The sequence below is a fragment of the Nocardiopsis alborubida genome, assembly GCF_012396365.1.
In the GTDB taxonomy this organism is placed as follows: domain Bacteria; phylum Actinomycetota; class Actinomycetes; order Streptosporangiales; family Streptosporangiaceae; genus Nocardiopsis; species Nocardiopsis alborubida.
Genome location: NZ_JAAXPG010000012.1, coordinates 1 through 55,422, shown reverse-complemented (window position 1 = coordinate 55,422; position 55,422 = coordinate 1). Strand labels below are relative to the sequence as shown.

Genomic DNA, 55,422 nt, shown 5'->3' with positions numbered 1-55,422 from the left:
GTCGCCCCCGTCGTCGCCGAGGCCGCCGAACGGGGCGTCCTGGTCGACGACACCTCACGGGCCAGCCACGGCGCCCCGACCGTACACGGGCTGGTCCTCGGCTACGGGTCCGCGCACCCCGCCGACCTGCGCCGCGCCTGCGCGGTCCTCAACGAGGCCGTCGCCCGTCACACCGGGCGCGAAGGGGCGCCCGACCGTGAAGAGGCGCCCGGCCCCTCCTGAGCCGGGCGGCGGAAGGGCATGGGGCGGACCCGAGCACGGGACGGGCCCGCACGACCGCGACGGCGGAGGAACGCGAGGGGAGCGGGTGACCGGCCGCGGCCGGTCACAGCTCCAGCGCGGTCTGTCCGGGCACCTGCCGCTGGCGCTCCTGACCGCTCTGGGCCAGGCACCGGCGGCAGGTCACCGGCCCGGCGGAGGCGCGCAGGCGCAGCGGGTCGACGGAGGCGTGGCAGGCCACGGCCGGAACCGGCACCCCCGCCCACATGTGCGTGCTGAGCGCGTGCACGACCAGGCCGCCTCCGATCCGCACCCCGCTCGCGCCCGCCAACTCCTCCCGACGGCGGCGCAGGGTCGCGGCCAGGTGCTCCACGGCGTGGTCGCCCACCTCGGGCGCCTGCCCGCCCATCAGGCCTCTGCCCAAACGCCCAGTTCGTTGCCGCTGGGGTCGGTGAAGTGGAAGCGGCGCCCGCCGGGGAAGGCGTAGGGGCCCCGCACCACACGGCCGCCCGCAGCCTCCACGTCCTTGACGGAGCGGTCCAGGTCGGCCGAGTACAGCAGGACGAAGGGGCCGCCCGCGCGCGTCTCCTCGCCCAGCGCGAGGCCGCCCACCTCGGGGGCGTCCGGCCCCCCGGGGTTCTGGATGCCCGCGTAGCCGGGGCCGTAGTCGTTGAAGCGCCACCCGAACGCCTCGGAGTAGAAGCGCCGCGCCCGGTCCAGGTCGGTGACCGTGAGCTCCAGGTAGTCGATGGCGTGGTGTCGGTGTTCTGACTGTGTCATACGCCGATTCTCCGGGACGGCGAGGACAGTCCCGTCCCGCGGCCTGCCGGAGCACGTCGCCCTGGGCACCCGGGCGCGTTCGGGCCCGGACGGCTCCCGCGCCCGGCGCGGGCCGCTGCCGGGTCCGCGGAACCGGCGCCGCAAGGGGACCGACCACCGCGCGCTCCCGACATCTCTTTGACTCCCCGTAACCCCGCGGTAACTTTACGACCAAAAAGTCGCATGTGAACACAAGCTAGCTCCGCGCCCCACTTCTCCCTAGAGTCCCCCGGGACCCGGGCCGACCGTTCCTCCAGGACGTACCGGACCCGTGCCCGGAACCGGAACGAAGACCAAGGGGTGAGACAACATGCTCGCGACAGGCGCGTGGACGGTCCTCGAGGGTCGGGGGGAGTCGACATGACCGCCACCGAACCCGCCATGGGCGTGGGCGCCCTCCTCGGAATCGCGGCGGTCGCGGTGCTGTGCCTGCTGCTGCTCATCATGCGGCTGAAGGCGCACCCGATCATCGCCCTGGTACTGGTGAGCCTGGGAACGGCCTTCGCCACCGGCATCGAACCCCACGAAGTACTGGACGTGCTCACCGAGGGCTTCGCCTCGACCCTGGGCGAGGTGGGCCTCCTGCTGGCCTTCGGGGTGATGTTCGCCCGTCTGGTCGAGGTCAGCGGCGGCGCCGAGGCCCTCTCCGGCGCGCTCATCCGGCGCCTGGGTGAGAAACGCGCACCGCTGGCCCTGGGCATCGCCTCGCTGATGTTCGGCTTCCCGATCTTCTTCGACGCCGCCTTCATGGTGATGCTGCCGATCATCATGGCCGTGGCGCGCAGACTGGGCGGCGGCGTGCTCGTCTACACACTGCCCGCCGCGGCCGCGCTCTCGACCATGCACGTGCTGCTGCCACCGCACCCCGGCGCGGTCGCGGCCACCGTGCTGCTCGGCGCGGACGTGGGCGTGGTGGTCCTGGTCGGCCTCGTCGTGGCGGTGCCCACCTGGTACCTGAGCGGCTACCTGTACGGCGTGTGGATCGGACGCCGCATCGTGCTGCCCATACCCGAGCTGGCCATGGGCGGTCCGCGCCGCGAGGAAGGAGCGGACGAAGAGCAGGGACCGGCCGAACCCCCCAGGGTCTCCACCCTGATGCTCCTGCTCGCCCTGCCCCTGGTGCTGATCTTCCTCAACACCGGGGTGAGCACCGCCGCCGACCTCGGCGCCGTCGACGGCGAGGCCACCTGGGTTGCGCTCGTCCAGCTCATGGGGGCCACCCCCATCGCGCTTCTGGTGACCGTCCTGGTGTCGGTGTGGGCTCTGGGTACACGCCGCGGCCAGAGCCTGAGCCTGGTCGAGGACATGCTCGACAACGCGCTCAAGCCCATCGCGCCCGTGCTGCTCATCACCGGGGCCGGGGGCATGTTCGGCGCGGTGCTGCTGGCCAGCGGTATCGGCGACGCCCTGGCCGGGGTGCTGGCCGACACCGGGCTTCCGCTGGTGCTGGCCGTGTTCATCGTCGCGGCGGTCATCCGCGTGGCGCTGGGCACCGCCACCGTCGCCATCACCACCGCGGCCGGTCTGCTGGGAGCCTCGGTCGTGGCGGCTGACCTCAACGCGCTCCAGGCGGCAGCCGTGGTCATCGTCCTGGCGGGCGGCTCCTCGGTGCTCTCCCATGTCAACGACGCCAGCTTCTGGCTCATCGGTCGGCTGCTCGGCATGAGCGTGAGCCAGACGTTCAAGACCTGGACCGTGATCAAGACGCTCATCGGCACCATCGCGGCCCTGTTCGCGTCCGTCATCTACCTCCTGGCCTCCTGAATCCCTTCGCTGGCCCGGCCGGACACCCGTCGCACGGGTGTCCGGCCCCGTTGGTGTCGGGTCGTGCCGGAGTCCTTCCGTGAGCGGGAAGAACATAAGCCCTACTTTTACGACGTAGATTCAGAAATAGGACACAAGGGGTGTACTGGCTCCTTCTCCCAGTCCGACACCGGGAAGACCCGCACGCACCGGCGGACCGAGCGGCCCGGACAGCCGTGGACTCCCGGCGAACGCCCGCCCCGTACCCGCGCGGGCGGACCACGGCCCTCCTGCCGACGGCCCAGGCCGGGCAAGGTTCGGCTAACCTCACCTGAAGGCGGTCCGCCCCCGTGCCCCGTACAAGGAAGAGGTCCCGTGCGCGTCGAACAGCCCGGCCACCGCGCCATGATCCGCACCCGCGTGGTGCGGACCGAGCGCCTGAGCAAGCACTTCGTCACGGTGACCCTGGGCGGCGCCGGGCTGGCCGACTTCGCCTTCCTCGGCCGGGACCAGTTCGTGCGCCTGTTCCTTCCCCGCGCGGGCCAGGACCGGCTGCACATGCCCGCCGACGCCGGCAAGCGATGGTTCGAGCAGCTCCGCGCCATGCCGCCGAGCAGCCAGCCGCACGTGCGCAGCTACTCGGTGCGCCGCTTCGACCCCGAGGCGCTGGAGATGGACATCGAGTTCGTGGACCACGGCGACGCCGGTCCGGCCTCGGCCTGGGCCTGCTCCGCCGTTCCCGGCGACGAGGCGGGCATGCTCGCGGACGGCGTGTACTACCTGCCTCCGCAGGAGGCCGACTGGCACCTGCTCGTCGGCGACGAGAGCGCCGTGCCCGCCCTGCTCTCCATCCTCGAACAGGCCCCCGCCCACCTGCGAGGACAGGCCTACCTCGAAGTACCCAGCCCCGACGACGTCCGCCCCGTGGCCGCCCCACCCGGCGTAGAGGTCCACTGGCTGCCGCGCACCGACCCCCACGCCGTCCCCGGACGACTCGCCCTGGAGACCGTACGCACCACCGCCCTCCCCCAAGGCCGCCCCTACTGCTTCGTCGCCGGAGAGAACACCCTGCCCACCGAACTCCGCCGCACCCTCGTCCGCCGACACGGCGTCCCCAAGGACGACATCGCCTTCATCGGCTACTGGCGCCACGGCCGCGCCGCCATGGACTAGGCGCTCCGGGCCGTCCTGTCGGCGACGGGACGTCCGGTCAGGAATCGAGAAGCGCCGCCCCCGCTCCCCCGTCTAGCGTTGTCACCACGGACCCCACCGTTCACTCGGGCTGACATGCGACCACCGTCGCCCGGCGTCGGTGGGGCCGGTCCAGACGACGCCGACGCAGAGGCCTCGCCCGACCGAGGGAGATCACGATGAACACGGCCACCAGGGCGGACACGGGGGCGCCCGAACCGCACGCCGCCGACAGCCACGACCTGATCCGCGTGTACGGTGCACGCGAGAACAACCTCGGGGACGTCAGCGTCGAGATCCCCAAACGACGGCTGACGGTGTTCACCGGCGTCTCCGGCTCGGGCAAGAGCTCCCTGGTGTTCAACACGATCGCCGCGGAGTCGCAGCGGATGATCAACGAGACCTACAGCGCCTTCGTGCAGGGCCTCATGCCGACGACGGCCAGACCCGACGTCGACGTCCTCGACGGGCTGACCACGGCGATCATCATCGACCAGGAGCGGATGGGCGCCAACATCCGCTCCACGGTGGGCACCGCCACCGACGCCAACTCGCTGCTGCGCATCCTCTTCAGCCGCCTCGGGAAACCGTACGTCGGCTCGCCCAACGCGTTCGCGTTCAACGTCGCCTCGGTCCAGGCGAGCGGCGCCATCAAGGTCGGCACCGGCAAGGCCGTGAAGCAGACCTTCACCCGCACCGGCGGCATGTGCACGCACTGCGAGGGACGGGGCACGGTCTCCGACATCGACCTCACCCAGCTCTACGACGACTCCAAGTCGATCGCCGAGGGCGCGTTCACCATCCCCGGCTGGAAGTCGGACAGCTTCTGGACGGTGCGGGTCTACGCCGAGTCGGGTTTCGTGGACCCCCACAAGCCGATCCGCGACTACACCGAGGGGGAACTCGCCGACTTCCTCCACAAGGAACCGGTCAAGGTGAAGATCGAGGGCGTCAACCTCACCTACGAGGGACTGATCCCCAAGATCAGGAAGTCGTTCCTGTCCAAGGACCGCGAGGCGATGCAGCCGCACATCCGGGAGTTCGTGGACCGGGCGGTCACCTTCACCTCCTGCCCCGAGTGCGGGGGCACCCGCCTGAGCGAGGCGGCCCGGTCGTCCAAGATCCGCGGGATCAGCATCGCCGACGCGTGCGCGATGCAGATCAGCGACCTGGCCGCCTGGGTCCGCGACCTCGACGAAACGGCGGTGGGGCCGCTGCTGGCGAAGCTGGAGCACACGCTCGACTCGTTCGTGGAGATCGGGCTGGGCTACCTCTCGCTCGACCGGTCCTCCGGCACCCTCTCCGGCGGCGAGGCGCAGCGCACCAAGATGATCCGCCACCTGGGCTCCTCGCTCACCGACGTCACCTACGTCTTCGACGAGCCCACCGTCGGACTGCACCCGCACGACATCGAGCGGATGAACCACCTGCTGCTGCGGCTGCGCGACAAGGGCAACACCGTGCTCGTCGTGGAGCACAAGCCGGAGACCATCGCGATCGCCGACCACGTGATCGACCTCGGCCCCGGAGCCGGTGACGACGGCGGCCGGATCGTGTTCGAGGGCGGCGTCGAGGGGCTGCGCGCCAGCGGCACCCTCACCGGCCGCCACCTCGACGACCGGGCCCGGCTCAAGCCGAGGGTGCGCACGCCCCGCGGCGCCCTGGAGATCCGAGGCGCCGACGCCAACAACCTGCGCGACGTCGACGTGGACGTGCCGCTGGGCGTGCTGTGCGTGGTGACCGGCGTGGCGGGCAGCGGGAAGAGTTCGCTGGTCCACGGGTCGCTCCCCGCGGGCGCGGGCGTGGTGTCGGTGGACCAGAGCGCGATCCGCGGCTCGCGGCGCAGCAACCCGGCCACCTACACCGGGCTGCTCGACCCGGTCCGCAAGGCCTTCGCCAAGGCCAACGGCGTGAAACCGGCCCTGTTCAGCGCCAACTCCGAGGGCGCCTGCCCGGCCTGCAACGGCGCCGGGGTGCTCTACACCGACCTGGCCATGATGGACGCGGTCGCCTCGCCGTGCGAGGAGTGCGACGGCAGGAGGTTCCAGCCGCAGGTGCTGGAGTACCGCCTGGGCGGTCCGGACAACGCCAGGGACATCAGCGAGGTGCTCGCGATGTCGGTGGCCGAGGCGCACGCGTTCTTCGACGGCGAGGGGGCGAAGGTGCCCGCGGCCGCGAGGATCCTGCGGCGGTTGGAGGACGTCGGCCTCGGCTACCTCAGGGTCGGCCAGCCGCTGACCACCCTGTCCGGCGGCGAGCGGCAGCGGCTCAAGCTGGCCGTCCACATGGCCGAGGAGGGCGGCGTCTACGTCCTGGACGAGCCGACCAGCGGCCTGCACCTGGCCGACGTCGAGCAGCTGCTCGGCCTGCTCGACCGGCTCGTCGACTCCGGGAAGTCGGTCGTGGTCGTCGAGCACCACCAGGCGGTCATGGCGCACGCCGACTGGATCATCGACCTCGGCCCCGGGGCGGGCCACGACGGCGGCCGGGTCGTGTTCGAGGGCACGCCCGCCGACCTCGTCGCCGCCCGCTCCACCCTCACCGGCGAGCACCTCGCGGCCTACGTCGGCGCCTGACCGGCCCCGCGGAGCCGACGGCCCCGGCCGGCCCCCTGGCCGTCCGGCCGGCCGCGGCTCCGCACCGGGGCGGGGAGGCGACCGGCCCGCTGCCCCTCGGACGGCGATCCGAACCCGGCGAGGCCCTCTGCCTTCGGGGCCTCAACCCGCGGCGGTGACCTCCAGCAGCGAGCCCACGCGCTCCACCGTCAGCCGGGACTCGCGGCGCAGGGCCGCGGTGTCCGTTCCCTCGTCGCCCAGCACGACGAGCAGGGCCTCCATCCCGACCGCGTAGACGACCGCGTAGCCGCCCTGGCAGCGGGTGACGACCTCGCGCAGGGGCCCCAGTCCCGTCTCGTCACCGGTGCGCTTGCCCAGGCCCAGGGAGGCGGCGGCGAGCGCGGCCAGCGCGTGGGGGCGGCCGCCCTGGATGTCGGAGGCCACCAGCATGCCGTCGGAGGCGGCCACCGCGCTGTCGGTCACGCCGACGACGCGCTCGCGCAGCCGTGCCAGCTCCTCGGCGATCTGCCCCTGAACCATCTAATCGCTCCCGTGCTCGTCGGTCGTCCGCGGTGCGCGGCCGGTGTGGGCGTCCAGGTCCTGTAGCGCGCGGCGCACCCTCTCCAGGGGCGCCGCGGCGCGCTGCGCACGGCGCAGGGCGGCGAGCGGCCCCGGCTCGGGCTCCTTGGGGCCGAGCAGGCCCGGCCTGGGGCGCGGGCCCCGGGGCACCGGGGAGGGGGTGCGCTTGGGGAGGGCGGTCAGGCCGCCCTCCCCGTGTCCCCCGGCGGGGGATTCGCCGCCGCGGGCCGGCCAGGGGCGTCCGGTCGTGCTCATCCGGCCTTCCCCCCCTCGCCCGCTCCGGCCGCCCCGTGGCCGGCCTCCAGCGAGCGCAGGCGTTCGCGCACGCTCCCGGGGACGGGGACCGACGAGGCCCGCGGCGCGGGGCGCACGGCGTTGGAACCCGGGCGCCGCTTGGCCAGCGCGGACGGTCCCTCGTCCCGGACCGGGCGTTCGGGGGTGCGGCGGGTGAGGCCGTCCGCACCGTCGGGGGCGGCGGCCTCCAGCAGTCCGCGTTCGGTGAGGCGGGCGACGTCGGCCATGACCCCGGTCAGCCCCCGGCCCAGGACGAAGGCCAGGTCCCGGGGGGTGCGGCGGCCGTTGGCCTGGGTGAGCAGGAGCCGGTAGGCGGAGGGGAGGGAGTCGCGTACCGGACCGGCGGGCACCGGGCGGCGGCGGGCCAGTTCCGCGGGCGCGCCCCACCTGTCCGAGAGGAAGGCCAGGCGGCGCCCGGCCTCGCCCAGCACCTCCCGCGGGTCCAGGCCGCGCTCCAGGCCCAGCAGCGGCGGCGCGGCGTCGGCGATCACGGCCTCCACCCGGATCCCGGGCGACAGGCACAGCGCCAGGGCGCCGTCCGCCAGGGCCGTGGCGCACGCGAGTTCGAGTACCGCGGCCGGGACCGCGCCGCGGCTCAGCAGTTCCCGGGCCAGGCTGTCGGTGTGGGCGGCGGCCTCGTAGGCGTCGGCCCAGACCCCGGCGGGGACAGTGCCGGACCTGACCAGGAGGGTCTCGGGTGTGGGCGCGGCCGGTGTGGTGACGGCGGTGACGCGCCCGGCGCTCAGGTGGACCAGGGCCTCGGGCGGTCCGGTCAGGCGCAGGGCTCCGGTGAGTTCCTCGTCGCGGGCGCGGAGCAGCGCCTCGGCCAGGGCCCGCGGGGGCGCGGAGGCGCTCATGCGAGCAGCGCCGCGGTGTGCTCGTCGGCCTGGTAGCGGACCAGCGCGAGGTTGGTCCGCGCGCGGTCGAAGACCAGGACGAGCAGGAGCTCGTCCGCACCCGGGGAGGGCACGGTGCGGGTCAGCACGTGGTGGCCGTCGGTGGTGACCACGCTCTCCTGGACCGCCGGTTCGCGGGAGGCGAGGGCCAGATCGAGGGCCAGGTGGTGGGAGTCCGCCACGTGCTCGGGGTCGGGCAGCGCCGACGCCGCCCCCGATCGCGCGTGCGCCTGGCCCGTCGCGCGGTCCACGAGCATCGCGGCCACGACCCCGTCACAGCTCAGGTAACGCTCCGTGGATACAGCTGTGCTCGACACGTGCCCCCCGGTGTCCGATTGCCTCCAAAAGACATTTAACAGTCAAAGCAGAGCAAAGAGAACACACTGTGGTAACGATGGACCCTCGCCACAAACCGTCCACTTACGCACCCTCCAGGCGTTTCGCTAACTTTCGACATGTATCGCCGCTCCTGCGGTGGACACCGAGCGTGAGGAGACGCCATGAACGCCGAAACGGCGATGAGGGAAGCCATGGGGATCGAGGGCGCCATCGGCGTCGCGGTCGTCGACTACGAGAGCGGCATGTCCCTGGGCACCATGGGCGGAGGCGGTCACTTCGACCTGGAGATGGCCGCGGCGGCCAACACCGAGGTCGTGCGCGCCAAGACGCGCGCCCTGGGCGCGATCGGCCTCGACGACCGCATCGAGGACATCCTCATCACGCTGAGCAGCCAGTACCACCTCATCCGCCTGCTGGAGAAGTCGCACGGCAGCGTCTTCCTCTACCTGGCGCTGGACCGCCAGCGCGCCAACCTGGCCATGGCCCGCCACACCCTCCGGCGCGTGGAGAACGAACTCCAGCTCTGAACCCCGCCCGCGGTCAGCGGGAGAGCAGTTCCCCGTCGTCCGGCGCGCCCTGCCAGCTGCGCCACAGGTCGGCGTAGCGCCCTCCGGCCGCGACCAGCTCGGTGTGCGTCCCCTGCTCGACGACGCGGCCCCGGTCCATGACCACCACGCGGTCGGCGGTCTGCGCCTGGGCCAGCCGGTGCGCCACCACCAGCGTCGTGCGCCCGGCGGTGGCCGCGGCGGCGGCCCGCTCCAGGCGCCGCGCGCCGGAGCTGCCCGCCTCGGCGGTGGCCTCGTCCAGGACCGCCACGTCCGGGTCGGCCAGCACCAGCCGGGCCAGCGCCAGGTGCTGGGCCTGCTCGGCGGTCAGGGTGTGCCCGCCCTCGCCGACCACCGTGTCCAGCCCCTCGGGCAGGGCGCGTACCCACTCCAGGGCGCCGACGGTCTCCAGAGCGGCCTCCGCCTCGGCCGCGTCGGCCCCGGCCCGGGCCAGGCGCAGGTCCTCCAGCAGGGTCCCGGCGAACACATGGGTCTCCTGGCTGACGAGGAAGATGTGCTCGCGCACCCGCCGCTCCCCCAGCTCCTCCAGGGGGATCCCGCCCAGGTACACGGTTCCGGCCGTGGGCGTGCGCAGGCCGCTGACCAGGGCGGCCAGGGTGGTCTTGCCCGCACCGCTGGCCCCGACCAGGGCCACGCGCTCGCCCGGGGCGACCTCCAGCGACACCTCCTCCAGGGCCGCCGGGCCCCCGGTGCCGTAGGAGTGGGTGACCCCCGCGACGCGGACCGAGGAACCGGACGGGCCCTCCTCCGCGTCCGGGTCGGCCTCCACCGGGAGGTCGACCACACCGGCCAGGCGGGCCAGGCTCGCCCCGGCCGACTGCACCTCGTTGAAGTTCATGACCAGGAAGATCAGCGGGCCGAACAGACGGTGGAAGTACAGGGCGGCGGCGGTGACCATGCCGATGCTGGCCAGGTCGGCGCGCACCAGCCAGAACCCGGCCACCAGCACCGCGGTCAGCCCGACGCACTCGGCGGCGTTGAGCCGCGACCCGAAGCGGGTGAACAGGCGGAACACCGCGACCGTGATGTCCATGGCGGCGGTCGAGCGCTCGCGCACCCGGGACTCGTGCTCGTCCTCCAGGCGGTAGGCGCGCACGGCGGAGCGCCCGCGCAGGGCGCCCATCATCGCGTGCGAGCGCTCGCCCATGGCCACGCGCTCGCGGGCGTAGTAGGGGCCCGAGCGGGGCAGGTACCAGCGCACGGCCGTCACGTAGACCGGCACGCAGAGCATCGCGGCCAGGCCCAGGCGCCAGTCCAGGGCGGTGATGCCCACCGCGGTCAGCAGAACGGTGGCCAGCGCGACGACCGCGTCGGGGCCGCTGCGGGCGATGCTGGCGGTGACCACGGCGACGTCGTCGCCGACCCGGGAGAGCAGGTCGCCGATGCGCACCCGCTCCAGGCGGGCGGCGGGCATGCGCAGCACGCGGTCCATGACGCGTTCGCGCAGGCGGGCCAGGACGGTCTCGCCGACCCGGCTGACCAGCCAGCTGCCCGCGCCCGTGAGCAGACCGCCGAGCAGACCCGCCCCGGCGATCAGCAGGACCGAGGACAGGACGGCGTCCAGCCCCCGTCCCGCGGAGATGTCGTCGACCATCCGGCCCAGCACCCAGGGGGCGACCAGTCCGGCGGCGCTGCCCACGAGCACGGTGGCCAGGGCCAGCGGGGCGCCCCAGCCGGTGCCGCGCACTCCCTCGCCCAGCACGGCCCACGTGCGGCGGGCCGAGGCGGTGGGCAGCAGCTCCCCGTGTTCGCTCGCGGAGTCCTCCACCGGCGTGCTCATCGGTCGTCCTCGGGGTCGTGGGTGTGGATGTGGGGAAGGGGGGCTCGGCGCCCTGGAGCGGTGGTCGGCGACGGGGCGCTCCGGTGTGCGTCGGACCGCGGCGGCGCGCTCCGCGGCGGGGCACTCCGGTCTGCGGCGAAACACGGCGGGACCGTCCGCGGCGGGGCGGTCAACGCAGTACCGCCTCGCGGTAGTCCGCGTCCTCCTCGACCAGCCGCGCGTGCGTGCCCGCGCACCGCACCCGACCCCCGGCCAGCACCACGACGCGGTCGGCGCGGGCCAGCAGCGCCGGGCTGTTCGCCACGACCAGGGTGGCCCTGGCCGCACCCGCGCGGGCGGCGGCCGCGCCCCGGGCGATGGCCTCCTCGGTGACCGCGTCCACGGCGGTGGTGGGGTCGTGCAGCACCAGGACGGGCGGGTCGGCGACCAGGGCGCGGGCCAGGGCCACGCGCTGTCGCTGGCCGCCGGAGAGGTTGGCGGCGCGGTCGGCGACCGGTCGGTCCAGGCCCTCGGGGTGGCCGTCGACCAGGTCCGCGGCGGAGGCGGCGCGCAGGGCGTCCAGCAGCCGCTCCTCGTCGCCGCACGCACCGGTGTCCAGGTTGGAGCGCAGGGTGCCCTCGAACAGGGTGGCTCCGTGCTCCTCCACCAGCACCGCCTCGCGCAGGGCGTCCAGGGCGAGTTCGGGGACGGGGACGCCGCCCACGGTGAGCGTGCCGTCCAGGGCCGCGGGCTCGGCCCGGCCCGAGAGCAGCTCCAGCAGCGCCTCGGCGTCGCGGGGGTCGGTGGTGAGCACGCCGACGAGCTCGCCGGGGGCGAGTTCGAGGTCCACCCCGCGCAGCGTGCGGTAGCTGACCCCGGACAGCGCGACCACGGGGTCCCCCGCGCAGGCGCGCTCGCCCGGGGTGACCGCGTCGGGGGCGTTGAGCAGGCGCACCAGCCGCCGGGCGGAGGCGCGGGCGGTGGCGAACAGCTGGCCGACCATGCCCAGCCCCTGCACGGGTTCGGCCAGGAACTGGGCGAGGCCGATGACGGTGACGAGTTCGCCGACGCTGAGGCGCCCCTGGAGGGCCATCCACCCGGCCACGCCCGCCACGCAGGCCAGGAAGACGGCGCTGGCGGCGGTGACCAGGCCGCGGTAGACGCCGTTGCTGGCGGCGGCGCCGACCGAGGCGTCCAGGGCGAGGGTGCTGGCCCGGCGGTAGCGGGTGGCCGCGTTGTGCCGCGCCCCGATGCCCATGAGGACGCGCAGACCGCTGACCAGGTCCGTGGCCAGGGCCGTGGCCCCGGCGGCGGTGGCCTGCTTGGCCTCGCTGCGCCGGGTGATGCGGGCGGCGGGCAGTCGCAGGAGCAGCATGAGCAGGGGGACGCCGACGAGGACGCCGACCCCCAGGGGGACGTCGATGGCCAGGAGCGCGACGGTGGTGACGGCGATGGCGACCACCACGGCGATCGACGCCGACCAGGCGCGCACGTACAGGGCGGCCTGCTCGGCGTCGGAGGTGGCCACCGACAGGACCTCGCCCGCGCGCAGGCCGCTGCGTTCGCCGCGCGGGTCCAGGGCTCGGCGGGCGGCCTCCACCCGCAGCAGGTGCGCCTCGTTCTCGACGGCGCGCAGGGTGAAGCGGGCGCCGTTGCGGTAGGCCTGGGCCAGGACGGTGAAGAGCACGACCATGCCCGCGACGCAGATCCCCAGGGCGCCGACGTCACCGGTGAAGACGGCCCAGTCGATGGTCAGGCCGATGGCCACCGGGACGAGGGCCTCGGCGACCTGGTGCAGGGAGAGCAGGACCACGCCGACGGTGACATGGCCGCGGTTGCGCCTCAGGGTGCGGCGGCGCAGGGCGCGCACGCTGTCGGGGACCTCCCGCCGGGGAGTGCGGGGGGAGCGCCGTTCGCGCTCGGCGGCGGGGGCGGGGGCGGCGCTCATACGGCTCGTCCGCTCGGCGCGGGGCGCGCGGCCCCGTACAGACGTCTACTCATCCGATGTCCCGTTCCCCCCGCGATGTCGTGCCCTGGGCAAGGCTAGGCCATGGTCGGCTGGCGGAGCGCCCGCGGAACCGGGAACCACCGGCCCCGGACCACCGTGCCACACCGACCTTGGTTAGGCTAACCTTTCCCCTGTCGGTATACGGTCACAGCACCCCGAGACCGGACGAACCCGACACCCGCCGCTCTCCGACCCGAACGAAGGGGCCGCGCCTTGCGCATCAGGCATCCGAGCCACCGCACCATGATCCGCACCCGGGTGGCGCGCACCGAGCGGACCAGCGAGCACTTCCTCACCGTGACGCTCACCGGCGAGGAGCTGAGCGGGTTCGAGTTCCTGGGCCTGGACCAGTGCACGCGGATCCTCTTCGCCCGGCCGGGCCAGGACCGGCTGCACCTGCCCGTCGCCGACAGCGGCGGCGACGGCAACGGGTGGGTGGCCGCGTTCCGCGCCATGCCCGACGACCTGCGCCCGCACGTGCGCAACTACACCGTCCGCCGCTTCGACCCCGAGGCGCTGGAACTGGACATCGAGTTCGTCGCGCACGGGGACGAGGGCCCGGCTTCGGCGTGGGCGCTGGCCGCCCGGCCGGGTGACGAACTGGGCCTCTACCCCGAGGGGATCTACTACCTGCCGCCCGAGGAGGCCGACTGGCACCTGCTCGTCGGCGACGAGAGCGCCGTGCCCGCCCTGCTCTCCATCCTCGAACAGGCCCCCGCCCACCTGCGAGGACAGGCCTACCTCGAAGTACCCCACAGCACCGACATCCGCCCCGTGGCCGCCCCACCCGGCGTAGAGGTCCACTGGCTGCCGCGCACCGACCCCCACGCCGTCCCCGGACGACTCGCCCTGGAGACCGTACGCACCACCGCCCTCCCCCAAGGCCGCCCCTACTGCTTCGTCGCCGGAGAGAACACCCTGCCCACCGAACTCCGCCGCACCCTCGTCCGCCGACACGGAGTGCCCAAGGACGACATCGCCTTCATCGGCTACTGGCGCCACGGCGTCGAGGCCTACTCCTGACGGTGTGACCCTGGACACGGCCACGACCCGCGAGGAACGCCGCGCGGACCCGTCAACCACCGTGCGCACCGCGCTTTACCGGCATACGCGGCTTCCCGCGTTCACCGGCACGGGCTTGCGCAAAACCGCCGACTCCAGCACCATAACCCTTGCTTAGGCAAGGCTAAGCTCACCGACTCGACCGAATGAGGCCCCATGAACCCCGGTCCGCTGACCCGCGGCGGCGCGATCGCCGCCGGTGCGCTGTCCCTCCTGCTGCTCGCCGCCTGCGGCGGCCAGACCTCCGGTTCCGCGGAGGGCGGCTCGGACGGCGAGGTCGCCGAGGGGTACCCGGTCACCGTCGAGACCCTCTTCGGCGACGTGGAGATCGCGGACAAGCCGACCAACGTCGTCGCCATGGGCTGGTCCGACGCCGAGACCGCGCTGGCGCTGGGCGTGCAGCCGGTCGGCGTGGCCGACTGGCAGGCCTACGGCGGCACGGGCGTGGGGCCCTGGGCGGCCGACATGTTCGACGAGGAGCCGGTCCAGCTCGGCACCATGGAGCCGAACCTGGAGGCGATCGCCTCCCTGGAGCCCGACGTCATCCTCGACACCCGCTCCGACAACAGCCAGGAGCGCTACGACACGCTCTCGCCGGTGGCCCCCGTGGTCGGCCCGCCGCCCGGCGTGGAGGTCACCTACGGCACCACCTGGCAGCAGCAGACCCGCCAGGTCGCCCAGGTGGTCGGCGAGCAGGAGCGCGCCGAGGAGCTCATCGAGGAGCTGGAGGGCCGCTTCGCCCAGATCCGCGAGGAGAACCCCGAGTTCGCCGACATGACCCTGACCGTGGGCGCCTACTTCGACGGCCAGTACGGCGCCTACGTGCCCGGCGACTCCCGGGTGGACCTGCTCCAGGAGCTGGGCTTCCAGTACAAGCCCGAGGTCCGGGAGATGGCCGACGACGCGTTCTACGTCGACCTGAGCCCGGAGCGGCTGGAGGTCCTGGACGCGGACCTGACGGTCATGTTCCCCATCGGCGGCACGGCGGACCACCTGCACGAGGACCCGGTGCTCCAGGGCATCCCCTCCGCCGAGGACGGCCGACTGGTCATCCTGGACGACATGGAGCTGGCCAACGCCTTCTCCAGCGGTTCGTACCCGGGCATCTCCCACGCACTGGACGAGCTGGTCCCGCTGCTCCAGGAGACCCTGAACGGCTGACGCCCCCGTCTGACGGGCCCCGCGGAGCACGTGCTCCGCGGGGCCCGTCGCCGTCGGGGCCCGCCCCGGGCGCGGTGGCACGGGTGTCCGGTGCGTCCGACGCGCGGGGCCGGGGCCCGCCCCCGGAACCCTTCCTCCTGGAAGGCGACACCACCCAAAAGCACACAGAGCACACTTTTCACCCCAGTCCTATGGGAGCGATTCCAACTTTTTCGCACGACCCCCCTTGCCCGCGACCGCTCGCGTACGTACAGTCACTTAACGCTTGTTCAGTGGGCACCCGCCCACGCGGGTGCCGCCCCGCGCGGCCCGTGCGGAACCCGCTATTCCGCACGCGTCGCGGCGCCGGGCGCGCCCGTCCCCCCGCTCAACGGAGTACGCCATGACCAAGAGCGCCCGCCGCAGTACCCGCCGCACCGCCACCGTCGCCACGGCGGTGACCGCCTCCGCCGCGCTGGCCGCGGCGGTCCTCACCGCACCGCAGTGGACGGGAGGAGCCGTGGACGAGGCCAACGCCGAACTCAGTGCGGCCCCCGGGGACATCGTCTGGTCCGACGAGTTCGACGGCGCCGCCGGAAGCGCCCCCGACCCCGCCAACTGGAACCACGAGACCGGCGACCACGGCTGGGGCAACAACGAACTCCAGAACTACACCGACAACCGCGCCAACTCCGCCCTCGACGGCAACGGCAACCTCGTCATCACCGCACGCCAGGAAGCGGACGGCAGCTACACCTCCGCACGCATGACCACCCAGAACAAGGTCGAACACGCCTACGGCCGCATCGAGGCACGCATCAAGATCCCCCGCGGCCAGGGCATCTGGCCCGCCTTCTGGATGCTCGGCGCCGACTTCCCCGACACCCCCTGGCCCGACTCCGGCGAGATCGACATCATGGAGAACGTCGGGTACGAGCCCCACATGGTGCACGGCACCGTGCACGGGCCCGGTTACTCGGGCGCGAACGGCATCGGAGCCTCCTACACGCACCCGCAGGGCTGGTCCTTCGCCGACGACTTCCACACCTTCGCCGTCGACTGGAGCCCCGGCTCCATCACCTGGTCCGTGGACGGCAACGCCTACCACACCCTCACCAGCGCGGACGTGGGCGGCAACCCCTGGGTCTACGACCAGTCCTTCTTCATGATCCTCAACATCGCCGTGGGCGGGGACTGGCCCGGCTACCCCGACGGCACCACCCAGTTCCCCCAGCAGATGGTCGTCGACTACGTCCGGATCTACGAGAACTGACCTCCGGCCCCCGCGGCCGGAAAGGCGCCCCGGGCCGGATCCCCCCGGCCCGGGGCGCCCGCCTCCGGCGGGTCAGGGCCGGAAGACGACCTTGAACACTCCGTCCTGCTTCTTCTGGAACTTCTCGTAGGCCAGCGAGGCCGCGTCCAGGCCCACGTGGTGGGTGGCGAAGTCGTCCACCCCCAGCGGGTCGGCCCCCTCCAGCAGCGGCAGGATCTCCGGCACCCACCGGCGCACGTTGGCCTGCCCCATCCGCAGCTGGATCTGCTTGTCGAAGAGCGTGAGCATCGGCATCGGGTCGGCCATGCCGCCGTACACGCCGATCAGGGAGACGGTCCCGCCGCGCCGCACCAGGTCGATGGCGGTGTGCAGGGCGGTCAGGCGGTCCACCCCGGCCGTCTCCATCATCCTGGCCGCCACGCCCCGGGGCATGAGGTTGGCCACGCGCTGGGCGAACCTGGCCGAGCCGTGCCCGGCCGCCTCCATGCCGACCGCGTCGATGACCGCGTCCGGTCCGCGCCCGTCCGTGCGGTCGCGGATCTCCTGGACCACGTCGTCGGTGCCCTTGGAGGAGTCGAACACCTCCACGTCCCGCGCGGCGGCGCGGGCGCGACGCTCCGCCACCGGGTCCACGCCGAACACCCTGCCCGCGCCCAGGTGGCGGGAGACCCGGCAGCACATGTCGCCGATCGGCCCCAGCCCCAGGACGGCCACCGATCCCCCCTCGGGGACGTCGGCGTAGCGGACGGCCTGCCAGGCGGTCGGCAGCACGTCGGACAGGAACAGGTAGCGGTCGTCGGGGCCCTGGTCGGGTACCGGGACCGCGGTGGTCTCGGCGCGCGGAACGCGCAGGTACTCGGCCTGCCCGCCGGGCACCGCGCCGTAGAGCTTGCTGTAGCCGAAGAGCGCGGCGCCCATGCCCTGCTCCTCGACCTGGGTGTTCTCGCACTGGCTCTGGAGGCCCGTGTCGCACATGAGGCAGTGTCCGCAGGAGATCTGGAAGGGGATGACGACCCGCTGGCCGGGGGTGAGGGAGGTGACGCCGGAACCGACCTCCTCGACCACGCCCATGGGTTCGTGTCCGAGGACGTCCCCCGGGGTCATGAACGGCCCGAGCACCTCGTACAGGTGGAGGTCGGATCCGCACAGGCCCGAGCTGGTGACCCGGATGACGGCGTCGCCGGGCTCCTCGATCCGCGGGTCGGGAACGTTCACGGTGTCGACGTTCCTGGTCCCGTTCCACACCACTGCCTTCATGGTTCCCCCTGGTCTCACGACGGTGGCGGTCGTCGCCTGGGGAGCGCGCGGCCCCCTGGGCTACCCTCGGCCACTACCCCTCGCGTGTCGGCGGAAACGGGCGGCGCGGGCGCCCCGGAACCGGTCCTCCCCCGGCGTGGCGGGCTGTCCGAGACGGCGGACGGGACGGTCGGCGCACCGGACCGGGGCGCCGCTGACCGGCGGCCCCGGGGCCCGCACCCGGGGACCGGTCCCGCTCACCCCCGTTCGGAGGTGTCCCTGACCGAGCTGTCCTCGACGTCCGCACCGGGGGCCCCGCGGCCGTCCGCGGCGGGGCTGTGCGCGTGCTGGGGTGGCGCGGTGTCGTCGCCCGCTCCCTCGCCCGCCGACGGGATACGCAGGGCGAGCAGGGCGACGTCGTCACCGCCGGGGTCGATGCGGGCGAGGAGTTCGTCGCAGAAGTCCTCGACGTCGCGACGGGCCAGGGCGGCGGCGTGGCGGCGCAGGTTGGCCAGGCCCGTGTCGATGGGGTGCTCGCGGCTCTCGACGAGGCCGTCGGTGTAGAGCAGCAGGGTGGACTCCGCGGGGATCTCCTCGCGGGCGTCGGGCCAGTCCAGGCCCAGGTGCAGGGTGGCGCTCATGCCCAGCAGAGGGCCGTGGCCGTCCTCCAGGTAGCGGGTGCGGCCGTCGGAGGTGACGAGCAGCGGCGGGGGGTGCCCGGCGTTGACCCAGTGCAGGCACCAGGGCCCGCCCTCGGGGCCCTCGATGCGGGCGAAGACGGCGGTGGCCATGGGGGCGTCGCTGGTGTTGGTCATGGCCTCGTCCAGCCGCCTCATGATCAGGCTGGGGGGTTCCTGTCGGTCCCAGGCCAGGGCGCGCAGCATGTTGCGGACCTCGGCCATGTGCGCGGCGGCCTGGAGGTCGTGGCCGACCACGTCGCCGATGACCATGGTCATGACGCCGTCGGCGAGCAGGAAGGCGTCGTACCAGTCCCCGCCGATCTCGGCGGCCTGCTGCGCGGGCTGGTAGCGGGCGGCGAACCGCAGGTGGTCGACCTGCGGCAGGGGTGTCAGGAGCTGGCGCTGCATGGTCTCGGCGACGTGGCGCTGCTGCTCGAAGAGCTGGGCGCTCTCCATCACCAGACCGGCGCGCCGGGCGACGTCCCCCAGCACGAGGACCTCGGCGTCGGTGTAGGCGGACCGCTCCCCGGTCCGGGCCACTGTCAGCGCCCCGAAGACCTGTCTGCGGGTGTGCAGCGGCACCACCACCGCGGAGCTCCCGCCCAGGCGTTCGAACAGCTGCCGGTGCGCCCGGGCGAGCGGTTCGTCCGGGCCGCGGGCCAGGTCACCGGTGTCGAGCAGGACGGGCTCGGCGCTGTACAGGGCGCGCAGCAGCGCCGCGTGGGAGGCGGGCGACAGCGGCGGAAGCGGGCCCTTCAGCGACTCGGCCGTGCCGTGGTCGCCCGGGGCGTGCACGGCGACGCGCTCCACCTCCTTCGTGCGCCCCTCCGTGACCATGTCGACCACCGCCCAGTCCCCGAGTTCCGGCACCAGCAGGCGGACCAGCCTGTCCAGCATCTCGGGGACGTCCAGGGTGGAGACCAGGACCACGGAGATCTCCGCCACCAGGCTCAGCCGGGCGGTGAGCTCCTCCAGGGCCGCCAGGTGCGCCGCGGTCTGATCGGCGGCGTCGCGGTGCGCCCGGAAGTCGTGGAAGACGATGACCGCGCCCTCCACACGGTCCTCGTGCTGGAGCGGGGTGGTCGCCCAGATGATGGGCACGAGCGTGCCGTCCCCGCGCAGGAAGGACTCGCTGCTCCCCTCGGCCGGGTGGCCGCTGTCGAGCACCGCCAGGACGCGGCAGCCCTCCCGGGGCCTCTCCTCCCCGTCCGGGCCGCGGTGCAGCAGGTCGTGCAGGTCCGAGCCCAGCATCTCCTCCCTGGGCCGGTCGAGGATCCGCTGCGCGTAGGGGTTGGCGGCGGTGATGCGGCCGGTGGTGTCGATGACGAACATCCCCGCGCCCACGCTGTCGAACACCGCGCGCAGCAGACCGGTCTCCAGCGGCCAGCCGACGTCGCTCATCGGCCCGCCCTCCGGTCCCCGCGCGTCCGCGAGGGGCCGCACCGCCGTGCGGGCGTTCGCCCCGGCCGTGCCGGGGCCGTCCGGGGGTTGCGCTCAAAGACACTCATGCCGTCCGTGTACCCACGTTTCTCCTGGCGACCAGCGCCGCCAGTCTGCCCCGCGAGGCGGCCGGAAGGGCGCATTGCGGAGTCGGCGGCATGTCACGCGCCGTCGGACGGGGCCGCCGCCCTCGCCGTCCGTCCGCGCAGCGCCGGGAGGGGGCGAACAGCACGCGCTTCCCGGAAACAGGCACAGAGGTCGATGAACAGCAAAACCCCCGGCAGTCCGGCCCGGGACGCCAGCTCGGGGCTGCCCCTGGGCACCACCCGCACCCCCTGAGGCCCGGGTCGCTCACCCGGACGTCCCACCATCGGACGGTCAGTGCCAGAATGCGCAGTGTGAGACACCAGCACTCGGACAACGCAGACCCCGCCCAGGACTCTCCTGAGGTCAGCCCGCCCAAGACCAGCGCGGCCGGACTCCCCGCCGTGCTCAACAGCCTCCGTCACCTCAACGAGCACACCGGCGTACGGCGCGGGCTGCCCGCCATGCTCGCGATCAACCAGAAGCGCGGCTTCGACTGCCCCGGTTGCGCCTGGCCCGAGGGGGACAAACGGCACCGGGCCGAGTTCTGCGAGAACGGCGCCAAGGCCGTCGCGGAGGAGGCCACGGCCACGGCGCTGACCGGGGAGTTCTTCGCCGCGCACTCGGTCCGCGAGCTGGCCGGGCGGTCCGGGTACTGGCTGGGCCAGCAGGGCCGCCTCACCGAGCCGCTGTACCTGGCCGAGGGCTCCACCCACTACGAGCCGGTCAGCTGGGAGCGCGCGCTGGACCTGGTCGCCGAGGACCTGCGGGCGTTGGACTCCCCGGACCAGGCGGTGTTCTACACCTCCGGGCGCACCAGCAACGAGGCGGCGTTCTGCTACCAGCTGTTCGCCCGCGCCCTCGGCACGAACAACCTCCCCGACTGCTCCAACATGTGCCACGAGTCGTCCGGTTCGGCCCTGACCGAAACCCTGGGCGTGGGCAAGGGCAGCGTGTCCCTGGAGGACCTGCGCGAGGCCGACCTCATCATCGTGGCCGGGCAGAACCCCGGCACCAACCACCCCCGCATGCTCACCGCCCTGGAGCGGGCCAAGAAGTCCGGGACGCGGATCGTCACCGTCAACCCCCTGCCCGAGGCGGGGATGCGCGAGTTCCGCAACCCCCAGCACGCGGGCGGCCTGCTGGGGCGCGGCACCGAACTGACCGACCTGTTCGCGCAGGTGCGGCTGGGCGGCGACCTCGCCCTGTTCTCCGCCCTCAACCGCCTGCTGCTGGAGGCCGACGAGCGCGGTGAGCCGGTCCTGGACCGGGAGTTCGTGTCGGCCCACACCCACGGGTTCGAGCAGTTCGCCAAGGCGCTGCTGGCCGAGTCGGACGAGGAGTTCTGGGCGCGCACCGAGCGCGACACCGGCCTGGAGCGGGAGCTGATCGAGCGCATCGCCGCGATGGTCACCTCCTCGGAGCGGATCGTGGTGTGCTGGGCGATGGGGCTGACCCAGCACCGGCACTCGGTGCCCACCATCCGCGAGGTGGTCAACTTCCTGCTGCTGCGCGGCAACGTGGGCCGCCCCGGCGCGGGCGTGTGCCCGGTGCGCGGCCACTCCAACGTGCAGGGCGACCGCACGATGGGGATCTTCGAGCGCCCGGCCGAGGAGTTCCTGGACGCGCTGGGCGCCGAGTTCGGCTTCGCGCCGCCGCGCGAGCACGGCTACGACACCGTCAACGCCATCCGCGCCATGGCGCGCGGTGACGTGCGGGTGTTCTTCGCGATGGGCGGCAACTTCGTCGCGGCCACCCCGGACACGCTGGTGACCGAGGACGCCATGCGCAGGGTGGGGCTGACGGTGCACGTGTCCACCAAGCTGAACCGCTCGCACGTGGTGACGGGGACCCGTGCGCTGATCCTGCCCGCGCTGGGGCGCACCGACCGCGACCTGCGCGGCGGCGAGCCGCGGTGGGTGACGGTGGAGGACTCCATGGGCAAGGTGCACGCCTCCCACGGCGTGCTGGCGCCGCTGTCACAGGGCATGCGCTCGGAGGTGGACATCGTCTGCGACCTGGCCGGGCGGGTGCTCGGCGACTTCCCGGTGGCGTGGTCGGAGCTGACCGACTACGACCGGGTGCGCGAGCACGTGGCCGCGGTCGTGCCGGGGTTCGAGGACTTCAACGCCCGCGCGCGCAGGCCCGGCGGGTTCACCCTGCCGCACGCCCCGCGCGACGACCGGCGATTCCCCACCGCGACCGGGCTGGCCAACTTCACGGTGAACGGCACGTACGCGCCGGAGGTCCCCGAGGGGCGGCTGCTGTTGCAGACGCTGCGCTCGCACGACCAGTACAACACCACCGTGTACGGCCTCGACGACCGCTACCGGGGCATCAAGGACGGCCGCCGGGTGGTGCTGGTCAACCCCGAGGACGCCCGGGAGCTGGGACTGGCCGACGGCGCCTACACCGACATCGTGAGCGAGTGGCACGACGGCAGGGAGCGGCGCGCGGCGCACTTCCGGGTGGTGCACTACCCGACCGCGCGCGGGTGCGCGGCCTCCTACTTCCCGGAGACGAACGTGCTGGTGCCGCTGGACTCCACGGCCGAGGTGAGCAACACGCCGACGTCGAAGTCGGTGGTGGTGCGCTTCGAGCCCGACTCCGGGACCGCCTGACGCACACGGGCCCCCGCATCACACCGGGAACACTTCCGGTCGGCCTGCTGAGGCCCGTCCTGCCGTCCGGGTCCCGGGGCGCTCTCCGGGACCCGGCGGGGCCGTCAGGCCTTGCGGGCGACGCCGCAGTACTGGTCGGCCGCGACGACCCCGCCCACCTCCGTGGCGTCGGGCCGCCAGAAGGGCGCCGAGACCACGCCGGGCTCCAGCAGGTCGAGCCCGTCGAAGAAGCCCGCGATCTCCTCGGGGCTGCGCAGGTGGTAGGGCAGGGGTGCGGTCTCGTTCCAGCGCCGGGCCGCCTCGATCATCGGTTCGCTGGTGTCGGTCCCGTCGCACAGGGCCAGGAAGCTGCCCGGGGGCAGCGCGTCCACGTAGGCGCGCACGGTGGCGTAGGCCCGGGCGTTGTCGGGGGTGTGCCCCATGGTGCCCAGGACGGTGAGCGCGATGGGCCGGTCGAAGTCCAGGTGGGCGGCGGCCGCCTTGAGGACCTGCTCGGGCTCGTGCAGGTTGGCGTCGACGTAGTGGACGTCCCCCGCCCCCTCGCCGGCCAGCAGCGAGCGGGCGTGCGTGAGCACCAGCGGGTCGTTGTCCACGTAGACCACGCGGGCGTCGGGGGCGGCGGCCTGGGCGACCTCGTGGGTGTTGTTGTGCGTGGGCAGCCCGGTGCCCACGTCCAGGAACTGGCGGACGCCCTCCTCACGGGCCAGGTGGGTGACCGCGCGGATGAGGAACTCCCGGTCGGCGCGGGCCGCGGTGACCATCTCCGGATAGGCCTGGAGCACGTAGTCGCCGACCTCGCGGTCGGCCGGGTAGTTGTCCTTGCCTCCCAGCCAGTAGTTCCACACCCGGGCGGAGTGTGCCACGGTGGCGTCGATGGGGGGTGTGTCCGTCATGATGCGCCCTCTCACGGGAAGCGTGGTTCGCACCCGTATTGTCCTGCTCGCGAAAAGCGCGGTGCAAGCGAGAAGGCCGGGTACGCGGGCGTTCTCGAACGACGGGCGCCTTCGCCCCCGTCCGGACTCTCGCTGCGCCCCCGCCGGACCCCCGCGCGCGACCGCCCGGCGGACGGTGACCCCGCGCCGATCGCGTCCCCCGGCGTGCGGGCGCCCTTGGGGCCACTCGTACGCTGGTGCGATGCCAGCGATCTATCTGATCCGCCACGGGAAGGCCTCCCCCGAGGCGGAGGACTACGACGAGTTGAGCCCGACCGGCTACGAGCAGGCCCGCCTGCTGGGCGCCGAACTCCGGCGGCGCGGACCCCGGGTGGGCCGCGTGGTGACCGGCGCGCTGCGCCGCCAGCGCCAGACGGCGGCCGCGGCCCTGTCCGAGGCGGGCCTGGGTCTGGAGCCGGTCGGCGACGAGCGGTGGAACGAGTACGACCACCTCGGCCTGCTGGGTGCCCACCCGGTCGCGACGGGCTCGCTCCAGGAGCGGCTCGACGCCTCCCTGGCCTCGTGGATCGCAGCCGGGGGCAGCGGTCCGGGCACCTGGGAGGGCTTCCGTTCCGGGGTCCGGCAGGCGCTGGACGACCTGGTCGCCGGGCTCGGCAAGGGGGAGACCGCGCTGGTCTTCACCTCCGCCGGGGTGATCGCGACGGTGTGCTCGACCCTGCTGGGCACGGCGCCCGCCGGGTTCCTGGCCCTGAACCGCGTGGTGGTCAACGCTTCGGTGAGCAAGCTGCTACACGGCCGGGGCGGCACACAGCTGCTGTCCTTCAACGACCACGCCCACCTGGAGCAGGGCGGTCCCGCGCTGATGACCTACCGCTGAACGCACGTGCCGCCCGACGCGCGCACGATACAAACCGACTGGTCGGTACTGCTTTTTCGGCGGGGAGCGGCCGCTCCCCGCCCGCGGGCGCGTCCGCCGCGCACCGCCCCACGGGCCCCCGGCCCCGACCGGTTCCGGCCCGCGGGGGCGCCCCCGCGGGCCGCCTCACGGCGAGGTTCCGGGAACCGGTGCGGCCGCCCGCCTCAGCCCGCCTGGGCGCCGCCCGCCTCCCGGCGCTCGGCGTCGCGCCGCAGCACCGCGCGCAGGGCCAGCTCGTAACCGAAGACCCCGCACCCGGCGACGTAGCCCGCGGCCACCGGCGCGGTCACCGACGTGTGCCGGAACTCCTCGCGGGCGTAGATGTTGGAGATGTGCACCTCCACCACGGGCGCCTCGACCGCGTCGATCGCGTCGCGCAGCGCGATGCCGTAGTGCGCGTAGGCGCCGGGGTTGAGCACCACCCCGGCCCAGCCGCGCGCGGCGTGGACCCGGTCCACCATCACGCCCTCGCTGTTGCTCTGCGCGCACACCACGTGCACGCCCAGCTCCTCGCCGAGGGAGACCACGCGCCGCTCGACCTCCGCCAGGGTGGTGGTGCCGTACTGCCCGGGGTCACGGGTGCCCAGCAGGTTGAGGTTGGGGCCGTTGAGCAGCAGGACGGTGCGGGAGGGGTCGGACACAGCGGACATGCGGGTCAGCGCTCCTTCTCGGGTCGGTGGCAGCAAGCTTAGGGCTCGGACGGCCGGGTGGCCCCGGTCGCCCCCGATCCCCGCGAAGCGGGTAGCATACCGACCAGTCGGTCCACGATCCCAAGGAGGCGACCCGTGGCGTCCACCCTGCTGTCCACTCGCGACCTGCACTTCCTGCTCTACGAGTGGCTCGACACCGAGGCGCTCACCAGCCGCCCCCACTACGCCGACCACTCCCGCGAGACCCTCGACGCCGCGCTGGAACTGGCCGAACGGGTGGCCACCGACCACTTCGCGCCGCACAACAAGGCCAACGACGCCAACGAGCCCCGCTTCGACGGCGAGCGCGTCCACGTCATCCCCGAGGTGGGAAAGGCCCTGGAGGTCTACGCCGAGACCGGGCTGAGCGCCGCCGGGATGCCCGCCTCCGTGGGCGGCGCCCAGATCCCGCACGTGGTCTCCAGCGCGTGCGGCGCCTACTTCCAGGCCGCCAACCTGGGCACCTCCGCCTACCCCTTCCTCACCTCCGGCAACGCGCGCCTTCTCCTGGCGCACGGCAGCCCCGAGCAGGTCGACACCTGGGTGCGCCCCATGGTGGAGGGGCGCTTCACCGGGACCATGTGCCTGTCCGAGCCGCAGGCGGGCAGCTCGCTGGCCGACATCACCACCCGGGCCGAGGAGGACGGGGAGGGCGGCTACCGGCTGTTCGGCAACAAGATGTGGATCTCGGCGGGCGACCACGAGCTGACCGAGAACATCGTGCACCTGGTGCTGGCCAAGATCCCCGGCGGCCCGCCCGGGGTCCGGGGCATCTCCCTGTTCGTCGTGCCCAAGTACCTGATGGAGGCCGACGGGTCGGTCGGCGAGCGCAACGACGTCGTGCCCGCCGGGCTCAACCACAAGATGGGCTACCGGGGCACCGTCAACGCGCTGCTCAACTTCGGCGAGGGCCGCCACACCCCCGGCGGGCGGCCGGGCGCGGTCGGCTACCTGGTCGGCGAGCCGCACCAGGGGTTGAAGTACATGTTCCACATGATGAACGGGGCCCGGATCGGGGTGGGCGCGGGCGCCGCCGCCGTCGGCTACACCGGCTACCTCAAGTCGCTGGCCTACGCCCGCGAACGCCTCCAGGGCCGCCCGCTGGGCGACAAGGACCCCGAGCGGCCGCAGGTCCCCATCATCGGCCACACCGACGTGCGCCGGATGCTGCTCGCCCAGAAGAGCTACGTCGAGGGCGCGCTCGCCCTGGTGCTGTACTGCGCCCGGCTGGTGGACGAGACCGCCAGCGCCGGGGACGAGGAGGCGCGCGCACGGGCCCACCTGCTGCTGGACGTGCTCACGCCGATCGCCAAGAGCTGGCCCTCCCAGTGGTGCGTGGAGGCCAACAGCCTGGCCATCCAGGTGCACGGCGGGTACGGGTACACGCGCGAGTACGACGTGGAGCAGCACTACCGGGACAACCGGCTCAACCCGATCCACGAGGGGACCCACGGCATCCAGGCCCTGGACCTGCTGGGGCGCAAGGCCGTGCTCGACGGCGGCTCCCGGTTGTCGCTGCTGGTGGAGACGGCGCGCGCGACGGCGGATCGGGCCCGGGAGCTGGGCGGCCGCGAGGCCGAGTACGCGCAGCTGCTGTCGGACGCCCTGGACCGGACCGTGGGCACGGCCGCCGAGGCCTGGGGCGAGGGCGACCCGGCGGTGGCCCTGGCCAACGCCACCCCCTACCTGGAGGCGGTGGGGCACGTGGTGGTCGCCTGGATGTGGCTGGAGCAGCTGGTGGCCGCGCACGGGCGCGAGGGCGGCTTCTACGAGGGCAAGCGCGCCGCGGCGGCGTACTTCTTCCGGCACGAGCTGCCGCGCACCGGACCGCAGTTCGACCTGGTGGCCTCCCGCGACCGCACGGTGCTGGACGTCTCGCCCGACGTCCTCTGAGGGCGGGGGGAGGCGGCGAGGCCGGGGACGCGTCGTCCCCGGCCTCGTGCTCAGCCCCCGGCCGGGCGGAGCCGTTCGGTCTCGGGCACGTCCAGGACGAAGACGCGGCCCAGGTCGGCCTCCTCGTAGCCGTGGTCGATGTTGGCCACCCGCATCCGCTCGGGGCTGACCTCCACGATCCGCACCCTGATCGGCTCCTCGCGCCCGGGGACGCTCAGCAGCCAGGGGTCGGCCAGGTAGGCCAGCCCCCGGGCGTCCAGGACGGCGCGGGCGGAGTCCTCGTCACCGGGGCCGTCGAGCGGACGGCCGAAGGGGGTGACCGGACGGTACCGCCCCTCCCCCACGGGTTCGAGGTAGCCGAGCACCTCGCCGTCCTCGTCGCGGCGGTGGGCGGGCCAGTGCGCGGGGATCACGCGTCCTCCTCCTGGTCGAGCCGCTGGCGCGCGTAGAACGCCATGGCCTCGTGCTGGTAGCCGGCCGTCCCGGGGCGGGCTCCCGTGGACCTCACGTCAGGGCCCCGGAACCGGCGTCAGGCGTTGACGCTACGTCAACCGCGACGCGTTCTCACCCGGTTTTCCCCCGCCCTCATGGGAGGACCCGACCGCGGGAGCCCGGCGGGCCGCGTGGTCCGGCCCCGCCCGTGCCCGCGCGGGAAAACCGCTTCGGCGCGGACGGGGTGCTGTGCCAGGCTGGCCCCATGCCCGACCCTCGTTCCACGTTGCTGCGCTGGCAGTTCGACTTCACCTGGTCCCTGTTCGAGTACCACCTGGAGCGCCTGGAGCCCGGCGACCTGCTCTGGGAGCCCGGTCCCCTGTGCTGGACGGTGCGCCGGGACGGGGACGGCCGGTGGGTGCCGGACTGGGCGGACACCGAACCCGACCCCGTGCCCGTCCCGACCGCGGCCTGGGTCACCTGGCACATCGGCTGGTGGTGGTCGACGGCCCTCGACCACCTGCGGGGGCGCGTTCCGCGCGAGCGCGAGGAGGTCGTCTGGCCGGGCCCGGAGGAGGCGGCCGACTGGCTGCGCGAGCTGCGGACCCGGTGGCTGGCGGCGCTGGAGGGACTCGCCGGCCCGGACCTGGACGCCCCCGCCGCGTTCCCCTGGCCGCCGGACTCGGGACTGGCCGTCGAGCACACGGTCGCCTGGGTCAACGGCGAGCTGATGAAGAACGTGGCCGAGCTCGGTCAGCTTCGGCTGCTGCGCGCCGCGTCCGCGTCCGACGCCCGGGAGGCGCCCGCGAGGGGTGAGCGGGGCGCCGGGCCCCGCCCGACCCCCTAGCGGCGGGACGGACCGCTGGCCAGCGCGACCAGGGCGCCGAGCACCGACAGGAACGCCAGCAGCAGGAACACCTCCGGATAGCCGCCCAGGGGTCCGGCCAGCAGCGCGCACGCCCCCGGGGCCAGGGCCATGGTGAGCATGAGCGGGGTGTGCATGATGCCGTTGAGCGTGGTGTAGTGCTCCTCCCCCCATCGGTCCGCCACGGCCGTGGCCTGGAGCAGGGTGAGCACGCCCCGCGCGGCGCCCACCAGCGCCGCGGCGGCCATGACCAGGACCAGCGGCCCGCTGACCAGGGCGATCAGGACGGTCGCCCCGGCGCAGGCCAGGAGTACGGTCGCGATCCGGTACACCGCCCCGCTGTACCGCGCCAGCGGGGCGTAGACGAGGCGGCCCAGCACCTGGCCCACGCCCATGACGCCGAGCGTCCAGGCGGCTTCGGCGGTGCCGAACCCGCGTCCCTCCATGAGCGGGACGATGCCGACCACGACCGCGTACACGGTGAGGCTGCCCAGGGCGAGCGCCGTGGTCAGCGCCCAGAACGCGCCGCTGCGGACCACCCCGCGCACCGTCCGGCGGTCCCCGGCCCGGTCGTCGGTGCCGCAGGGGGTCCAGGGCGGGGTCAGGGCCAGGGCGTGCAGCGGGACCACCACCAGCACCAGGACCAGGGAGAGGACGAGGTAGGCACCGCGCCAGCCGACCTGCGCCTCCAGAGCAGCGGTCAGCGGGGCGAAGACGGTGCTGGCCAGCCCGCCGACCAGTGTGAGGATGGTGAGCGCCCGTACCCTGCCCGTCCCGTACCAGCGGGTCAGGGCGGCGAAGGCGGGCGGGTAGGAGAGCCCGGCCACGGCGATTCCGGCCGCCTGCCAGGCCGCGCCGAAGAACCACAGGTTCGGGGCCAGCGCGAGTCCGGCGACGGCGACCGCGCCCAGCAGGGCCGCCGCGGTCATCACCGGGCGGGGGCCGCGCACGCGCAGCCAGCGGGCCACCAGGGGCCCGCCCAGCCCGGCCACGACCTGGGACCCGGAGAACAGGGCGATGGCGGCAGGCAGGGACCAGCCGGTGTCCTCGGCGATGGCGGGCGCCAGCACGGGGAAGGCGTAGAACAGCACTCCCTGGCTGGCGGTGACGGTGACGCACAGGGCGGCCAACGCCCTGCGCGCGTTCGTGCCGGAGGGTGCCCGGCCCGACGCGCGGAGGGGCCGGTGGGTCATGCGCGCCGTCCGCGCGGTGTCGGCCGGGTGCTCGGAGGAGGCGGGGGAACGGGGACAGGGTTCCGTTGCGCTTGCACGGGGGGACTCCTCGCCCTGGGAGGGGCAGCCCCAGGGATCGAACGGACAGGTGACGCGTTCGTGTACATACCCGTGTTGCTACACCGAGTATTCACCGAATGACCATCTGTCGCTTACCTGGAATTCCAGCTTTTGTTCCCGAAACACCCACCAGGGCCTGGCCCCGGGCGGGAAGGCGGTGCCGTCCCGGGGAGACGCCGCACCCGGCATCACGGGGAGGTGTCCGCCCGGAACGCGACGCGAGCCCGGGCACCGCCTGGCGGACCCCGTGCCAGGAGCCCGAACGGCCGGGGCGGCCCGGGCCGCTCAGCCCACGTAGCGCCGCGCCCGGGACTCCCTGCGGGGCGCCTCCAGCGTGCGCAGACCGCGCTCCACCCGCGGCGGGACCGGCGCGCGCTCCCTCAGCACCCAGGGCAGCCCCCCGAGCGCCTCGGCGACGGCCATCGCGCTCGGCAGGTCGCGCGGCACCGACCGCAGCACCGACCACGTGTGCCGCCACGCCCCGTCCACCGGGCGCCGCAGCCACGCGGTCCACAGGGTGTTGCGGATGCCCAGGCGCCGCCGCCGGGTGGGGTCGCGCACCGGCGAGGCGGCGTGGTGGGCGACCGTGTCCTCGTCCCAGCACATCCACCACCCGGCGGCGGCCAGGTCCAGTGCCAGCAACTCCTCCTCCCCGCCCATCCACAGGCGCCGGGAGAAGCCCCCCGTCTGCCAGAAGGCGCGGACGCGGAACACGGTGACCCCGGCGAGCACCCCCAGCAGGGCGGGGCCGGGCAGCCAGTCCGGCCCGGGCACCGGCGAGTGGCGCAGCTCCGGGGTGATGGGGTCCTCGCTCCCCGCGGGCTCGACGATCAGCCGCGCCGTCACCGAACCCAGCCCGGGGTGGGCGTCCAGCAGGTCGGCGGCCCGCTCCAGGGAGCCCGGCTCCCACCAGGTGTCGTCGTCGCAGAAGGCGACGTAGGGCGTGTCCAGGGCCTCCACACCGACGTTGCGGCCCACCGAGCCCAGGTTGGCCCCCGCCCGGACGAGCCGCACCCACCCGTGGCGTTCGGCGACGGCCGCGGCCGTGCCGTCGCCCGAGGCGTTGTCCACGACGACGGTCGGCGGCGGCCCCGGCAGGTCCGCCAGCCGGTCCAGGGTGCGCAGCAGCTCCTCCCGGCGGTCGCGGGTGATGACCACGACGCCGACGCGGGCGTTCCGGCTCATGCCTCCTCCAGCAGGGACAGGTCGCGTTCCACGTGCGCGGGCACCGGGCGGCGCCGGGCCAGCACGGCGGGCAGGACCCGCAGCGCCCCGGTCAGGGCGCCGCGCGAGACGGGGTCGCGCAGCGAGCGCCCCGCCAGCCGGGCCGTGCGCGCCAGGGCCAGGCCCGGGCGGCGGCGCAGCCAGACCGTCAGCAGGGCGTTGCGCTCCTCCAGTGTGCGCCGCCACAGGCCGGGCGGGCGCGCCGAGGACGGGTGGTGGTGCACGCGCACGTGCTCCAGGTGGCACAGCTCCCAGCCCGAGGCCGCCAGGTCCTGGGCCAGGAGGGCCTCCTCCCCGGCGAAGAACAGCAGGTGGCTGAAGCCGCCCGCCTCCGTGAAGGCCTCGCGCCGCACCACGGCGGCGCAGGCCAGGAAGCCGAGGATCCGCGGGCCGGGCAGGCCGTCGCCGTCCGGGAGCGGGCTGCGGGCCAGCGCCCCGTTGAGCGGGTCGGGCCGCCCCTCCTCGCCGACGAACACCGACGCGGCGACCAGCCCCAGGCGCGGATGGGCGTCCAGGGCGTCGGCCGCCGCCTCCAGCGACCCCTGCGCCCACCAGGAGTCGTCGTCGCAGAAGGCGACGTAGGGCGTCCGGGCTCTCGCCACCCCGGTGTTGCGGGCGACGCAGCCGGTGTTGCGGCCTTGGCGCACGAGTTCGACGCCGGGGAAGCCCTCGCGCACGGCCTCGGCGGTGCCGTCGCTGGAGGCGTTGTCCACGACCACCACGGGCGGGCGGGGCTCCAGCCGTTCCAGGTGCCCCAGCGTGCGCAGCAGTTCTTCGCGCCGGTCGCGGGTGGCCACCACCACGGTGACCCGTGAGCGCTCCGGATTCCCCACGCTGGTCCTCTCCCCCTTCTCGTGTCCTGTCCCGCCCCTCCGCCGTCATCTTGTACTTGTAGCGAGTCTCGACGGTCGTCATCGACTAAGACGCAGGCCAGGCCCCATGCATCACACCGGCACCATTTCCGGCCCGGACGTCAGTTGGCGGGTGCGGCCCCCTCGGACAGGTCCTCGTAGCGGTCGCGCTGGTCCACGAAGTAGGCGACGGTGCGGCGCAGCCCCTCGTCCAGGCGGATGCGCGGCCTCCAGCCCAGGGCCTCCTCGGCCAGGCGGATGTCGGGGCGCCGGAAGTGCGGATCGTCCTCGGGACGCTCGACGAAGGTGATCTCCGACCGCGTCCCGGTGACGCCGAGGACGACGCGGGCCAGGTTCAGCACGGACAGCTCCTCGTCGCTGCCGATGTTGACCGGCCCCGTCACCTCGCTGTCGGCCAGGGCGACCAGGCCCCGCACGGTGTCGTCCACGTAGCACAGCGACCGCGTCTGGTGGCCGTCACCCGCCACCGTCAGCGGCCTGCCCTCCAGCGCCTGGTTGACGAAGGTGGGCACCATCCGGCCGTCGTCGGCGCGCATGCGCGGCCCGTAGCAGTTGAAGATGCGGGCGATGCCCACGTCGGCCCCGCGGGCGCGGTGGTGGGCCATGGTCAGCGACTCGGCGTAGCGCTTGGCCTCGTCGTAGACGCTGCGCGGGCCGACCGGGTTGACGTTGCCCCAGTAGGTCTCGCGCTGCGGGTACTCCAGCGGGTCGCCGTACACCTCGCTGGTGGAGGCCAGGACCAGGCGGGCGCCGTACCGCTCGGCGCACTCCAGCGCGTTGCGGGTGCCCAGGCTGCCCACCTCCAGCGTCTCCACCGGCAGCCGGAGGTAGTCCGGCGGCGACGCGGCCGAGGCCAGGTGGAACACCGTGTCCACGGGTTCCTCCAGCGTGAACGGTTCGGTGAGGTCGGCCTCCATCAGCTCGAACCAGGGGTGCCCGGCCAGGTGCGCCACGTTCTGCGCCCGGCCGGTGGCGAAGTTGTCCAGGCACACCACGCGTGTGCCCCTCTCCAGCAGCCGCTCGCACAGATGGGAGCCGAGAAACCCGGCGCCACCGGTGACCAGGGCCCTTCCTCTCGACGCGTACTCGCGCATCGTCGCCCACCTCCTCGGATGGTCTCACCGCTTACCTGGGTGCTGTTCCCGGCCGATCAGGGCCAGGACGTCTCCTGCGAGGGGCAGATCACCATCTCGCGCACCTCGCAGCCGGGCGGCTGGCTCAGCGCGAACACCACCGCGCGGGCCACGTCCTCGGGCGCGTTGAGCTTGGCGTCCGGGCCCGGCTTGTACTGGTCGGGCCGGTCGTCGAAGAAGGAGGTGCTCATGCCCCCGGGGACCAGGAGCGTCACCCCGACCTGTCCGGCGAGCTCGGCGGCCAGCGCCCGGGTGAAGCCCACGACCCCGAACTTGGAGGCGCAGTAGGCGGTGGCGTCGCTGAGCGCGCGCAGGCCGAGCGTGGAGGCGCAGTTGACCACCGTGCCCCGGGAGGCGCGCAGGTGCGGCAGGGCGGCGCGGGTCACGGCGGCGGTGCCGATGAGGTTGACCTGGATGACCCGCTCCCAGTCCTCGGCGGACACGTCGGTGAGCGTGCCGCAGGCGTCGGTGCCGCCCGCGTTGACCAGGGCGTCGATACGTCCGTGCTGGACGCTGGCCTGCTGCACGACGCGTTCGACCGCCTCGCGGTCGGCCAGGTCCACCTGATGGAAGGAGAGGTCGTTGCCGGGGTGCTGCCGGTCCAGGATGATCGGGTGGCCGCCCCCGTCGGCCACGGCCTGCGCGGTGGCCGCTCCCAGGCCCGAGGATCCTCCGGTGATCAGCGTGTTTCCGAGTGGGCGCATCTGTCTCCCTCGTTCTCCGTCGTCGTTGGTCTCGCGTTCCCGGGCGCCGGGGCAGGGGCGTCCGGTCTCGGGGGTGTTCAGCGGACGGGCGCTCCGTCGCGGCCCCGGCCGCGTATGCGGGTGATCAGCCCGGTCGTGGAGTGGCCGGGCACGAGGGGCACGGTGACCACCTCTCCCCCGGCCCGCCGCACCACGGGCGTCTCGGGCAGGTCCTCCACGTCGTAGTCGCCGCCCTTGACCCACACGTCGGGCCGCAGCTCCTCCAGGGCGCGCACGGGCGTGTCCTCGCCGAAGAGGACCACCTCGTCCACGCAGTCGAGCGCGCTCAGCACGCGGGCGCGGTCGTGTTCGGCGACCACCGGGCGGCCGCTGCCCTTGAGAGCGCGCACGGAGGCGTCGCTGTTGAGCAGGACCACGAGGCGGTCGCCCAGGGCGCGGGCGCGGCGCAGCAGGTCGACGTGGCCCGCGTGCAGGACGTCGAAGCAGCCCCCGGTCGCCACGACCCGCTCCGCCCTGCGGTCCTGTCCCTCCGGGCCGCTCCGTCCCGTGCGGGGTCCGGGCACCGAGGCGGCGCGCGCCTCCCCGGCGGCGGTGCGCGGGACGGCGTAGGCCGAGGCCCCGCCCCCGGCGACGAAGGCCGAGGCGGAGGCGACCCCGCGGCGGACGGCGTCACGCACGTCATCGCCGTCGGCGAGCGCCGTGGCGCACGCGGCGGCGAAGGCGTCCCCGGCGCCGCAGGTGTCCGTCGGTGAGTCGACGGGCGTACCCGGCAGGAGGGCGCGTTCGCTCCCCGTTCCGGACCAGGCGGCGCCGCGCGCGCCGAGGGTGACGGCCACCGAGTGCACTCCCCACGCCCCGGCCAGCTCACCGGCCCGGCGCAGGGCCTGCTCGTCGGCGCCCCCGGCGACCCCGGCCTCGGCGGCGTTGGGCGTGGCCAGGCGTGTTCCGGGTACGGGGTCGGCGCCGCGCGGATGCGGATCCCACACGAGCGGGACGCGCTGCGCGCAGGCCGCCAGGGCCCGGCGCACGGCGCGCTGGCGGGTGAGCCCGTGCCCGTAGTCGGCCACGAGCACGACCATCGCCCCGGCCAGGGCCTCGGCGACCTCCTCGGCGGAGGCGTCGAGCTCCACGCCGTCGCACCCCTGGTCCAGGCGGGCCACGGTGCGGCCGTTGGCCTGGACCCGGGTCTTGGTGGGCGTGTGCTCCATCAGGGGCAGCCCCACCAGCCGCACGCCCTCCCCCACGAGCGCGGCCAGGTCGTCGGCGGCCGCGTCGCGGCCCACCGCGGTGACCAGGACCACGTCGTGGCCGTCCTGCCGGGCGCGGCGGGCGGCCAGGGCCGCGCCGCCGGGCCGGTACCAGGACTCGGGCTCCTCCAGCACGGGCGCGGGCGCGTCGGGGCAGTCGCGCCGGGACACGCCCCGCAGGTCCACGTCGAGCAGGGCGTCGCCGACCACCACCACGGTTCCCGCGCTCATGTGGCCGCCCTCCTCTCGGGGACGAAGACCCCGTGTGCGCGGGCGGCGACCTCGGCGTCCACCGCGGCGCAGAACACGTGGACCAGCGCCAGGTGGACCTCCTGCACGGTGGAGGTGCTGGGCGCGGGGACGGCGACCGTCTCCTCGCTGAGCGACTCCAGGGCGCTGGGTCCGGGGCCGGTCAGGGACCAGCAGGTGACGCCGAGCTCCTGCGCGGCCTTGGCCGCGGCGACGACGTTCTCGCTGTTGCCGCTGGTGGACATGCACACCAGCAGGTCGCCCGGGCGGGCGTGGGCGCGCAGCTGGCGCGCGTAGACCTGGTGGTAGCCGTAGTCGTTGGCGATGGCGGTGACGCTGGAGGTCTCCGCGTGCAGCGCGATGGCCGACAGGGGCTCGCGCTCGTCCTCGAAGCGTCCGGTCAGTTCGGCCGTCAGGTGCTGGGCCTCGGCCGCGCTGCCGCCGTTGCCGCAGGCGAACAGGCGCTGCCCGCCGCTCAGGGCGCGCGCGGCGCGGCGGCCCCACTCCTCGACGAGGGCCGCGTCCGTGCCGTCCAGCGCGGAGCTGAGCTGTCTCAGGTGGGTGTGCATCACTCCTCGCCTCCCCCGGTGGTGGTGGCGACCGGCGTGTTGCGCCCCGCGCGGGGCGCCGGGACGGCCGTGCCGGTCGCGGTCGTGGTCACGTGCAGGTAGCACTCCTCGGTGCGCCGGGCCACCTCCGCCCACGAGTAGCGCTCGCGCGCCCGCTCGGCCGCGGCCTCGGCGAAGGAGGCCCTGGTCGCCCCGTCCGAGAGCAGCCAGCGCACGGCGCGGCCCAGCCGCTTGGGCGACCTGGCCGGGACGAGCAGGCCGGTCTCCCCGTGCACGACGGTGTCGACGTGGCCGCCCACGCGGGAGGCGACCACGGGGACACCGCAGGCCATCGCCTCGACGGTGGAGATCCCGAACGGCTCGTACCAGGGCACGTTGACGGCCACGTCGGCCGATCTGAGCAGGGCGGGGACCTCGGCGCGGTCCACGCAGCCCAGGAAGCGGACCCGGTCGTCCACGCCCGCGCGCTCGGCGACCATGCGCAGCCGCACCGCCTCGGGCTGGGTCCACAGGCGTTCGCGGTCGGCTCCCCCGGCGATGACGAGTTCGGCCTCGGGCACCTCGGCCAGCGCGCGGATCACCGTGTCCACACCCTTGCGCCTGACCAGGCGGCCCAGGCTGAGCAGGCGCGGGCGGTCGCCGCGCCCGGCCGCGGGGCCCTTGGCGGTGAAGCGGGAGGTGTCCACGCCGCAGGGCACCACCGCCACGCGCGCGGGCGCGACCCCCCACTCGACGAGCTCGCGCCGCTCCTCGGTGGATGTGGCCACGACCATGTCGCACTGACCGGCCACGGCGCGCTCGGTCGGGACGCGCTCGACGGGGCTGGTGTCGTCCGTGCCCTGGTGGCGGCGCTTGACGGTGCCCAGGGCGTGGAAGGTCTGCAACACGGGCAGGTCCAGGGCGCTGGCCGCCCGCAGGGAGGCGAAACCGCTCATCCAGAAGTGGGCGTGGACGACGTCGGGCCGCTGGACGCGCCAGGCGGCCCGCAGCCGCTGCGCGAACTCGGGCATGTACCGGGGCAGCTCGTCCTTGCTGATCGGGGCCGCCGGTCCCGCGCGCACGTGCTCCACGCGCACGCCCGGGCCCAGGGAGACGGTGTCGGGCCGCTCGGCGTCGGTGCGGCGCGTGTAGACCGCGACCTCGTGTCCGCGCGCGGCGAGCGCCGCGGCCAGCTCGGCCACGTGGACGTTCTGGCCGCCCGCGTCCTCCCCGGTGATCGCCGCCAGCGGGCTGGCGTGTTCGGAGACCATGGCGATCCTCATGACGTCACCTCCTGTAGCACCCGGTCCCAGTCGTCGAGGAACCTGGTGAGCCCGTAGCGGCGCAGTGCCGCCGCACGGGCGGCCTTGCCGGTGCGAAGGGCGAGGTCGCGATCCTCATGGAACGCGCGCAGCGCCTCCGCGAGTACTCGGGAGTCGGTCGAGACGGTGCCCGCCTCGGGCGGTACGGCCTCGTAGGCCTCGGTGGTGCCCAGGGCGGCCACCGGCAGGCCGAGCATCATCGCCTCGATGAGGGACAGCCCGAGCGAGGTCCACCGCAGGGGGTGGGCGTAGGCGCGGCGGCGGGTGAGCTCGTCGTGCATGGCGCCCTGGGGCAGGTCCTCGTGGGCGCGCAGCCGTGAGGGCGCCAGACCGAGGTGGTCGGGCACACCCGCCACGCCCATGCCGAACAGGTCCAGGGGCACGCGCCCGGCGAGCGCGGGCAGCAGGTCGGTGCCGGTGAAGCGCCAGCGGCGCAGGGGCTCGTTGAGCACCACTCCCGTGCGGGCGACCTCGCCGGTGTAGCGGTACCCGGGGTCGGGCACGCCGTGCTCGACCACGCAGGTGGGCGCGCGACCGCAGTCCCAGAACAGGTCGTTGAAGTGGGTGACGTGGACGACGGGGATGTCGTCGCGGTCGGCGACGGGGTGCCGCGTGAGCGGCACGTCCCGGCGCGGGGTGTTGTGCTCGACGTAGACGGCGGGCACGTCCCGGCCCGGTACGCGGCCCAGGAGCTCCTCGGCCAGGGCGATCTCGTGCGGCCGCTGGAGGACCACCAGGTCGGGCTCGCTGTCGCGCACCGCCCGCGGGGACAGTTCCTCGGCGTTGGCGGGCCAGTCCCAGGTGCGGGCGCGCCCCCGCCCGTCCGGCCCCCGGTCCGGGGTCACCGGCAGCAGGCAGGTGTGTCCGCCGTGGACGAACGCGGTCGTCCACGAGCCGTGGACGTGCCAGAGCAGGATCCGCAGCACGCGCGCGGGCGTCCGGGCCCGGCCCTGCGCCATGCCCCGGGAGGCGGGCACCGGGATGGCGGGTGTCGGATGGTGGATGGTCATCGTGCCCCCAGGAGTTCGTCGACGGCGGTCAGGACGTCGTCGGAGGAGACGGAGTTCAGGCAGGGGTGCCCGGGTACGGGGCAGACCCGGGCCCGGGTGTCGGCGCAGGGCGCGAGCTGGTCCCCCAGGACGCGGACCGCGGTCCCGTGGGGCGCCCACGCGGAGGCGGGCACGACCGGGGAGAAGAGCGAGACCACGGGCGTGCCGACGGCGGCGGCCAGGTGGGCGGGGCCGGTGTTGCCCGAGACCAGGACGGCGGCGCGGTCGAGCACGTCGGCCAGTTCGGTGACGGTGGTGCGCCCGGCCAGGTCGGTTCCGCCGTGCGCGGCGACCTCGCGGGCCGCCTCGGCCTCCCCCGCGGTGCCGGTGACCAGCACCCGGTGTCCGCGCTCGGCCAGCGCGGCGACGGTCTTGGCGGCCAGGTCGGGCGGCAGCTCCCGGGAGGGCGCGTCCGCGCCGACGTGGACCACCGCGTACCCGTCCGGCCCGGTCAGCTCCCGGGTGTCGGGCAGCGGTCGGCGCACGGCCAGGCGCCCGTCGTCCCCGGGGGGCCGCGGGTACCCGGCGGCCCCGGCCAGGGACAGCATCCGCTCGGCCTCGGGAATCCCGTGGGCCACGTGGTGGCGCACGTCGAGCAGGCTGCCCGGGTAGTCCTCGCTGACGGCCGAGATCCGGGGCACCCCGGCCATGCGCAGGAGCAGGGCCAGCGGCAGCGGCGACTGGTGGAAGGAGGTCAGGAGCACGGCGGCGTCCGCGCCGAGACCGGACAGGCGCTCCACGAGGCGGGTGACGTCGGCGGCGTCCACCGGCGGCGGGTCGGCGGCGATCCAGGGCGCGCACCAGGTCAGGACGCGGTCCACGCCCGGCAGCGCCGCGGCGGTCTCGGCGCCCCGGGGGCCGGCGAGGTAGACGACCCGGTCGGCCCCGTGGGCGACGGAGCGCACGGCCGGCCCGGACAGCAGGACGTCCCCCATGCTGTCCAGGCGCGCCACGATCACGGTGCCCCCGCTCACGGGGCGTCCCTTCCGAGCAGGCGCAGGACGGCGGCCTCCAGGTCGGGCGCGGTCTCGGGGGCGGACCGGCACTCGGCGTCCAGGGTGGCGGCGGTGGGCACGAGCACCCCGCGCGCGCCCGCGGCCCGCGCGGCGTCCACGTCGGCGCCGATGTCGCCGACCAGCGCGCAGCGGGAGGCCGGCAATCCCAGTTCGGCCGCGGCGGAGCGGACCATGCCGGGCGCGGGCTTGCGGCACCCGCAGCCGTCCTCCTCGCCGTGCGGGCACACGCGCCACACGTCGAAGGGGCCCAGCAGTTCCTCCACCCGCCGGTTGACCGCGTCCACCTGGTCGCGGGTGATCAGTCCGCGGGCGACGCCCGACTGGTTGCTGACCACACCGACGGCGAGTCCGGCGCCGCGGGCCAGGGCGAGCGCCCGTTCGGCCGAGGGCGTGGGCCGCACCTTGTCGGGGTCGCCGTTGTAGGGGACGTCCTCGACCAGGGTGCCGTCCCTGTCGAACAGCACGGCCGCCACTCCCGGGGCGGGGCGCGCCCCGGCGTGGCGGATCTCGCCGCGCAGCCGCTGCCAGCAGGCCAGGGGCGGGATGAGCGCGCTGGTCACCAGCATGTCGGTGACCTCGTCGCGGGTGCCGGGACCGCCGGAGATCCTGCGCCGGGCGAACGCGGCGGTGCGCGCGGCCCACAGCGCGGCGCACGCGGCGGCCGCGGCGCGGCGCCCGGTCAGGGCGGCCCCGGCGGCGCCCAGCAGGGCGGCCGTGGTCAGCGCGTGCCCGCGCAGCCCGCCGGGGCCCTCGCCGACCCGGTTGCGCCAGCCGCGCCCGTGCAGGCGGTCCATCAGCGCGTTGTCGGCGTTGCCGCGCTGGGCGGTCAGGCTCGCCCAGCGTCCGCCGCCGCGCAGCGGGTGCACGCACTCGCGCTCGCCCGGCACGAGGACGAACCCGGCGTCCACGGCCCGCAGGGCCAGGTCGGTGTCCTCGCGGTAGGCGCGCGGGAAGCGGGCGTCGAAGCCGCCGACCTCCTCCAGGGCGCTCCTGCGGTAGGCCATGTCGGCGGTGATCCAGCGGGCGCCCTCCAGGGCCAGGGTGGCCCGTTCGGCGTCCGTGGGCCGGTGCCCGCGCGGGCGGGGCACGGTGATGCGGCCCTGGCTGGCTCCCACCTCGGCGGGCAGGTCGGCCAGGTCGGCGCACAGGCGCCGCGGCCAGTCCGCGGGCGGGGCCACGTCGTCGTCCAGGAAGGCGATCCACTCCGAGGCGCAGGCGTGCCATCCGGCCTGGCGGGCGGCGGCGGGGCCGCCTCCCCCGGTGCGCAGGACGCGCACCCGTGCGTGGTCGGTCCCGGGTAGCGGCGCGGTGTCGGTGGGCGGACGGTCGTCGACGACGACGATCTCCTCGGGCGCCTCCCGGGGCGGCGCGTCCAGAAGCGGCCTCAGGGCGCGGGGCAGGGTGTCGCGCCCCACGGTGGGCACGACCACGGAGTAGCGGGGAGCGCTCACCGGTGCGCCCCCTCACCCGAGCGGCGGCGCACGACGAACGGGCCGATGGCCAGCAGGTCCACGGGCGCGGACCCGAAGCACTCCAGGGCGTCGCGCGGGGAGTCGACCATGGGCCGCCCGGCGGTGTTGAGGCTGGTGTTGACCAGGACCGGCAGGCCGCTGCGCTGTTCGAAGCGGTCCAGCAGGCGCGCGGTGAGCGGGTCGTCCCGCTCGGCCACGGTCTGGACGCGGGCGGTGCCGTCCACGTGCACCACGGCGGGCAGGCGCTCGCGCCAGTCGGGGTGCACCTCGTGGACGAAGAGCATGTAGGGGCTGGGCAGGGGGCCGCCGGAGAAGATCTCCGACGCCCTGCGCTCGGCCACCATCGGCGCGACGGGGCGGAACTGCTCGCGCCCCTTCACCCGGTTGAGCCGTTCGAGGTTGTCGGGGTTGGACGGGTTGGCGAGCAGGGAGCGGTGCCCCAGCGCGCGGGGACCGTACTCCGAGGCGCCCTGGAACCAGGCCACCAGCGCGTCCCGCTCCAGGGCCTCGGCCACGGTGTCGGCCAGGTCGTCGGGGCGCTCGAACGCGACGTCGGCCTCGCGCAGGATCGCGTGCAGCTCGTCCTCGTCCCAGGAACGGCCCAGGTCGGCCCCGGGCATGGGCGCCACCGCGTCCTCCACCAGCGAGGCCAGGTGCAGGGCGCCGCCCAGCGCGGTGCCCGCGTCACCGGAGGCGGGCTGTACCCACACGCTCTCGAAGGGCCCCTCGCGGGCGATGCGGCTGTTGGCGACGCAGTTGAGCGCGACCCCGCCCGCCATCGTCAGGCACGGGCGGCCGGTCCGCTCGTGCAGCCAGCCGACGACGGCCAGGAGGGTCTCCTCCATGGCGGCCTGCACGCTGGCGGCCAGGTCCGCGTGCTCCTTGGAGGGCTCCCGCCCCGGCTCGCACGGGTCCGTGAGGGAGTTCCAGTCCAGGCCCGAGGCCCGGACCAGGCCGTCGCCCTCGTAGCGCACGCACTTGCGCACCGCGTCGAGCATGGTGGGCTCGCCGTAGGAGGCCAGGGCCATCACCTTGTACTCGTCGCTGGAGCGGTGGAAGCCCACGTGCTCGGTGAGCTCCTCGTAGACCAGTCCCAGGGACTCGGGCAGCGGCTGGCGGGCCAGCACCTCCAGCTTCCCGCCTGTGTAGACGCCCGCCAGATGCGAGGTGCTCTCGCCGCGGCCGTCGGCCACGAACACCGCGCACTCGCCGCCCCCGGCCTCGGGCGGGGCGGCGAGCCCCGCGGAGGCCGCGTGCGCGACGTGGTGGGGGACGTAGCTGATCCTGGCCGGGTCCAGCCCCGGCAGCGCGGTGGCCAGGAAGTGCGGCACGCGCTCGACGTAGAACAGGCGCAGGCGCTCCCAGCCGCGGTCCTGTCCGGGCCCCTCGGGATCGGCCAGGGCGGGATCGTAGGAGTAGGTGACGGCGTCCAGGTCGGCGGGGCGCAGACCCGCGCGCTCCAGGCACCAACGCATCGCCTGCTCCGGCAGCTCCCACGTGGAGAAGGGCACCGCGGCCTTGCCGTGCTTGCGCCGCGAGAACCGCTCCTCCTCCGCCGCCGCGACCGTACGGCCGTCGACGACGATCGCCGCTGCCGGATCGTGGAAGACGGCGTTGACACCGAGGACACGCATGTAACCGCTCCCTCCTCAGGCTGGGTCTGGAACTCAGACGCCGAGCGCACCCACTCGACTACCAGCAGCAGCGACGCCTAAACATCGGCCGCAGGCGTCCGGAACCCCCTCACCAGCCCCGACGCGCGCGCAGGGACCGCTCCGGGCCCGCGGCCCGTGCACCCTCGGCTCGCCCGACGGCGGTGGGGAAGCCGTCATGTTTGCCCCCACGGATGCGGGCTATGGGACGGGTGAGAGCTGGAGAGGCACGACCGGCACGAAAGGAGCAGGACCATGGTGGTGCGAACCATCGACCAGGTGATGAGCAGCCCGGTCCGCACGGTCTCGCCGGACACGTCCCTGCGTGAGGCCGCGGAGATCATGCGCGACGCCGACGTGGGCGACGTCGTCGTGACCCGGGACAAGCGGATCATGGGCATCCTGACCGACCGCGACATCGTGGTGCGCTGCGTGGCCGAGGGCGCCGACCCCGGTCGGCACAGCGTCAGCGACGTGTGCAGCTCGGAGGTGGCCACCGTGCCGCCGCAGAGCGGGATCGCCGACGCGGTGCACGTCATGCGCACCAGCGCGGTGCGCCGCCTTCCCGTCGTGGACGGCGACCGCGTCGTGGGCGTGGTGTCCATGGGCGACCTGGCGCGGGCCGTGGACGAGGACTCGGCGCTGGCCGACGTCAGCTCCGCCGATCCCAACCGCTGAGGCACCGGTGGGAGAGACTCCGCCGTCCGGCCGCGGGGGCCCGGACGGGGGCCGGGTCCCCGCCACGGGCGGACGACCGTCCCTGCTGGCGCTGCGGGCGCTGGGGCTGGGCGACTTCGCCACGGCCGTTCCCGCGCTGCGCGCGCTGGAGCGGGCGCTGCCGTCCTGGCGCCGGACCCTGGCGGGCCCCGCCTGGTACCGGCACCTGGTCGCGCTGGCCGGGCTGGACTGGGAGGTCCTTCCCACCGAGCCGCTGTGCGCGCCCGACACCGGCGCCCCGGACCTGGCGGTCAACCTGCACGGCCGGGGGCCGCAGAGCACGGCGGCCCTGGCCGCCCTGACGCCGGTGCGGCTGTGGACGCACGGTCATCCGTCCGCTCCGCGGTGGCCGGGTCCGGAGTGGCCCGAGGGGCTCCACGACGCCGAGATCTGGTGCCGTCTGCTGCGCTCGCACGGTGTGGCGGCCGACCCGGACGACCTGCGGTGGCCGAGGCCCGCGGAGGGGAAGGGCGCGGTGGTCGAGGGGGACACCGCGATCGTCCACCCGGGGGCCGCCTCCGGGTCGCGCCGGTGGCCCGCGGAGCGTTTCGCCCGGGTGGCCGGGGAGCTGTCCGCCTCGGGGCTGCGGGTGCTGGTGACCGGCTCGCAGAACGAGACCGCGCTGGCCGAGCGGGTGGCCGAGGCCGCCGGACTCGGCGGCCGGTCGGTGCTGGCCGGGCGCACGTCCCTGGACCTGTTGGCGCGGCTGGTCAGCCAGGCGCGGCTGGTGGTGTGCGGGGACACCGGGGTCGGCCACCTGGCCACCGCCTACGGCACGCCGTCGGTGCGCCTGTTCGGGCCGGTCTCCCCGGAGCTGTGGGGACCGCGTGTGGACCGGGAGGTCCACGCGTGCCTGTGGGCGGGCCGCCCGGGCGACCCGCACTCCGCCACGCTGGACCCGGGTCTGGACGCGATCGGCGTCGAGGAGGTCGTCGCCGCGTGCCGGACCGTGTGCGCCTCCGGCCGCCCCACCGCCGAGGACGCCGTCCGCGGTTCCTGAGACCTGCTCCGAGAGCCTTCGCCGACAGACGCAGCGTCCGCCGGCAGGTGCTGGGCGTGGACGGGCCGACAACGTTGCTGGTGTGGCGCAAGCTGCCCTGGCCTGCGGCGATCTCGTACTCATAGCGAGGTTGGGCTTCCGAGACTCGTTATAGGCACGAGATCACGGCGAAAAGGGCCCTGCCGGTCACGGGTCGGCGCTCCCGGACGGACCCTCCGCCTTGGGGCGGGCCCGCAGGTGCGCGCGCTCACCCTGCCTGCCGAACAGGCTGAGGAACTCGACCGCCCTGGTGTCGGCGGAGCCGAACCAGTGCGGCACGCGGGTGTCGAACTCGGCCGCCTCGCCCGGGGCGAGCACCAGGTCGTGCTCGCCCAGGATGACCCGCAGCCGCCCGTTGAGGACGTAGAGCCACTCGTAGCCCTCGTGGGTCTGCGGGTCGGGCTCGCTCGGACGGTCGCTGGCCGGGATCACCAGCTTGTACGCCTGGATTCCGCCGGGACGGCGGGTCAGGGGCAGCATGGTCATGCCGTGCTGGGTGACCGGCCGCAGGTGGATGCGCGGGTCGCCGGTGGGCGGTGCGTCCACGAGTTCGTCGAGGGTGACGCCGTACGCCCTGGCCAGCGGAAACAGCAGTTCGAGGGTGGGACGGCGAGAACCCGACTCCAGCCGGGACAGGGTGCTCACCGAGATGCCGGTCGCCGCCGACAGGCCGGACAGCGTGGTCTCCTTCTGCTTGCGCAGCGCGCGCAGCCGGGGTCCGACCGCGTCGAGCGCGTGGTCGAGGTCATCTTCCATGCCGCCATTTTGCCATAGCGGCAACGAATATTGCGTGAAACGGCGAGGGGACACATGGTGGGGGCATGGAGGTGATCGCTGTGAACGATCAGTTGGAGAGCGGCTACGACGCGGTGGTGGTCGGCGGTGGCGCCGCCGGGCTGAACGGGGCCCTCATGCTGGCCCGGGCGAGGCGTTCGGTGGCGGTGGTCGACTCGGGCGCCCCGCGCAACGCGCCCGCGTCGGGCGTGCACGGGCTGCTGGCACGGGAGGGCATGTCCCCGGCCGAGCTGCTGGAGCGGGGCCGGGCGGAGGTACGCGGCTACGGCGGCCACGTGACCACCGGGGACGTCGTCGCCGTGGTCCGCGACGGCGACGGGTTCCGGGTGGAGCTGGCCGACGGACGCGGCGTGCGGGCGCGTCGGATCCTGGTGACCACCGGACTGGTGGACGAACTGCCGGACGTGGCGGGTGTGCGGGAGCAGTGGGGCGCGGGCGTGGTGCACTGCCCGTACTGCCACGGCTGGGAGGTGCGCGACCGGGCCATCGGCGTGCTGGCCAGCGGGCCGATGGCGGTGCACCAGGCGCTGCTGTTCCGCCAGTGGAGCGGGGACGTCACTCTCTTCACCCACACCATGCCCCCGCCGGGTGAGGAGGACGCGGAGAAGCTGGCCGCCCGCGGCATCCGCGTGGTCGAGGGCGAGGTGGCCTCCCTGGAGACCGCCGACGGCCGGATCACGGGGCTGCGGTTGACGGACGGCACGGTGGTCGGCCGGGAGGCGGTGGCCGTCGGAACGCGGATGGTGGCGCGCGCCTCCTTCCTGGAGACGCTCGGCCTGCGGACCCGGGAACACCCGATGGGGGTCGGCGAGTACGTTCCCACCGACGGGAGCGGCCGCACCGACGTGCCCGGGGTGTGGGCCGCGGGCAACGTCACCGACCTGTCCGCCCAGGTCGGCGCCTCGGCGGCGTCGGGCGCGGCCGCCGGGGCCCAGATCAACGCCGACCTGGTCGACGAGGACACCCGCCGGGCGGTCGCCGCCCACCGGGACGCCTTCTCCGCCGGGTCAGAGGCGCGCGTGAGCGAACTGGTCGCGGACGGGCGCCGCCACGGTCTGTGAGCTACGGGAAAGGGGACGGCGTGACCGAGGGTTTCGGCAGGCCCTGGTCACCTCCGGCCCCCAGGACCAGGACGGCCGACCGCGGCGGCCGCGAGGCCGCCCCGCACGACTCCGCGGCGCGGACCCGCGGGCGCCCGTGACCAGCGTTCCCCCACGGCGTACCGCGCCGCGGGGGAACGCCTCCCGCCGCACGGCGGGGCACGTCCGCGAGGGATGCCCTAGCCTGGCGGCGTGCACCACGACAACGAGGACGCCGGAGACGACCGAAACCCCGAGGTCGCCCACCTCCTGGTCCGCCTCCTCAACATCAGCCAGCGGATCGGGCGCTACGCCGCGCACGAGACCGGCGAGCGCACGTCCCCGGCGACGTGGCGCGCGCTGAGCGTGCTCCAGGAGAAGGGGCCGCTGCGGCTGGGCGTCCTGGCCGAGCACTGCCGGGTCAGGCAGCCGACGATGACGGTGATCGTGGAGTCGCTGCTCTCCTCCGGGTACGTGGCGCGCAGTCCCGACCCCGACGACCGGCGGGCCCAGCTGCACGAGCTGACCCTGGCGGGCGCGGCGGCGCTGGAGGACTGGCGGCACCGGATCGGCGACGCGCTGGAGCCGCTGTTCTCCGACCTGTCCGAACGCGAGCGGGCGCTGCTGTCGGAGTCGGTGCGGCTGCTGGACGAGCGGCTGCGCCGCGGCGGGGCCTGAGCGGCCGGTTCCGGTCGCGGGCCGCCTCCGCCGGCCCTTCCCCGCACTCATCGCACAGCGCACGCGTGGTCGTGCGAGCCTCGCCACACCCGCGGCCTCCGTGCGCCGAGCGGGAATGCCCGGGGATTAGCATAGGTTACCTATGCAAATGAGGGCCCCGACCGTACCGGCCGCCGTCCTCCCACCATCGGCGACGACAGGGAGCAACAGAACATGGTGGCGGAGACCGAAACCCCGCGTACAGCGCCGCACGGAGGCGCGGACCAGGGACACGCGCCGGAGGGGTCCATCCTCCGGCAGCCGCGCGCCGTGTGGGCCGTGGCGTTCGCCTGCGTGATCGCCTTCATGGGCATCGGCCTGGTCGACCCGATCCTGCCCGCGATCTCCCGCAGCCTGGAGGCCACGCAGACCCAGACCTCGCTGCTGTTCACCAGCTACCTGCTGGTCACCGGCCTGGCCATGCTCGTCACCAGCTGGGTGTCGAGCCGCCTGGGCGCCAAGCGCACCCTGCTGGTCGGCCTGGCACTGATCGTGGTCTTCGCGGCCGCGGCCGGGACCAGCGGCAGCGTCGAGTCCGTCATCGGCTTCCGGGCCGGGTGGGGACTGGGCAACGCGTTCTTCATCTCCACCGCCCTGGCCACCATCGTCGGCGCGGCCAGCGGCGGCGCCTCGTCCGCGATCGTGCTCTACGAGGCCGCGCTGGGCCTGGGCATCGCCACGGGCCCGCTCCTGGGCGGGCTGCTGGGCAGCGTCAGCTGGCGCGGCCCCTTCTTCGGCACCGCCGCGCTGATGGCGGTCGGGTTCGTCGCGATCGCCGTCCTGCTCAGGAGCGACGCCACGGAGCGGACCGCGCCGGTGCCGCTGTCGGCCCCGTTCGCGGCGCTGCGCGTCCCGGGCATCCTGGTGCTGGCGCTGACCGCGCTGTTCTACAACATCGGTTTCTTCGCCCTGCTGGCCTACACGCCCTTCCCGCTGGGGCTGGACGAGATGGGCCTGGGGTTCACCTTCTTCGGCTGGGGTCTGGCGGTCGCCGTGACCTCGGTCTTCGTGGCCCCGGTGCTCACCCGCCGGTGGCCGCGCACGCGGGTGCTGTGGACCACGCTGCTCCTGCTGGCCGTGGACCTGGTCGCCGCGGGTGCCCTCATCTCCTCCACGGCGGGGCTGATCACCAGCATCGTGCTGGGCGGCCTCCTGCTGGGCGTGCTCAACACGGTGCTGACCGAGTGCGTGATGGAGGCCAGCGACCTGCCGCGCTCGGTGGCGTCCTCGGCCTACTCGGCGGTGCGCTTCCTCGGCGGCGCCGCCGCTCCCCCGGCCGCCTCCGCGCTCGCCGCGGCCCTGTCCCCCGGCGCGCCGATGTACGCGGCGGCGGGGTCGGTGGCGCTGGCCGCGGGGATCGTGCTCCTGGGCCGCGGGGCGCTGCTCAGAGTCGACGACGGCCCCGAGTCCGCGCGGGCCGAGGCCGAGGCGATCACCATGGGAGAGTGAGCGCCGGTCCGCGGCGCGGTCAGCGTCCGGCCGCCTCGACGAGGAAGCGGTGCACCGTGCACGTGAGCGGTGTCCCCCGCGCCATGTCCCGGTGGAGCCGCAGCAGCGGCCCGCGGTGGGCGCGCGCGTCGAAACCCGGCACCTGCCACGGGACCATGCGCAGGTAGAACACGAGCGCGCCGACGTCGTGGAAGCGGCGCGGGGTCCGGGCCTGACGGGCGCGGGTGACGGTCATTCCCGCCTCCTCCAGGCCCGCGACCGCCGCGTCGAGGTTCCAGTCCGCGTCCCGGTCCGGGGGCGGCCCCTCCAGGAGGGCGCTGAGTTCGCGCCCGTCATCACTGCCGACCTGCTGGGTGACGAAGACGCCGCCGGGGGCCAGGACCCGCCCGACCTCGGCGGGGGCGTAGGCCTCGTGGCGGTCGAGCACCGTGCCGAACGCTCCGGAGGGCAGGGGCAGGATCCCGCCGGGGCCCGGCTCGACCACGTCCACCGCCAGGGCCGCGAGCCTGCGGCGCGCGACGGGCAGGTTCGGCGGCCAGCCCTCGGTGGCCCGGGAACCGGGCGGCAGCGGGGCCAGGGACGAGAGGAGCTCGCCGCCCCCGGTGCCCAGGTCCAGGACGGGCGCCCGCGCGGCGCGCACGAGCTGCCCCGCGCGCTCCTCATAGGACCAGGGCAGCGGGTCCTCGGCCATCCTCGCGTCCAGGAACCGGAAGTCCCAACCGGAGGTCGGCCGCCGCACGGCCTCCTCCACCAGATCGTCGAAGTCGCGCACCGGTCCCCGTCCTCTCGTGGCCGCCCGGCCATTGTGCGCACCAGGCGGAGCGGGTTCAACCGAATATCGACGGAGCGCGGACCCGGAGTCGACCGCGGGCGTAGACGGTCGATACCGAACGCGGATGTGGCGGGGAGACGGTCTCCCTAGGCTCGTGGCCATGACCGAACAGAAACGCTCCGCTCCCGGCCTGTCATGGACCGTCATGGTCGTGCTGGCCCTGCTCGCGGCGCCCCGCGTGGTCCTGCACGACCTCGACCTCATCCAGGAGGGAACGCTCGTCAACGCCCTGTTCGTGTTCGTCCCCCCGCTCGTGTGGGTGGTGGTGGCCGTCCTGACCCGGGCGCCGAACCCGTTCCTGACCCTGCTGGTGGTCGGTCTGCTCCACGGCGTCCTCCTCGCCCTGGGGCACCAGCTGCTGTGGAACACCGCCTGGGAGGGGGACCCCCCGACGCTCGGCGGCAACCTCAGCGACCTGCCGCCCGCCGCGCACGCGGTCATCGTCCGCGGCTTCTCGGTGGCGAGCAGCCTGCTCACCGGGGCGGCCGTCGGCGCCGTCACCGGTCTGGCCGCCTGGGGGATCGGCAAGCTCGTGCCCTCCCGCTCCAGCCTCTCCTGACGAGCGGACCCCGCTCAGATGGCCTCGCGGCGCTGGAGGTAGGAGAAGGCCCCCCAGCCCGGCAGGACCGGCAGCCAGAAGGTCAGCAGCCGGAACAGCAGCACCGCGGGCAGCGCGACGGCGGCCGGAACACCCGCCACCGTGGTCAGACCGCCGATCAGGGCGGCCTCCACCGCGCCCAGGCCTCCGGGTGTGGGCGCGGCCGAGCCGATCGCGTTGCCCGCCAGGAACACCACCGCGACCGCCACCAGGCTCACCCGGGAGCCCGGGTCGGCGAAGGCCAGGACCGAGAACTGTAGGCACAGCACGAACGCCGCGGTGATCAGCAGTGTTCCGCCGAAGCCCAGCAGCAGGCTGGACGGGCTCTGGAGCATGTCCAGCAGCCGCGGCAGCACCCCGCGCAGGTAGGGACGGACCCGGGCGCTGAGGGCGCGCCGCAGCCGGGGCAGCAGCAGGACCACTCCCACCACGGCCGTCCCGGCGATGCTGATCACGACGACGGTCGGGGAGGGCGTGAAACCGGTCCAGTACGAGGTTCCGGTGAGGTAGGCGCACACCAGCAGCAGCGGCACGTGCACCAGGAACCCGACCAGCTGGGTGAGGCCCACCGCGGACAGGGCCAGGGAGGTCGGGACCCCCTGCCTGGTGGCGAACCGGGTGTTGATCGCGAGCGACCCCAGCCCGGCGGGGGCGGCGATGCGCACGAACGACCCGGCGTACTGGACCATGACGGTGCGCCACCACGGCAGCGGCGCGGGCACGAAGCCGATGAGGATCATCGCGGCGGAGAGCGTGCACACCACCGACGCGGCGAGCGCGGCCAGCGTCCACCCGGGGTCGGCCCGGCCGATGGCGGTGAAGTCCACGCCGGTGAGCTGGTACAGCAGCACCAGGCCGACGACGGTGGCGACGATGACGCTGACCACGGTGCGCGGACGCATCCGCTCCAGGCGGGCGGGTTCGGAGGGCGCCTCCGGGGCGATGCGCACCACGCGCTCGCGCAGCCTGGCCAGGAGTCCGCGGTCCCCGCGCAGGGCTCTGCGCAGCGTGTAGGGCAGGCCGGGGGGTTGTAGGAAGGGCAGGACCGCGGCCGTGGCGGTCACGCCCAGCGCGCGCACCGCCGAGTCCACGGCGCGCCCGGTCCCCACCCGCATGGCCAGCAGGGTGAGCATGGCGGCCTGGTCCAGGGCGACCTGGAGCTGGGGGGCGGCCACACCGCCGCGGTCCAGGCCGGTGAGGAGGACCGCCGCCTCACGGGGACCCGACGGAACGGTCGGGGCTGTGGCTTCGGAGGTGTCGGCCGGGTCGGAGGCGTCGACCGGCGCGGGGGTTCCCTCCGGGACGGAGGTGTCTGTTGGGCTGGCGGCTGTGTCCTCCAGCGCGGAGGTGTCCGCTGGGACGGGTGTGTCCTCAGCGGCGGAGAGGTCGGCTGTGCCCGAAGGGCGGCCCAGGACGCCGACGGTGGCGCCGTTGACGTTGCCGTGGACGAGCCGGTGGCGGTGCAGCAGCCCGAGTTCGCGCCAGCACAGGTCGATCAGCCCGTCGGTGAGCTCCTCGTCGTCGAGTGCGTCCAGCGCGCGGAAGTCGGGCAGCTCGCGGACCAGCAGGACGGTGCCGGGCCCGAGTTCGCCGACGGCCAGGACGCGGGGGACGGCGGCCCCCGCTTGCCGGGCCGAGAAGCTCATCAGCGCGGCGTGCTCGGCGCGGCGGCGGACGCCGTAGAGCATCCGGGGGGCCACGGGGCCGCGCAGGAACAGCAGGTCGCGCAGGCGCCGCCAGAATCCGGCGGTGTTCTCGGAGCTGAGCACGACCAGCTCCACCCGGCGGCCGTCGTCGAGTTCGGCCAGGTGGCGGGGGTTGCCCTCCTCGTCGTCGTCCGCGCGGGAGACGCCGGTGGCGGACAGCCCGAACCTGCGCAGTTCGGCGTCCAGGCCGTTGCCGGTCTGCGGCGGCGGCCTCTCCCCCAGCGCGTACCGGACCAGGGAGGCGCAGGTGAGGCCGACCAGGACGGTCAGGACCAGGGCGAGGACGCTGGTGACCCCGGCCAGCAGGGCGCAGACCGCGACGGTGGTGTTGCCCGCCCACAGGATCGAGCGGACCCGAGGCAGCCCGGTGGGCATGGTGCGGACGAAGGCCAGGACGGCGGCCACGTAGCCGAGGGTGGCGCTGGTGAAGACGTCGTCGGGGGCGAGCGCGTCGGGGAACCGCTCCGGGCCGATCAGAGCGAAGAGGCTGGCGTTGATCAGCGAGGCGAGGGTGTACGCGGCGATCCCGGCGGCGACCGGCCGGGCCAGGGAGCGCCGCCGCCCGGTGAACAGCGTGCGCAGGACGACGTAGCTGACCAGGACGATCAGCAGGAGGTTGGCGCCCCCGGCGACGAGCAGGAGCAGGCCGGTGGGCAGCAGCGCGCGGAGCCGGTCGGGGTCGGTCCCCTCCACACCGTCGGTGACCACGCGGACGGCGATCATGATCGCCGCCACCACGAGCAGGCCGACCGCTCCCGTGAGGAGGTCGACGGGCCTGCGCGGGGCTCGCGGTGTCCGGGGGTCCGGCGCGGGGGTCTCGTCGGTTCGCGTTGTCACACTCCCAAGACTGCCCGACTCCGCGGGGGCCGGGTACCAGGGACGGTGCGTTTCGCGGGACCGGCCGCGCTCAGCCCGTGGCGAGGTCCGGGATCTGGCCCAGCCCGATCCGCGGGACCGCGGGCAGCGGGCGGGGCTCCCCCTTGCTCTCGAAGGACTGGAGGAGGTAGGCCACCAGGCGGCGCGAGGAGGCGGCGGCCTCCTCGGGAGGGCCGGAGGCGGCCCCGCAGTTGGCCAGGAGCAGCAGCGTGAGGTCCTCCAGCGCGAAGTCGGGGCGCAGCCGCCCGGCCGCCTTCGCCCGGCGGATGAGTTCGGTGAGGCCGCGTTCGGCGCGCTCGCGCTTCTCCTCGAAGGGGATGGCGCCGGGGAAGGCGCTGAGGAACGCGCCGGTGAAGCCCCGGTCGGCGGCCTGCATCGCGCACACCCGTTCGACGGCCGTGCAGAAGCCCCGCCAGGGGTCCGGGTCGGCGAGGGCGTCGTCGACGTGGGAGGCGCAGTCCTCCAACTGGTCGGCGAACACCTCGGTGACCAGGGACTCGCGGGTGGGGAAGCGGCGGTAGAGGGTGGCGATCCCCACCCCGGCGCGGCGGGCGATGGCGGACATCGGCACGTCGATCCCGCGTTCGGAGAAGGCCGCGCGGGCCGCCTCGACGATGCGGTGGCGGTTGTGCAGCGCGTCTGCGCGCAGCCCCGGGGCGTCGTCGCCGGGCGCGGTACGGGGCGTTCGGGCTGGCATGCCCACCACCTTACGACGGCCGGGCGCCCCGCCCGGGAGGCCGGGGCGGGGCCGGACGGGCCGCGCCGGGGCCGTCTACTCGGGCGGCGCGAGCAGTCCGCGCTCGTAGGCGCGCACGAGGTTGCGCGGCACGAGGTACTCGCGGCCGCGGATGTGGACGCGCACCAGGTCGGGGGTGGCGGCCTTCCACTGGGAGCGGCGCGTGCGGGTGTTGGACCGCGACATCCTGCGCTTGGGTACGGCCATCGGGTCCTGCCTTCTTCTCGGGTGGTTCGGGGGCGGGGCGCCGGGCCCCGCCTCGCGTTCTGTCGGTCAGCCCCTGCGCTGGTAACGGCGCTGGAAGCGCTCCACGCGGCCGGCCGTGTCGACCACGCGGGCGTTGCCCGTGTAGAAGGGGTGGCTGGCGCTGGAGATCTCGACGTCGATCAGCGGGTAGGTACGGCCGTCGCTCCACTCGATGGTCTTGTCGCTGGTGGCGGTGGACCTGGTGAGGAAGGAGAAGTCGGCCGCGCGGTCGCGGAAGACGACCGGCTGGTAGTCGGGGTGGATTCCCTGCTTCATGTGTGCCCCCTTGGGGTGGTCGTTGGACGCGGTCGCCCGCCCGCTCAGCGCTCCTCGCGGAACTCGACGTGGCGGCGGACGCGCGGGTCGTACTTCTTCAGGGTGAGCCGGTCGGGCGTGTTGCGCCGGTTCTTGCGGGTGACGTAGGTGAAGCCCGTCCCCGCGGTCGACTTGAGCTTGATGATCGGCCGGATCTCGTTGCGTGCCATGGATGCCTCCTCGGGTGTTCCCACGCGTTACAAGTCAATGATAACCGTTTTCATTCCCGATTCGACCAGGCCGTCTCCCGCCTGTGGACAACCCCTGCCCGGACCGCCCCGGCGGGGCTCAGCCGCCGGATCCGCCGCGGACCGGACGCCAGTACTGGCGGTCCCCCTCATCGCGCACGACCACGCCCAGACCGGCGAGTTCGGCGCGCAGCTCGGCGCTGTCGTCGTCGTCCTTCGCCCGCAGCGCCTCCCGGCGGGCCCGCAGAACCGCCTGGACGTGCTGCTCCAGACCCGGCATTCCGTCGACCCAGCGCCGGAACCGGTCCGCGTGGGGATCGCCGTCTCGCCAGGGGTAACCCTGCGCCTCGAACGCGGCGCGGAGCCGATCGGCGCTGTGGCCGGTGCGCTCGCGGGCGAGCTCGGCGGTGTCCGTGCCCAGCAGGACCAGGTCCCGTCCATCGACGAAGACCGCGCCCACCCTCTCCCGGGCGAACTCCGCCTTCCGGCCGGACCGGATGACGCGCACCCCGCCCCCGTCCGCCTCGACGGCGACCATGTCGTCGTAGGACGCGAGCGCGACGAAGCCGCCCGCGAGGACCCCGAGGACCACGAGGACGGTTGTGAGGACCGGTCCGTCCAGGCGCGCCAGGAGGGCGACCTGCTCCTGCCCCGGGACCAGCGGGAGCTGGTGGACCCACTCCGGCAGGAGTGTGAGCCAGCCCGGCACCCGGGACAGCACCCAGCCCAGCCCGGCCCCGAGCAGGGGGAAGAGGGTCCACAGCAGCACGTGGGTCGCCCCGTGCTCACGGACGACGGACGGAGGTCGGCGGGTGTCGGTCATGGGAAGTCCTCTCCCTGGCGGCGGCCGCGGTCGGGGCGGTGGCGAACCCGCCCCCGTCTACCCCTCCGACGCGTCCTCCGTGGTGGTCAACTCCTTCCTAGTTGAGCATATAGGATTCTGTACATGCAACCAGTCGACAGCGGGGACGGGGAAGCCAAGCGCTCCTTCATCGAGGAGGCCCGCCGCGGGCAGATCGTGCGGGCGGCGGTCGAGACCATCGCCGAGGAGGGGTACGCGCGGGCGTCCTTCGTGCGCATCGCCGCACGGGCCTCGGTCAGCCCCGGCCTGATCACGTATCACTTCAGAACGAAGGAACGGCTGCTCCGGCAGGTGCTGGAGTACGTCAACGCCCGCCTGGACCGGGCGATGGAGGGCGGGCCCGAACCGCTGGCGGGGTTCGAGGACGCCCTGGTGCGCATCGTCACCGGCCACGTCATGCACTGCTCGCGCCATCCGCAGGAGGTGGCCGTGCGCCAGGAGATCAGCGGCGCGGACGTGCCCGCCTCCGTCCGCGAGTGGATCGCGCGGGGACAGGACGCCGGGCGCGCCGAACTGGTCGGCTTCCTCACCGAGGGGCAGGGCCACGGGGAGTTCCGCGCCTTCGACCCGGAGGTGTTCACCGACGCCCTCTTCGCCGCCCTGAACGCGGTCCCGGGCCGACTCCGGCGCAGACCGGCCGAGGAGCACGAGGACTACGCCCGGGAGCTGGCCCGCCTGTTCGCCGCGGCGGCGACCGGAGGCGGGCCCTCGGGCTAGCGGACCGGCCGGAACCGTTGCTGGCGTGGCACGAGTGCCCTGACCTGCGATGATCTTGTACTTATAGCGAGGTTGGACCGTCGAGACCCGCTATAAGTACAAGATCACGGTGGAACGGTGGAGGGGCGGCCCCGACGAACCTTTGTGGTCACGGCACCGGGGGTTCCGGGGGTCTTCGCCCCGGCCCGGGCCCGGCTGCCCGGCACCCCGGGAGCCGGAGCCCGCGACCCCTTCCGCACACGAAACGCCGGTGCCGCCGCGGGGTTCCGCGGCGGCACCGGCGTCGGGTCGGTCCCTCTCCGGTCGGCGACCGGTCCACCGGGACCGTCAGGACCGTCAGGACCGTCAGGACCGTCAGGCGACGACCTTGCCCTCGGCTCGCTTCTCCACGCGCCCGGCACGCAGACGGCGGGCCTCGTCGGGGTCCAGGACAGGAGCGGCCGTCAGCAGCTGGCGGGTGTAGTCGCTGGTGGGATTCTCGTACACCGCGTCGCTGTCACCCATCTCCACCACCTCACCCGCACGCATCACCGCGACCCGGTCACTCACCTGACGCACCACCGCCAGATCATGGGCCA

The 55,422-nt window shown here is 74.3% G+C and carries 53 protein-coding genes (1 of these 53 only partly in view); 19 read left to right on the top strand and 34 right to left on the bottom strand.

All coding sequences use genetic code 11. The features are described 5' to 3' along the window. Nucleotides 1–222 carry the end of a MocR-like pyridoxine biosynthesis transcription factor PdxR gene (gene pdxR / locus HGB44_RS14185; RefSeq protein ID WP_061078730.1) on the top strand. Its footprint begins 1,296 nt before the window's first position, so only the last 222 of its 1,518 coding nucleotides appear in the window; the start codon falls outside the window, past its left edge; its stop codon occupies nt 220–222. A gap of 103 nt (nt 223–325) precedes the next feature. On the opposite strand, the gene HGB44_RS14180 is transcribed toward pdxR, so the two are convergent. Together HGB44_RS14180 and HGB44_RS14175 are read right to left on the bottom strand one after the other, a co-directional pair. Beyond that, complete coding sequence (locus HGB44_RS14180) at nt 326–628, bottom strand: hypothetical protein (protein ID WP_061078729.1); 303 nt, start codon at nt 626–628, stop codon at nt 326–328. Further along, the gene (locus HGB44_RS14175) at nt 628–999 is read right to left on the bottom strand and encodes a VOC family protein (protein WP_061078728.1); all 372 of its coding nucleotides are present in this window, start codon (nt 997–999) and stop codon (nt 628–630) included. Before HGB44_RS14175 ends, HGB44_RS14180 begins: the two co-directional genes overlap by 1 nt. A gap of 399 nt (nt 1,000–1,398) precedes the next feature. Here HGB44_RS14175 and HGB44_RS14170 point away from each other — a divergent pair, with 399 nt between their 5' ends. The 3 genes from HGB44_RS14170 to HGB44_RS14160 all read left to right on the top strand — a co-directional run bounded on the left by HGB44_RS14170 (nt 1,399) and on the right by HGB44_RS14160 (nt 6,548). Continuing rightward, nucleotides 1,399–2,802 (top strand): GntP family permease, encoded by a 1,404-nt coding sequence (locus tag HGB44_RS14170; protein ID WP_061078727.1) that lies wholly within the window; start codon nt 1,399–1,401, stop codon nt 2,800–2,802. A 354-nt stretch (nt 2,803–3,156) separates the two neighbouring features. Beyond that, nucleotides 3,157–3,954, top strand: a complete 798-nt coding sequence (locus HGB44_RS14165) for a siderophore-interacting protein (RefSeq protein WP_082768197.1) — start codon at nt 3,157–3,159, stop codon at nt 3,952–3,954. Nucleotides 3,955–4,151: 197 nt separating this feature from the next. Next, nucleotides 4,152–6,548: an ATP-binding cassette domain-containing protein gene (locus tag HGB44_RS14160; RefSeq protein WP_061078726.1), complete on the top strand. Its 2,397-nt coding sequence runs from the start codon at nt 4,152–4,154 to the stop codon at nt 6,546–6,548. Between the two features lie 141 nt (nt 6,549–6,689). On the opposite strand, the gene HGB44_RS14155 is transcribed toward HGB44_RS14160, so the two are convergent. From HGB44_RS14155 to HGB44_RS14140, 4 genes are read right to left on the bottom strand one after another with little or no spacing between them, the layout of a single operon-like run. After that, complete coding sequence (locus HGB44_RS14155; protein ID WP_061078725.1) at nt 6,690–7,067, bottom strand: roadblock/LC7 domain-containing protein; 378 nt, start codon at nt 7,065–7,067, stop codon at nt 6,690–6,692. Beyond that, nucleotides 7,068–7,361, bottom strand: a complete 294-nt coding sequence (locus HGB44_RS14150; protein ID WP_061078724.1) for a hypothetical protein — start codon at nt 7,359–7,361, stop codon at nt 7,068–7,070. It lies immediately after the preceding gene. Next, entirely contained in the window at nt 7,358–8,257 is a 900-nt protein-coding gene (locus HGB44_RS14145) for a hypothetical protein (protein WP_061078723.1), read from the bottom strand. The genes HGB44_RS14150 and HGB44_RS14145 overlap by 4 nt, the downstream gene beginning before the upstream one ends. Beyond that, nucleotides 8,254–8,613: a hypothetical protein gene (locus HGB44_RS14140; RefSeq protein WP_231972237.1), complete on the bottom strand. Its 360-nt coding sequence runs from the start codon at nt 8,611–8,613 to the stop codon at nt 8,254–8,256. Before HGB44_RS14140 ends, HGB44_RS14145 begins: the two co-directional genes overlap by 4 nt. 183 nt (nt 8,614–8,796) lie before the next feature. On the opposite strand from HGB44_RS14140, the gene HGB44_RS14135 reads away from it, so the two are divergent. After that, on the top strand, nt 8,797–9,162 hold the full coding sequence (locus tag HGB44_RS14135; protein ID WP_061078721.1) for a hypothetical protein: 366 nt from the start codon (nt 8,797–8,799) through the stop codon (nt 9,160–9,162). A 13-nt stretch (nt 9,163–9,175) separates the two neighbouring features. Here HGB44_RS14135 and HGB44_RS14130 read toward each other — a convergent pair whose 3' ends face one another. Continuing rightward, nucleotides 9,176–10,981 carry an ABC transporter ATP-binding protein gene (locus tag HGB44_RS14130; protein WP_061078720.1) on the bottom strand — a complete coding sequence of 602 codons (1,806 nt, stop codon included), beginning with the start codon at nt 10,979–10,981 and terminating at the stop codon, nt 9,176–9,178. A gap of 169 nt (nt 10,982–11,150) precedes the next feature. Continuing rightward, entirely contained in the window at nt 11,151–12,908 is a 1,758-nt protein-coding gene (locus HGB44_RS14125; RefSeq protein WP_061078719.1) for an ABC transporter ATP-binding protein, read from the bottom strand. A 303-nt stretch (nt 12,909–13,211) separates the two neighbouring features. Between HGB44_RS14125 and HGB44_RS14120 the strand changes: the two genes are divergently transcribed. From HGB44_RS14120 to HGB44_RS14110, 3 genes are all read left to right on the top strand, one after another. After that, the gene (locus HGB44_RS14120) at nt 13,212–13,991 is read left to right on the top strand and encodes a siderophore-interacting protein (protein ID WP_082768199.1); all 780 of its coding nucleotides are present in this window, start codon (nt 13,212–13,214) and stop codon (nt 13,989–13,991) included. Between the two features lie 195 nt (nt 13,992–14,186). After that, entirely contained in the window at nt 14,187–15,191 is a 1,005-nt protein-coding gene (locus HGB44_RS14115; protein ID WP_061078718.1) for an iron-siderophore ABC transporter substrate-binding protein, read from the top strand. Nucleotides 15,192–15,573: 382 nt separating this feature from the next. After that, nucleotides 15,574–16,443 (top strand): glycoside hydrolase family 16 protein, encoded by an 870-nt coding sequence (locus tag HGB44_RS14110; RefSeq protein ID WP_061078717.1) that lies wholly within the window; start codon nt 15,574–15,576, stop codon nt 16,441–16,443. Nucleotides 16,444–16,515: 72 nt separating this feature from the next. Here HGB44_RS14110 and HGB44_RS14105 read toward each other — a convergent pair whose 3' ends face one another. Together HGB44_RS14105 and HGB44_RS14100 are read right to left on the bottom strand one after the other, a co-directional pair. After that, the gene (locus HGB44_RS14105; RefSeq protein WP_061078716.1) at nt 16,516–17,700 is read right to left on the bottom strand and encodes an alcohol dehydrogenase catalytic domain-containing protein; all 1,185 of its coding nucleotides are present in this window, start codon (nt 17,698–17,700) and stop codon (nt 16,516–16,518) included. A gap of 236 nt (nt 17,701–17,936) precedes the next feature. Continuing rightward, nucleotides 17,937–19,760, bottom strand: coding sequence for a SpoIIE family protein phosphatase (locus HGB44_RS14100; RefSeq protein WP_061078715.1), 1,824 nt, complete (start codon nt 19,758–19,760; stop codon nt 17,937–17,939). 428 nt (nt 19,761–20,188) lie between these two features. Between HGB44_RS14100 and HGB44_RS14095 the strand changes: the two genes are divergently transcribed. Beyond that, nucleotides 20,189–22,504 carry an FdhF/YdeP family oxidoreductase gene (locus tag HGB44_RS14095; RefSeq protein WP_061078714.1) on the top strand — a complete coding sequence of 772 codons (2,316 nt, stop codon included), beginning with the start codon at nt 20,189–20,191 and terminating at the stop codon, nt 22,502–22,504. Nucleotides 22,505–22,608: 104 nt separating this feature from the next. On the opposite strand, the gene HGB44_RS14090 is transcribed toward HGB44_RS14095, so the two are convergent. Continuing rightward, complete coding sequence (locus HGB44_RS14090; protein WP_061078713.1) at nt 22,609–23,397, bottom strand: SAM-dependent methyltransferase; 789 nt, start codon at nt 23,395–23,397, stop codon at nt 22,609–22,611. A 241-nt stretch (nt 23,398–23,638) separates the two neighbouring features. Between HGB44_RS14090 and HGB44_RS14085 the strand changes: the two genes are divergently transcribed. Next, nucleotides 23,639–24,274, top strand: coding sequence for a histidine phosphatase family protein (locus HGB44_RS14085; protein ID WP_061078712.1), 636 nt, complete (start codon nt 23,639–23,641; stop codon nt 24,272–24,274). Between the two features lie 203 nt (nt 24,275–24,477). On the opposite strand, the gene aroQ is transcribed toward HGB44_RS14085, so the two are convergent. Next, nucleotides 24,478–24,963 carry a type II 3-dehydroquinate dehydratase gene (gene aroQ / locus HGB44_RS14080; protein ID WP_061078711.1) on the bottom strand — a complete coding sequence of 162 codons (486 nt, stop codon included), beginning with the start codon at nt 24,961–24,963 and terminating at the stop codon, nt 24,478–24,480. A 135-nt stretch (nt 24,964–25,098) separates the two neighbouring features. Here aroQ and HGB44_RS14075 point away from each other — a divergent pair, with 135 nt between their 5' ends. Beyond that, nucleotides 25,099–26,895 (top strand): acyl-CoA dehydrogenase, encoded by a 1,797-nt coding sequence (locus HGB44_RS14075; RefSeq protein ID WP_061078710.1) that lies wholly within the window; start codon nt 25,099–25,101, stop codon nt 26,893–26,895. A gap of 50 nt (nt 26,896–26,945) precedes the next feature. On the opposite strand, the gene HGB44_RS14070 is transcribed toward HGB44_RS14075, so the two are convergent. Further along, nucleotides 26,946–27,308, bottom strand: a complete 363-nt coding sequence (locus HGB44_RS14070; protein ID WP_061078709.1) for a hypothetical protein — start codon at nt 27,306–27,308, stop codon at nt 26,946–26,948. Nucleotides 27,309–27,592: 284 nt separating this feature from the next. On the opposite strand from HGB44_RS14070, the gene HGB44_RS14060 reads away from it, so the two are divergent. Next, nucleotides 27,593–28,174: a DinB family protein gene (locus tag HGB44_RS14060; RefSeq protein WP_061078743.1), complete on the top strand. Its 582-nt coding sequence runs from the start codon at nt 27,593–27,595 to the stop codon at nt 28,172–28,174. Here the strand turns inward: HGB44_RS14060 and HGB44_RS14055 are convergent. From HGB44_RS14055 to HGB44_RS14000, 12 genes are all read right to left on the bottom strand, one after another. Continuing rightward, complete coding sequence (locus tag HGB44_RS14055) at nt 28,171–29,385, bottom strand: MFS transporter (protein ID WP_061078708.1); 1,215 nt, start codon at nt 29,383–29,385, stop codon at nt 28,171–28,173. The two genes, HGB44_RS14060 and HGB44_RS14055, sit on opposite strands and share 4 nt — an antisense overlap. A gap of 384 nt (nt 29,386–29,769) precedes the next feature. Continuing rightward, nucleotides 29,770–30,669, bottom strand: coding sequence for a glycosyltransferase family 2 protein (locus HGB44_RS14050; RefSeq protein ID WP_061078707.1), 900 nt, complete (start codon nt 30,667–30,669; stop codon nt 29,770–29,772). Continuing rightward, nucleotides 30,666–31,541 carry a glycosyltransferase family 2 protein gene (locus HGB44_RS14045; RefSeq protein WP_061078706.1) on the bottom strand — a complete coding sequence of 292 codons (876 nt, stop codon included), beginning with the start codon at nt 31,539–31,541 and terminating at the stop codon, nt 30,666–30,668. Before HGB44_RS14045 ends, HGB44_RS14050 begins: the two co-directional genes overlap by 4 nt. Before the next feature lie 140 nt (nt 31,542–31,681). Beyond that, complete coding sequence (locus HGB44_RS14040) at nt 31,682–32,674, bottom strand: UDP-glucuronic acid decarboxylase family protein (protein ID WP_061078705.1); 993 nt, start codon at nt 32,672–32,674, stop codon at nt 31,682–31,684. Nucleotides 32,675–32,730: 56 nt separating this feature from the next. Then, nucleotides 32,731–33,417, bottom strand: coding sequence for an SDR family oxidoreductase (locus HGB44_RS14035; protein ID WP_061078704.1), 687 nt, complete (start codon nt 33,415–33,417; stop codon nt 32,731–32,733). Nucleotides 33,418–33,494: 77 nt separating this feature from the next. After that, complete coding sequence (gene rfaE2, locus HGB44_RS14030; RefSeq protein WP_061078703.1) at nt 33,495–34,895, bottom strand: D-glycero-beta-D-manno-heptose 1-phosphate adenylyltransferase; 1,401 nt, start codon at nt 34,893–34,895, stop codon at nt 33,495–33,497. Continuing rightward, entirely contained in the window at nt 34,892–35,482 is a 591-nt protein-coding gene (locus HGB44_RS14025) for a D-sedoheptulose-7-phosphate isomerase (protein ID WP_061078702.1), read from the bottom strand. Before HGB44_RS14025 ends, rfaE2 begins: the two co-directional genes overlap by 4 nt. Further along, entirely contained in the window at nt 35,482–36,744 is a 1,263-nt protein-coding gene (locus HGB44_RS14020; protein WP_061078701.1) for a glycosyltransferase, read from the bottom strand. The genes HGB44_RS14025 and HGB44_RS14020 overlap by 1 nt, the downstream gene beginning before the upstream one ends. Beyond that, nucleotides 36,741–37,793 carry a glycosyltransferase gene (locus tag HGB44_RS14015; RefSeq protein ID WP_061078700.1) on the bottom strand — a complete coding sequence of 351 codons (1,053 nt, stop codon included), beginning with the start codon at nt 37,791–37,793 and terminating at the stop codon, nt 36,741–36,743. The genes HGB44_RS14020 and HGB44_RS14015 overlap by 4 nt, the downstream gene beginning before the upstream one ends. Continuing rightward, nucleotides 37,790–38,806 carry a glycosyltransferase family 9 protein gene (locus HGB44_RS14010; protein WP_061078699.1) on the bottom strand — a complete coding sequence of 339 codons (1,017 nt, stop codon included), beginning with the start codon at nt 38,804–38,806 and terminating at the stop codon, nt 37,790–37,792. The genes HGB44_RS14015 and HGB44_RS14010 overlap by 4 nt, the downstream gene beginning before the upstream one ends. Continuing rightward, nucleotides 38,803–40,299, bottom strand: coding sequence for an HAD-IIIA family hydrolase (locus tag HGB44_RS14005; protein WP_061078698.1), 1,497 nt, complete (start codon nt 40,297–40,299; stop codon nt 38,803–38,805). Before HGB44_RS14005 ends, HGB44_RS14010 begins: the two co-directional genes overlap by 4 nt. Continuing rightward, entirely contained in the window at nt 40,296–41,954 is a 1,659-nt protein-coding gene (locus HGB44_RS14000; RefSeq protein WP_061078697.1) for a carbamoyltransferase family protein, read from the bottom strand. The genes HGB44_RS14005 and HGB44_RS14000 overlap by 4 nt, the downstream gene beginning before the upstream one ends. 273 nt (nt 41,955–42,227) lie before the next feature. Here HGB44_RS14000 and HGB44_RS13995 point away from each other — a divergent pair, with 273 nt between their 5' ends. Together HGB44_RS13995 and HGB44_RS13990 are read left to right on the top strand one after the other, a co-directional pair. Further along, nucleotides 42,228–42,650 (top strand): CBS domain-containing protein, encoded by a 423-nt coding sequence (locus HGB44_RS13995; protein WP_061078696.1) that lies wholly within the window; start codon nt 42,228–42,230, stop codon nt 42,648–42,650. A 7-nt stretch (nt 42,651–42,657) separates the two neighbouring features. Next, nucleotides 42,658–43,689: a glycosyltransferase family 9 protein gene (locus HGB44_RS13990; protein WP_061078695.1), complete on the top strand. Its 1,032-nt coding sequence runs from the start codon at nt 42,658–42,660 to the stop codon at nt 43,687–43,689. A 186-nt stretch (nt 43,690–43,875) separates the two neighbouring features. Here the strand turns inward: HGB44_RS13990 and HGB44_RS13985 are convergent, their stop codons facing one another. Next, nucleotides 43,876–44,484 (bottom strand): helix-turn-helix domain-containing protein, encoded by a 609-nt coding sequence (locus tag HGB44_RS13985; RefSeq protein WP_061078694.1) that lies wholly within the window; start codon nt 44,482–44,484, stop codon nt 43,876–43,878. Between the two features lie 65 nt (nt 44,485–44,549). On the opposite strand from HGB44_RS13985, the gene HGB44_RS13980 reads away from it, so the two are divergent. The 3 genes from HGB44_RS13980 (at nt 44,550) to HGB44_RS13970 (ending at nt 47,768) form a co-directional block, all read left to right on the top strand. Next, nucleotides 44,550–45,584 carry an NAD(P)/FAD-dependent oxidoreductase gene (locus HGB44_RS13980; protein WP_061078693.1) on the top strand — a complete coding sequence of 345 codons (1,035 nt, stop codon included), beginning with the start codon at nt 44,550–44,552 and terminating at the stop codon, nt 45,582–45,584. Between the two features lie 231 nt (nt 45,585–45,815). Then, nucleotides 45,816–46,280, top strand: coding sequence for a MarR family winged helix-turn-helix transcriptional regulator (locus tag HGB44_RS13975; RefSeq protein ID WP_061078692.1), 465 nt, complete (start codon nt 45,816–45,818; stop codon nt 46,278–46,280). A gap of 213 nt (nt 46,281–46,493) precedes the next feature. Further along, a complete protein-coding gene (locus HGB44_RS13970; protein WP_061078691.1) occupies nt 46,494–47,768 on the top strand; it encodes an MFS transporter in 1,275 nt (424 codons plus the stop codon). A gap of 19 nt (nt 47,769–47,787) precedes the next feature. On the opposite strand, the gene HGB44_RS13965 is transcribed toward HGB44_RS13970, so the two are convergent. Continuing rightward, nucleotides 47,788–48,540 (bottom strand): class I SAM-dependent methyltransferase, encoded by a 753-nt coding sequence (locus tag HGB44_RS13965; protein WP_061078690.1) that lies wholly within the window; start codon nt 48,538–48,540, stop codon nt 47,788–47,790. Between the two features lie 160 nt (nt 48,541–48,700). On the opposite strand from HGB44_RS13965, the gene HGB44_RS13960 reads away from it, so the two are divergent. Continuing rightward, complete coding sequence (locus HGB44_RS13960; protein WP_061078689.1) at nt 48,701–49,159, top strand: hypothetical protein; 459 nt, start codon at nt 48,701–48,703, stop codon at nt 49,157–49,159. A 14-nt stretch (nt 49,160–49,173) separates the two neighbouring features. Here HGB44_RS13960 and HGB44_RS13955 read toward each other — a convergent pair whose 3' ends face one another. From HGB44_RS13955 to HGB44_RS13930, 6 genes are all read right to left on the bottom strand, one after another. Further along, on the bottom strand, nt 49,174–51,627 hold the full coding sequence (locus HGB44_RS13955) for a flippase-like domain-containing protein (protein WP_210751650.1): 2,454 nt from the start codon (nt 51,625–51,627) through the stop codon (nt 49,174–49,176). A 184-nt stretch (nt 51,628–51,811) separates the two neighbouring features. Next, nucleotides 51,812–52,477, bottom strand: coding sequence for a TetR/AcrR family transcriptional regulator (locus HGB44_RS13950; protein WP_061078687.1), 666 nt, complete (start codon nt 52,475–52,477; stop codon nt 51,812–51,814). A gap of 75 nt (nt 52,478–52,552) precedes the next feature. Then, the gene (rpmF, locus tag HGB44_RS13945; RefSeq protein ID WP_013152594.1) at nt 52,553–52,723 is read right to left on the bottom strand and encodes a 50S ribosomal protein L32; all 171 of its coding nucleotides are present in this window, start codon (nt 52,721–52,723) and stop codon (nt 52,553–52,555) included. 66 nt (nt 52,724–52,789) lie between these two features. Next, on the bottom strand, nt 52,790–53,038 hold the full coding sequence (locus tag HGB44_RS13940; protein WP_061078686.1) for a type B 50S ribosomal protein L31: 249 nt from the start codon (nt 53,036–53,038) through the stop codon (nt 52,790–52,792). Between the two features lie 44 nt (nt 53,039–53,082). Beyond that, the gene (gene rpmG, locus HGB44_RS13935) at nt 53,083–53,247 is read right to left on the bottom strand and encodes a 50S ribosomal protein L33 (RefSeq protein ID WP_013152592.1); all 165 of its coding nucleotides are present in this window, start codon (nt 53,245–53,247) and stop codon (nt 53,083–53,085) included. A gap of 118 nt (nt 53,248–53,365) precedes the next feature. Next, complete coding sequence (locus HGB44_RS13930; RefSeq protein ID WP_082768195.1) at nt 53,366–54,088, bottom strand: YqeB family protein; 723 nt, start codon at nt 54,086–54,088, stop codon at nt 53,366–53,368. A 123-nt stretch (nt 54,089–54,211) separates the two neighbouring features. On the opposite strand from HGB44_RS13930, the gene HGB44_RS13925 reads away from it, so the two are divergent. Then, on the top strand, nt 54,212–54,844 hold the full coding sequence (locus tag HGB44_RS13925) for a TetR/AcrR family transcriptional regulator (protein ID WP_210751643.1): 633 nt from the start codon (nt 54,212–54,214) through the stop codon (nt 54,842–54,844). Nucleotides 54,845–55,198: 354 nt separating this feature from the next. Here HGB44_RS13925 and HGB44_RS13920 read toward each other — a convergent pair. Further along, the coding region (locus HGB44_RS13920) for an ABC transporter ATP-binding protein (RefSeq protein ID WP_455430059.1) at nt 55,199–55,422 on the bottom strand (224 nt) is incomplete at its 5' end.

Coding starts and splice junctions, on each gene's coding strand:
- HGB44_RS14180 (WP_061078729.1), bottom strand. CDS start 628: ATGGGCGGGCAGGCGCCCGAGGTGGGCGACCACGCCGTGGAGCACCTG.
- HGB44_RS14175 (WP_061078728.1), bottom strand. CDS start 999: ATGACACAGTCAGAACACCGACACCACGCCATCGACTACCTGGAGCTC.
- HGB44_RS14170 (WP_061078727.1), top strand. CDS start 1,399: ATGACCGCCACCGAACCCGCCATGGGCGTGGGCGCCCTCCTCGGAATC.
- HGB44_RS14160 (WP_061078726.1), top strand. CDS start 4,152: ATGAACACGGCCACCAGGGCGGACACGGGGGCGCCCGAACCGCACGCC.
- HGB44_RS14155 (WP_061078725.1), bottom strand. CDS start 7,067: ATGGTTCAGGGGCAGATCGCCGAGGAGCTGGCACGGCTGCGCGAGCGC.
- HGB44_RS14150 (WP_061078724.1), bottom strand. CDS start 7,361: ATGAGCACGACCGGACGCCCCTGGCCGGCCCGCGGCGGCGAATCCCCC.
- HGB44_RS14145 (WP_061078723.1), bottom strand. CDS start 8,257: ATGAGCGCCTCCGCGCCCCCGCGGGCCCTGGCCGAGGCGCTGCTCCGC.
- HGB44_RS14135 (WP_061078721.1), top strand. CDS start 8,797: ATGAACGCCGAAACGGCGATGAGGGAAGCCATGGGGATCGAGGGCGCC.
- HGB44_RS14130 (WP_061078720.1), bottom strand. CDS start 10,981: ATGAGCACGCCGGTGGAGGACTCCGCGAGCGAACACGGGGAGCTGCTG.
- HGB44_RS14125 (WP_061078719.1), bottom strand. CDS start 12,908: ATGAGCGCCGCCCCCGCCCCCGCCGCCGAGCGCGAACGGCGCTCCCCC.
- HGB44_RS14120 (WP_082768199.1), top strand. CDS start 13,212: ATGATCCGCACCCGGGTGGCGCGCACCGAGCGGACCAGCGAGCACTTC.
- HGB44_RS14115 (WP_061078718.1), top strand. CDS start 14,187: ATGAACCCCGGTCCGCTGACCCGCGGCGGCGCGATCGCCGCCGGTGCG.
- HGB44_RS14110 (WP_061078717.1), top strand. CDS start 15,574: ATGACCAAGAGCGCCCGCCGCAGTACCCGCCGCACCGCCACCGTCGCC.
- HGB44_RS14105 (WP_061078716.1), bottom strand. CDS start 17,700: ATGAAGGCAGTGGTGTGGAACGGGACCAGGAACGTCGACACCGTGAAC.
- HGB44_RS14100 (WP_061078715.1), bottom strand. CDS start 19,760: ATGAGCGACGTCGGCTGGCCGCTGGAGACCGGTCTGCTGCGCGCGGTG.
- HGB44_RS14095 (WP_061078714.1), top strand. CDS start 20,189: ATGCGCAGTGTGAGACACCAGCACTCGGACAACGCAGACCCCGCCCAG.
- HGB44_RS14090 (WP_061078713.1), bottom strand. CDS start 23,397: ATGACGGACACACCCCCCATCGACGCCACCGTGGCACACTCCGCCCGG.
- HGB44_RS14085 (WP_061078712.1), top strand. CDS start 23,639: ATGCCAGCGATCTATCTGATCCGCCACGGGAAGGCCTCCCCCGAGGCG.
- aroQ (WP_061078711.1), bottom strand. CDS start 24,963: ATGTCCGCTGTGTCCGACCCCTCCCGCACCGTCCTGCTGCTCAACGGC.
- HGB44_RS14060 (WP_061078743.1), top strand. CDS start 27,593: ATGCCCGACCCTCGTTCCACGTTGCTGCGCTGGCAGTTCGACTTCACC.
- HGB44_RS14055 (WP_061078708.1), bottom strand. CDS start 29,385: ATGACCCACCGGCCCCTCCGCGCGTCGGGCCGGGCACCCTCCGGCACG.
- HGB44_RS14050 (WP_061078707.1), bottom strand. CDS start 30,669: ATGAGCCGGAACGCCCGCGTCGGCGTCGTGGTCATCACCCGCGACCGC.
- HGB44_RS14040 (WP_061078705.1), bottom strand. CDS start 32,674: ATGCGCGAGTACGCGTCGAGAGGAAGGGCCCTGGTCACCGGTGGCGCC.
- HGB44_RS14035 (WP_061078704.1), bottom strand. CDS start 33,417: ATGCGCCCACTCGGAAACACGCTGATCACCGGAGGATCCTCGGGCCTG.
- rfaE2 (WP_061078703.1), bottom strand. CDS start 34,895: ATGAGCGCGGGAACCGTGGTGGTGGTCGGCGACGCCCTGCTCGACGTG.
- HGB44_RS14025 (WP_061078702.1), bottom strand. CDS start 35,482: ATGCACACCCACCTGAGACAGCTCAGCTCCGCGCTGGACGGCACGGAC.
- HGB44_RS14020 (WP_061078701.1), bottom strand. CDS start 36,744: ATGAGGATCGCCATGGTCTCCGAACACGCCAGCCCGCTGGCGGCGATC.
- HGB44_RS14015 (WP_061078700.1), bottom strand. CDS start 37,793: ATGACCATCCACCATCCGACACCCGCCATCCCGGTGCCCGCCTCCCGG.
- HGB44_RS14000 (WP_061078697.1), bottom strand. CDS start 41,954: ATGCGTGTCCTCGGTGTCAACGCCGTCTTCCACGATCCGGCAGCGGCG.
- HGB44_RS13995 (WP_061078696.1), top strand. CDS start 42,228: ATGGTGGTGCGAACCATCGACCAGGTGATGAGCAGCCCGGTCCGCACG.
- HGB44_RS13985 (WP_061078694.1), bottom strand. CDS start 44,484: ATGGAAGATGACCTCGACCACGCGCTCGACGCGGTCGGACCCCGGCTG.
- HGB44_RS13980 (WP_061078693.1), top strand. CDS start 44,550: ATGGAGGTGATCGCTGTGAACGATCAGTTGGAGAGCGGCTACGACGCG.
- HGB44_RS13970 (WP_061078691.1), top strand. CDS start 46,494: ATGGTGGCGGAGACCGAAACCCCGCGTACAGCGCCGCACGGAGGCGCG.
- HGB44_RS13960 (WP_061078689.1), top strand. CDS start 48,701: ATGACCGAACAGAAACGCTCCGCTCCCGGCCTGTCATGGACCGTCATG.
- HGB44_RS13955 (WP_210751650.1), bottom strand. CDS start 51,627: ATGATCGCCGTCCGCGTGGTCACCGACGGTGTGGAGGGGACCGACCCC.
- HGB44_RS13950 (WP_061078687.1), bottom strand. CDS start 52,477: ATGCCAGCCCGAACGCCCCGTACCGCGCCCGGCGACGACGCCCCGGGG.
- rpmF (WP_013152594.1), bottom strand. CDS start 52,723: ATGGCCGTACCCAAGCGCAGGATGTCGCGGTCCAACACCCGCACGCGC.
- HGB44_RS13940 (WP_061078686.1), bottom strand. CDS start 53,038: ATGAAGCAGGGAATCCACCCCGACTACCAGCCGGTCGTCTTCCGCGAC.
- rpmG (WP_013152592.1), bottom strand. CDS start 53,247: ATGGCACGCAACGAGATCCGGCCGATCATCAAGCTCAAGTCGACCGCG.
- HGB44_RS13930 (WP_082768195.1), bottom strand. CDS start 54,088: ATGACCGACACCCGCCGACCTCCGTCCGTCGTCCGTGAGCACGGGGCG.
- HGB44_RS13925 (WP_210751643.1), top strand. CDS start 54,212: ATGCAACCAGTCGACAGCGGGGACGGGGAAGCCAAGCGCTCCTTCATC.